General features: G+C 73.6%; 54 protein-coding genes and 1 pseudogene (2 of these 55 only partly in view). 35 read left to right on the top strand and 20 right to left on the bottom strand.

The annotated features are described in order from the left end of the window. The 6 genes from OH807_RS20905 to OH807_RS20880 form a co-directional block, all read left to right on the top strand. Positions 1 to 1,070, top strand: the 3' portion of a protein-coding gene (locus OH807_RS20905) for an ABC transporter permease (RefSeq protein WP_406201046.1). The gene continues 142 nt to the left of window position 1, outside the view; only the last 1,070 of its 1,212 coding nucleotides appear in the window; the start codon falls outside the window, past its left edge; it ends in the stop codon at positions 1,068 to 1,070. Between the two features lie 11 nt (positions 1,071 to 1,081). Next, on the top strand, positions 1,082 to 1,738 hold the full coding sequence (locus tag OH807_RS20900; protein WP_406201043.1) for a hypothetical protein: 657 nt from the start codon (positions 1,082 to 1,084) through the stop codon (positions 1,736 to 1,738). Positions 1,739 to 1,984: 246 nt separating this feature from the next. After that, positions 1,985 to 2,761, top strand: a complete 777-nt coding sequence (locus OH807_RS20895) for a response regulator transcription factor (RefSeq protein WP_406201040.1) — start codon at positions 1,985 to 1,987, stop codon at positions 2,759 to 2,761. Between the two features lie 13 nt (positions 2,762 to 2,774). Continuing rightward, positions 2,775 to 4,274 (top strand): sensor histidine kinase, encoded by a 1,500-nt coding sequence (locus OH807_RS20890; RefSeq protein WP_406201038.1) that lies wholly within the window; start codon positions 2,775 to 2,777, stop codon positions 4,272 to 4,274. 224 nt (positions 4,275 to 4,498) lie between these two features. Then, positions 4,499 to 5,449 carry an LAETG motif-containing sortase-dependent surface protein gene (locus OH807_RS20885; RefSeq protein WP_406201035.1) on the top strand — a complete coding sequence of 317 codons (951 nt, stop codon included), beginning with the start codon at positions 4,499 to 4,501 and terminating at the stop codon, positions 5,447 to 5,449. Between the two features lie 235 nt (positions 5,450 to 5,684). Further along, entirely contained in the window at positions 5,685 to 6,296 is a 612-nt protein-coding gene (locus tag OH807_RS20880) for a Uma2 family endonuclease (RefSeq protein ID WP_406201033.1), read from the top strand. Here OH807_RS20880 and OH807_RS20875 read toward each other — a convergent pair. After that, positions 6,274 to 6,951 (bottom strand): DNA-binding response regulator, encoded by a 678-nt coding sequence (locus OH807_RS20875; protein WP_406201030.1) that lies wholly within the window; start codon positions 6,949 to 6,951, stop codon positions 6,274 to 6,276. The genes OH807_RS20880 and OH807_RS20875 overlap by 23 nt on opposite strands. 56 nt (positions 6,952 to 7,007) lie before the next feature. On the opposite strand from OH807_RS20875, the gene OH807_RS20870 reads away from it, so the two are divergent. Together OH807_RS20870 and OH807_RS20865 are read left to right on the top strand one after the other, a co-directional pair. Continuing rightward, positions 7,008 to 7,886, top strand: coding sequence for an oxidoreductase (locus OH807_RS20870; protein ID WP_406201027.1), 879 nt, complete (start codon positions 7,008 to 7,010; stop codon positions 7,884 to 7,886). Positions 7,887 to 7,993: 107 nt separating this feature from the next. Continuing rightward, positions 7,994 to 9,388 (top strand): oxygenase MpaB family protein, encoded by a 1,395-nt coding sequence (locus OH807_RS20865; RefSeq protein ID WP_406201024.1) that lies wholly within the window; start codon positions 7,994 to 7,996, stop codon positions 9,386 to 9,388. 85 nt (positions 9,389 to 9,473) lie between these two features. Here OH807_RS20865 and OH807_RS20860 read toward each other — a convergent pair whose 3' ends face one another. After that, entirely contained in the window at positions 9,474 to 10,301 is an 828-nt protein-coding gene (locus OH807_RS20860; protein ID WP_406201022.1) for a nucleotidyltransferase domain-containing protein, read from the bottom strand. Positions 10,302 to 10,446: 145 nt separating this feature from the next. Between OH807_RS20860 and OH807_RS20855 the strand changes: the two genes are divergently transcribed. From OH807_RS20855 to OH807_RS20780, 16 genes are all read left to right on the top strand, one after another. Further along, a complete protein-coding gene (locus OH807_RS20855) occupies positions 10,447 to 10,830 on the top strand; it encodes a VOC family protein (protein WP_406201020.1) in 384 nt (127 codons plus the stop codon). A 368-nt stretch (positions 10,831 to 11,198) separates the two neighbouring features. Then, on the top strand, positions 11,199 to 12,743 hold the full coding sequence (locus OH807_RS20850) for a cytochrome ubiquinol oxidase subunit I (protein WP_406201018.1): 1,545 nt from the start codon (positions 11,199 to 11,201) through the stop codon (positions 12,741 to 12,743). A 72-nt stretch (positions 12,744 to 12,815) separates the two neighbouring features. Further along, the gene (cydB, locus tag OH807_RS20845; protein WP_406201016.1) at positions 12,816 to 13,841 is read left to right on the top strand and encodes a cytochrome d ubiquinol oxidase subunit II; all 1,026 of its coding nucleotides are present in this window, start codon (positions 12,816 to 12,818) and stop codon (positions 13,839 to 13,841) included. A gap of 4 nt (positions 13,842 to 13,845) precedes the next feature. Next, positions 13,846 to 17,364: a thiol reductant ABC exporter subunit CydD gene (cydD, locus tag OH807_RS20840; protein ID WP_406201013.1), complete on the top strand. Its 3,519-nt coding sequence runs from the start codon at positions 13,846 to 13,848 to the stop codon at positions 17,362 to 17,364. A gap of 195 nt (positions 17,365 to 17,559) precedes the next feature. Then, complete coding sequence (locus OH807_RS20835; RefSeq protein WP_406201010.1) at positions 17,560 to 19,380, top strand: GAF domain-containing protein; 1,821 nt, start codon at positions 17,560 to 17,562, stop codon at positions 19,378 to 19,380. 398 nt (positions 19,381 to 19,778) lie between these two features. Continuing rightward, the gene (locus OH807_RS20830) at positions 19,779 to 20,078 is read left to right on the top strand and encodes a hypothetical protein (protein WP_406201009.1); all 300 of its coding nucleotides are present in this window, start codon (positions 19,779 to 19,781) and stop codon (positions 20,076 to 20,078) included. Continuing rightward, positions 20,065 to 20,466, top strand: coding sequence for a hypothetical protein (locus OH807_RS20825; RefSeq protein WP_406201006.1), 402 nt, complete (start codon positions 20,065 to 20,067; stop codon positions 20,464 to 20,466). Before OH807_RS20830 ends, OH807_RS20825 begins: the two co-directional genes overlap by 14 nt. A gap of 514 nt (positions 20,467 to 20,980) precedes the next feature. Then, entirely contained in the window at positions 20,981 to 22,018 is a 1,038-nt protein-coding gene (locus tag OH807_RS20820) for a PstS family phosphate ABC transporter substrate-binding protein (protein ID WP_406201004.1), read from the top strand. Between the two features lie 124 nt (positions 22,019 to 22,142). Then, a complete protein-coding gene (locus OH807_RS20815; RefSeq protein ID WP_406201002.1) occupies positions 22,143 to 23,168 on the top strand; it encodes a substrate-binding domain-containing protein in 1,026 nt (341 codons plus the stop codon). 128 nt (positions 23,169 to 23,296) lie between these two features. Next, positions 23,297 to 23,890 (top strand): hypothetical protein, encoded by a 594-nt coding sequence (locus tag OH807_RS20810; protein ID WP_406200999.1) that lies wholly within the window; start codon positions 23,297 to 23,299, stop codon positions 23,888 to 23,890. Positions 23,891 to 24,180: 290 nt separating this feature from the next. Beyond that, positions 24,181 to 26,805, top strand: coding sequence for a hypothetical protein (locus OH807_RS20805; RefSeq protein ID WP_406200997.1), 2,625 nt, complete (start codon positions 24,181 to 24,183; stop codon positions 26,803 to 26,805). A gap of 235 nt (positions 26,806 to 27,040) precedes the next feature. Continuing rightward, entirely contained in the window at positions 27,041 to 27,955 is a 915-nt protein-coding gene (gene pstC, locus OH807_RS20800) for a phosphate ABC transporter permease subunit PstC (RefSeq protein WP_406200994.1), read from the top strand. 58 nt (positions 27,956 to 28,013) lie between these two features. Beyond that, the gene (gene pstA / locus OH807_RS20795) at positions 28,014 to 29,300 is read left to right on the top strand and encodes a phosphate ABC transporter permease PstA (protein ID WP_406200991.1); all 1,287 of its coding nucleotides are present in this window, start codon (positions 28,014 to 28,016) and stop codon (positions 29,298 to 29,300) included. 35 nt (positions 29,301 to 29,335) lie between these two features. Then, the gene (locus OH807_RS20790; protein ID WP_406200989.1) at positions 29,336 to 31,183 is read left to right on the top strand and encodes a substrate-binding domain-containing protein; all 1,848 of its coding nucleotides are present in this window, start codon (positions 29,336 to 29,338) and stop codon (positions 31,181 to 31,183) included. Beyond that, the gene (locus OH807_RS20785; RefSeq protein WP_406200986.1) at positions 31,180 to 32,112 is read left to right on the top strand and encodes a class E sortase; all 933 of its coding nucleotides are present in this window, start codon (positions 31,180 to 31,182) and stop codon (positions 32,110 to 32,112) included. Before OH807_RS20790 ends, OH807_RS20785 begins: the two co-directional genes overlap by 4 nt. Positions 32,113 to 32,135: 23 nt before the next feature. Further along, entirely contained in the window at positions 32,136 to 33,065 is a 930-nt protein-coding gene (locus OH807_RS20780; RefSeq protein ID WP_406200984.1) for a phosphate ABC transporter ATP-binding protein, read from the top strand. Positions 33,066 to 33,211: 146 nt separating this feature from the next. Here OH807_RS20780 and OH807_RS20775 read toward each other — a convergent pair whose 3' ends face one another. The 3 genes from OH807_RS20775 to OH807_RS20765 all read right to left on the bottom strand — a co-directional run bounded on the left by OH807_RS20775 (position 33,212) and on the right by OH807_RS20765 (position 35,643). Then, positions 33,212 to 34,036: an HAD family hydrolase gene (locus tag OH807_RS20775; RefSeq protein WP_406200982.1), complete on the bottom strand. Its 825-nt coding sequence runs from the start codon at positions 34,034 to 34,036 to the stop codon at positions 33,212 to 33,214. Between the two features lie 76 nt (positions 34,037 to 34,112). Next, positions 34,113 to 35,117: a hypothetical protein gene (locus tag OH807_RS20770; RefSeq protein WP_406200980.1), complete on the bottom strand. Its 1,005-nt coding sequence runs from the start codon at positions 35,115 to 35,117 to the stop codon at positions 34,113 to 34,115. Positions 35,118 to 35,196: 79 nt separating this feature from the next. Next, positions 35,197 to 35,643, bottom strand: a complete 447-nt coding sequence (locus OH807_RS20765; RefSeq protein ID WP_406200977.1) for a hypothetical protein — start codon at positions 35,641 to 35,643, stop codon at positions 35,197 to 35,199. 149 nt (positions 35,644 to 35,792) lie between these two features. Here OH807_RS20765 and OH807_RS20760 point away from each other — a divergent pair, with 149 nt between their 5' ends. After that, on the top strand, positions 35,793 to 35,981 hold the full coding sequence (locus tag OH807_RS20760; protein ID WP_406200975.1) for a hypothetical protein: 189 nt from the start codon (positions 35,793 to 35,795) through the stop codon (positions 35,979 to 35,981). 82 nt (positions 35,982 to 36,063) lie between these two features. Here the strand turns inward: OH807_RS20760 and OH807_RS20755 are convergent, their stop codons facing one another. The 5 genes from OH807_RS20755 to OH807_RS20735 form a co-directional block, all read right to left on the bottom strand. Further along, on the bottom strand, positions 36,064 to 36,465 hold the full coding sequence (locus OH807_RS20755; RefSeq protein ID WP_406200972.1) for a DNA-binding protein: 402 nt from the start codon (positions 36,463 to 36,465) through the stop codon (positions 36,064 to 36,066). Further along, complete coding sequence (locus OH807_RS20750) at positions 36,462 to 36,710, bottom strand: hypothetical protein (protein ID WP_406200970.1); 249 nt, start codon at positions 36,708 to 36,710, stop codon at positions 36,462 to 36,464. Before OH807_RS20750 ends, OH807_RS20755 begins: the two co-directional genes overlap by 4 nt. 190 nt (positions 36,711 to 36,900) lie before the next feature. Next, positions 36,901 to 37,614 (bottom strand): hypothetical protein, encoded by a 714-nt coding sequence (locus tag OH807_RS20745; protein ID WP_406200968.1) that lies wholly within the window; start codon positions 37,612 to 37,614, stop codon positions 36,901 to 36,903. A gap of 94 nt (positions 37,615 to 37,708) precedes the next feature. Next, positions 37,709 to 38,569, bottom strand: a complete 861-nt coding sequence (locus tag OH807_RS20740; RefSeq protein WP_406200965.1) for a hypothetical protein — start codon at positions 38,567 to 38,569, stop codon at positions 37,709 to 37,711. Continuing rightward, a complete protein-coding gene (locus OH807_RS20735; protein WP_406200963.1) occupies positions 38,566 to 39,111 on the bottom strand; it encodes an RNA polymerase sigma factor in 546 nt (181 codons plus the stop codon). Before OH807_RS20735 ends, OH807_RS20740 begins: the two co-directional genes overlap by 4 nt. 87 nt (positions 39,112 to 39,198) lie before the next feature. Here OH807_RS20735 and OH807_RS20730 point away from each other — a divergent pair, with 87 nt between their 5' ends. Further along, positions 39,199 to 40,122: a serine/threonine-protein kinase gene (locus OH807_RS20730; RefSeq protein ID WP_406200961.1), complete on the top strand. Its 924-nt coding sequence runs from the start codon at positions 39,199 to 39,201 to the stop codon at positions 40,120 to 40,122. A gap of 67 nt (positions 40,123 to 40,189) precedes the next feature. Here OH807_RS20730 and OH807_RS20725 read toward each other — a convergent pair. The 5 genes and pseudogenes from OH807_RS20725 to OH807_RS20705 all read right to left on the bottom strand — a co-directional run. Beyond that, positions 40,190 to 40,327: pseudogene (locus tag OH807_RS20725) on the bottom strand (DNA-binding protein); the annotation flags it as partial. Positions 40,328 to 40,354: 27 nt separating this feature from the next. Next, positions 40,355 to 40,816 carry a hypothetical protein gene (locus OH807_RS20720; RefSeq protein WP_406200958.1) on the bottom strand — a complete coding sequence of 154 codons (462 nt, stop codon included), beginning with the start codon at positions 40,814 to 40,816 and terminating at the stop codon, positions 40,355 to 40,357. Beyond that, positions 40,813 to 41,460 carry a DUF433 domain-containing protein gene (locus OH807_RS20715; RefSeq protein WP_035847110.1) on the bottom strand — a complete coding sequence of 216 codons (648 nt, stop codon included), beginning with the start codon at positions 41,458 to 41,460 and terminating at the stop codon, positions 40,813 to 40,815. Before OH807_RS20715 ends, OH807_RS20720 begins: the two co-directional genes overlap by 4 nt. Before the next feature lie 76 nt (positions 41,461 to 41,536). After that, positions 41,537 to 42,814, bottom strand: a complete 1,278-nt coding sequence (locus OH807_RS20710; protein WP_406200955.1) for a hypothetical protein — start codon at positions 42,812 to 42,814, stop codon at positions 41,537 to 41,539. Continuing rightward, positions 42,811 to 43,125, bottom strand: coding sequence for a hypothetical protein (locus tag OH807_RS20705; protein WP_406200952.1), 315 nt, complete (start codon positions 43,123 to 43,125; stop codon positions 42,811 to 42,813). Before OH807_RS20705 ends, OH807_RS20710 begins: the two co-directional genes overlap by 4 nt. 80 nt (positions 43,126 to 43,205) lie before the next feature. Between OH807_RS20705 and OH807_RS20700 the strand changes: the two genes are divergently transcribed. The 5 genes from OH807_RS20700 to OH807_RS20680 all read left to right on the top strand — a co-directional run bounded on the left by OH807_RS20700 (position 43,206) and on the right by OH807_RS20680 (position 48,327). Continuing rightward, positions 43,206 to 44,096 (top strand): LLM class flavin-dependent oxidoreductase, encoded by an 891-nt coding sequence (locus tag OH807_RS20700; RefSeq protein ID WP_406200950.1) that lies wholly within the window; start codon positions 43,206 to 43,208, stop codon positions 44,094 to 44,096. A gap of 368 nt (positions 44,097 to 44,464) precedes the next feature. After that, complete coding sequence (locus OH807_RS20695) at positions 44,465 to 45,349, top strand: hypothetical protein (RefSeq protein ID WP_406200948.1); 885 nt, start codon at positions 44,465 to 44,467, stop codon at positions 45,347 to 45,349. A gap of 52 nt (positions 45,350 to 45,401) precedes the next feature. Continuing rightward, positions 45,402 to 46,292 (top strand): hypothetical protein, encoded by an 891-nt coding sequence (locus OH807_RS20690; RefSeq protein ID WP_406200946.1) that lies wholly within the window; start codon positions 45,402 to 45,404, stop codon positions 46,290 to 46,292. Further along, positions 46,289 to 47,233: a hypothetical protein gene (locus tag OH807_RS20685; RefSeq protein ID WP_406200944.1), complete on the top strand. Its 945-nt coding sequence runs from the start codon at positions 46,289 to 46,291 to the stop codon at positions 47,231 to 47,233. The genes OH807_RS20690 and OH807_RS20685 overlap by 4 nt, the downstream gene beginning before the upstream one ends. Next, complete coding sequence (locus OH807_RS20680) at positions 47,230 to 48,327, top strand: hypothetical protein (RefSeq protein ID WP_406200942.1); 1,098 nt, start codon at positions 47,230 to 47,232, stop codon at positions 48,325 to 48,327. The genes OH807_RS20685 and OH807_RS20680 overlap by 4 nt, the downstream gene beginning before the upstream one ends. Before the next feature lie 65 nt (positions 48,328 to 48,392). Here OH807_RS20680 and OH807_RS20675 read toward each other — a convergent pair whose 3' ends face one another. Genes OH807_RS20675 through OH807_RS20655 form a run of 5 tightly spaced genes read right to left on the bottom strand, consistent with a single transcriptional unit; the run spans position 48,393 to position 52,836 of the window. Continuing rightward, on the bottom strand, positions 48,393 to 48,920 hold the full coding sequence (locus tag OH807_RS20675) for a hypothetical protein (RefSeq protein WP_406200940.1): 528 nt from the start codon (positions 48,918 to 48,920) through the stop codon (positions 48,393 to 48,395). After that, positions 48,917 to 49,468, bottom strand: coding sequence for a hypothetical protein (locus tag OH807_RS20670; RefSeq protein ID WP_406200939.1), 552 nt, complete (start codon positions 49,466 to 49,468; stop codon positions 48,917 to 48,919). Before OH807_RS20670 ends, OH807_RS20675 begins: the two co-directional genes overlap by 4 nt. Next, complete coding sequence (locus OH807_RS20665) at positions 49,465 to 50,124, bottom strand: hypothetical protein (RefSeq protein WP_406200937.1); 660 nt, start codon at positions 50,122 to 50,124, stop codon at positions 49,465 to 49,467. Before OH807_RS20665 ends, OH807_RS20670 begins: the two co-directional genes overlap by 4 nt. An 11-nt stretch (positions 50,125 to 50,135) precedes the next feature. Continuing rightward, entirely contained in the window at positions 50,136 to 52,421 is a 2,286-nt protein-coding gene (locus OH807_RS20660) for a hypothetical protein (RefSeq protein WP_406200935.1), read from the bottom strand. 13 nt (positions 52,422 to 52,434) lie between these two features. Next, positions 52,435 to 52,836: a WXG100 family type VII secretion target gene (locus OH807_RS20655; RefSeq protein ID WP_406200933.1), complete on the bottom strand. Its 402-nt coding sequence runs from the start codon at positions 52,834 to 52,836 to the stop codon at positions 52,435 to 52,437. 220 nt (positions 52,837 to 53,056) lie between these two features. Here OH807_RS20655 and OH807_RS20650 point away from each other — a divergent pair, with 220 nt between their 5' ends. The 4 genes from OH807_RS20650 to OH807_RS20635 form a co-directional block, all read left to right on the top strand. Then, the gene (locus OH807_RS20650; protein ID WP_406200931.1) at positions 53,057 to 54,076 is read left to right on the top strand and encodes an ABC transporter ATP-binding protein; all 1,020 of its coding nucleotides are present in this window, start codon (positions 53,057 to 53,059) and stop codon (positions 54,074 to 54,076) included. Further along, positions 54,060 to 54,962: an ABC transporter permease gene (locus OH807_RS20645; RefSeq protein ID WP_406200928.1), complete on the top strand. Its 903-nt coding sequence runs from the start codon at positions 54,060 to 54,062 to the stop codon at positions 54,960 to 54,962. The genes OH807_RS20650 and OH807_RS20645 overlap by 17 nt, the downstream gene beginning before the upstream one ends. Positions 54,963 to 55,030: 68 nt before the next feature. After that, entirely contained in the window at positions 55,031 to 55,948 is a 918-nt protein-coding gene (locus tag OH807_RS20640; protein ID WP_406200926.1) for an ABC transporter ATP-binding protein, read from the top strand. Between the two features lie 36 nt (positions 55,949 to 55,984). Continuing rightward, positions 55,985 to 56,220, top strand: the 5' end (the start) of a protein-coding gene (locus tag OH807_RS20635) for an ABC transporter permease (RefSeq protein ID WP_406200923.1). It continues 481 nt past the right edge of the window; the window shows 236 of its 717 coding nt (coding positions 1-236); its start codon is at positions 55,985 to 55,987; the stop codon falls past the right edge of the window.

Raw genomic sequence — 56,220 nt, 5'->3', positions numbered from 1 at the left:
CGGTCAAGGAGTCGATCACCTCGCTCGGCACCAACTCGCTGACGGTCAGCTCGGGTTCGTCCTTCGGTGGGGCGCGCACCGCCTCCGCCGCGAAGAAGCTCACGGTGGCCGACGCCAAGGCGCTGGCGAGCGACCGGGACAGCACCGCGATCAAGTCCGTCGCCCCGGTGGTCACCACCACCGGCACCGCGCTGTACGGGGACATCTCGTACACGCCCGGCTCGATCGTCGGCACCTACCCCGCGTACTTCGAGACCGCCAACCAGAAGATCGGCCACGGCGAGTACTTCTCCAACGACGACGTGCTGGGCTCCCGCAAGGTCGCCGTGCTCGGTGCCACCACCGCCAAGCAGCTGTTCGCCACCGCCGACCCGGTCGGCAAGCAGATCACCGTCGGCGGCACCCCGCTCACCGTGGTCGGTGTGCTCCAGGCCAAGGGCGGCACCGGCTTCACCGACCCGGACGACGTGGTGATCGCCCCGCTGCCGACCGTGCAGAACGCCTTCACCGGCTTCGGTTCGGTCAACCAGATCATGGTGCAGGCCACCTCGGCCGAGTCCACCACCGCCGCCCAGGCGGAGATCACCCGGGTGCTGCTCGGCACCCATGCGATCGCCGACCCGAGCAAGGCGGACTTCCGGATCAGCAACCAGGCCTCGCTGCTCACCGCCCGCGAGTCCACCACGAAGACCTTCACGGTGCTGCTCGGCGCGGTGGCCGCGATCTCGCTGCTCGTCGGCGGGATCGGCATCACCAACATCATGCTGGTCACCGTCACCGAGCGGACCAGGGAGATCGGCATCCGCAAGGCGCTCGGCGCGCCGCGCGGGGTGATCCTCGGGCAGTTCCTCACCGAGTCCACCCTGCTGTCGGTGATCGGCGCCGGGCTCGGCGTGCTGGCCGGGATCGCCGGCTCGCACTTCAGCATCGTCGGCATCAAGCCGGTGGTCATCCCCGAGTCGGTGCTCGGCGCGTTCGGCATCGCCGTCGCGATCGGCCTGTTCTTCGGCAGCTACCCCGCCAACCGGGCCGCCTCGCTGCGCCCGATCGACGCCCTCCGCCACGAGTAGGACGAGAATCCATGAGCAACGAGATCGAGCCGGTCACCGGGACCGAGCCGCGCACGCCCGCCGAGCAGGTCGTCCTGCTCTCCACCCCGCCGGACGCCCGGGACGTCACCGCGGAGCTGACCGCGCCGCCGCGCCGCAAGCTGCCCTGGCCGACCCTCGTGCTGGCCGGCGCGGTGATCGCCACGGCGGCGTTCGCGGGCGGCGTCTGGTACCAGCAGGGGCAGGGGACGAGCGGGTCCGGCAAGACGGTGGCCTCGGGCGGCCAGCAGCCCAGGCCGGCCGGCACCGCCGGGGCCGGCGGCCAGAACGGCACGCGCCGCAACGGGCAGGGCGGCGGGCAGGCCGGCGGGCAGGGGGGTGGCCAGGGCGGCTTCACCCGGGGCACCGTGAAGGCCGTCGACGGCACCACCGTCTACCTCACCGACGCCAACGGCAACACCGTCAAGGTGACCACCGGCGATGCCACCAAGGTGCAGCTCAACAAGGAGGGCAAGGTCGCCGACCTGCAGCCCGGCCAGAGCGTCACCGTGGTCGGCACCCCGGACGCCAACGGCGGCTACTCCGCCACCCAGCTCGTCGAGGGCGCCGCCGGCTTCGGGGCCGGCGGCTTCGGCGGGGGGAACGGCGGAGGCAACGGTGGGGGCAACCGAGGCACGTCCGGCGGCTGACCCCGCAGTCTCCGGACGCCCGCGCGGCCCGGTCGGAACCTCCTCCGGCGACCGGGCCGCGCGAACCTTTCCCGGTGCGGGGCGATCCGTACGCACACCACCCAGCCAGGCTCGAAGGGTTCGTTCGCCCAAGTCCGCCCGATAAGGTGTTAATCCAACATTCATCGATGGCGCATAGCCTCCCCGGGCTAGCCTCGAACTGAACACCATCGTCCGACCAGGAGGCGGAAACCCGTGCAAGGCACCGTGTCCACACCAGCATCCTCCGCGGTCAACGGCGGCCCGGGGGAGGCGTTCCTCCTCGTCGTCGACGACGAACCCAACATCCGCGAGCTGCTCTCCGCCTCACTGCGCTTCTCCGGCTTCCGGGTCGCCTCCGCCGCCAGCGGTACCGAGGCCCTCGCCCTGATCGCCGTCGAACGCCCCGACCTGGTCGTCCTCGACGTGATGCTCCCCGACCTGGACGGCTTCACCGTCGTCGAGCGGCTGCGCGAGCAGACCAGCCGCGGCCAGATCGCCGGACCCGCCCACGGCCACCCCGGCGACCACCTGCCGGTGCTCTTCCTCACCGCGAAGGACGGCGTCGGCGACAAGGTCCAGGGCCTCGCCGCGGGCGCCGACGACTACGTCACCAAGCCGTTCAGCCTGGAGGAGCTGATCGCCCGGATCCGGGCCATCCTGCGCCGGGCCGGCGGCCCCGCCGAGGACGGCCGGCTCGTCGTCGCCGACCTCACCCTCGACCCGGTCGCCCACGAGGTCACCCGCGGTGGCATCCCGGTCGCGCTCTCCCCCACCGAGTTCAAGCTGCTGCACTACCTGATGGCCAACGTCGGCCGGGTGGTCTCCAAGGCGCAGATCCTCGACCACGTCTGGGCGTACGACTTCGGCGGGGACCTCTCCATCGTCGAGTCCTACATCTCCTACCTGCGACGCAAGCTCGACTCCGGCCCGGCGCACGGCCCCAAGCTGATCCACACCGTCCGCGGCATCGGCTACGCCCTGCGCCGCCCGCCGCAGAACTGACGGACGGCCCCGAATGCTCACCCGGCTGTCGCTGCGCGCACGGCTGCTCGTCCTGGCACTCGCCCTGGTCACCACCGGGCTCGCGGTCAGCGACACCGTCGTGCTCGGCACCGTCCGGGTGCAACTGGTGGAACGGCTCGACGACCAGCTCCAGCGCTTCGCCGAACCGCTCTCGCACCGCGTCCCCGGCCGGACCACCTGGCCCGACGCCAAGCAGCAGCCCTCGATGGCCGGCAAACGCGGCGCCCCCAACTACCTGGCCGCACTGCCCAGCCAGTACCTCGTCCAGTACCTGTCGGCCGACGGCAGGGTGCAGCAGGTGGTCCGCCAGCCGGTCTCCGAGAACGACCCGGCGCCGCAGCTGGCCGGCCTCGACCCCGCCGCCACCGCCGCCGACACCCCCTTCGACCTGCCCGACCAGCGCGGGCAGCGCAGCTGGCGGGCGCTCGTCCTGCCGCTCCAGCGGCCGGCCGCCCCGAGCAGCCTGTTCGCCGCCCCGGCACCGACCCCCTCGTACCTGATGGTCGCCGTCTCGCGCGAGGACATCGACATCACCGTCGGGCGGCTGCGCACCTCCTTCCTGGCGATCGGCGGCGCCGTCCTGCTGCTGATCGCGGCGCTCGGCTTCTTCGCCGTCCGGGCCGGCCTCCGGCCGCTGCGCCGGATCGAGGAGGGCGCCGAGCTGATCGCCTCCGGCGAGCTCTCGCACCGGATGCCGGTGCTGCCGGCCCGCACCGAGGTCGGCCGGCTCTCCATCGCGCTGAACGGCATGCTCACCCAGATCGAGGCCGCGTTCGCCGCCCGCGCCGAATCGGAGGCGCGGATGCGGCGGTTCGTCGCCGACGCCTCGCACGAGCTGCGCACCCCGCTGGCCGGCATCCGCGGCTTCGCCGAGCTGTACCGGATGGGCGCGCTGCCCACCGAGGCGGACGTCACCCGGACGATGGCCCGGATCGAGAACGAGGCCGTCCGGATGGGCGCCCTGGTCGAGGACCTGCTGGTGCTGGCCCGGATGGACGAGGAGCGCCCGCTCGACCTCGCCCCGATGGACCTGCGCACCCTCGCCGCGGACGCCCTGCACGACCTCACCGCCCTCGACCCGTCCCGCCCGGTCGCGCTGACCGGCCCGGCCGGTGCCGGCGCGCCCGGCCCCGCGCCCGTCCTCGGCGACGAGGCCCGGCTGCGGCAGGTGGTCACCAACCTGGTCGGCAACGCCGTCAAGCACACCCCGCCCGGCACCCCGGTGCGGATCGGCGTCGGCCGTGACGTGGGCGGCCTCTGCCTGCTGGAGGTCGCCGACTCCGGCCCCGGGCTCACCGCCGAGCAGGCCGCCCTGGTCTTCCACCGCTTCTACCGCGTCGACGCCTCCCGAAGCCGCCACGACGGCGGCGGCGCCGGGCTCGGCCTCGCCATCGCGACCGCCCTCACCCACGCCCACGGCGGCACCCTCACCCTGCACACCGCGCCGGGCACCGGCGCGACCTTCCGGGTGGAGCTGCCCCACCAGCGCTGAGCGGCCGCGGGTGCCCTTCGTCGCCGGTGTGCGCGTGGGCGCGCGTGCCCGGAGTACCCGGCGGACCGCCTCGGTGGCGGAACATCAGGAAGCCTCGTGGGGCGTTTCGTTGCCGGAAGTCGGCATGGAGCGTTCGGAATGCGTATGCATATGATCAGCCCGCTGAGCGGTAACCACCGCCCTGACAACGGCTTTTGCAGTATTCCGACCCGAGAGGGGTCATCGTGAACTTCCGCCGTACTCTGGTTTCGGCCGCCCTCGTCGCCGCCGTGATCTCGCCCGCCGCGGTGTTCTCCGCGGCACCCGCCTTCGCGGAATCGGCTCCGGCGGCCCAGACCCGGCAGGACGGCGCCTCGATCGCCGCGCTGGAGAAGGCGGCCGCCGACGCCGCCAAGGCGTACGACGCGGCCGTCGCCGCCGAGGCCGTGGAACAGGCCCGCTGCGAAGCCTTCATGAACGACTCGCAGCCCTACCTGGGCACCTACGAGACCGCCAAGGCCGCCGCCGAGAAGGCGGCCGGCGTCAAGGCCGCCGCCGACAAGGAGCTCGCCGCCGCCACCGCGGCCACCGCGAAGCTCGACGACCCGGCGCTGACGGACGACGAGCGGGTGGCCATCCTCACCCGCCTGCACAAGGCCACCGAGGCCGCCAAGGCCGCCGACGCCGCCGCCACCACCGCGGCGAACGCCAAGACCGCCGCGCGCGGCGCCCTCGACGACGCCCGGGTCGACGTGGCCCGCAAGCTCGGCACCGCGCAGACGGCCGTCAAGACCACGGCCGCCGCCAAGGCCGCCGCCGACCGCGCCCTCGCCGAGGCCCGGGCCGCCGCCGCGCAGCAGCCCGCCGCGGGCACCGACCCGGCCCCCGCGGTCGAGCAGCCCCCGGCCGCCGTCACGCCCGCCGTGCCCGCCACCTCCGTCACGCCGGTCACCGGCACCACGGCCGGGGGCACGGTCGCCAAGGTGTCGACCACGTCCGGCACGTCCGGCACGGCGAAGACCGGCACCGGGAGCGGCACCTCGACCACGAGCGCGGTCAGCGGGTCGACCACCGAGCTCGCCGAGACCGGCTCGAACCCGGCCACCCCGTACCTCGCGCTGAGCGCCGGCATTGCCGTCAGCCTGGGTGCCGCGGCGCTCTACGTCTCCCGCCGCAAGGCCGGTCAGTCGGCCTGACCACCCCCACCGCCGGTTCGCGCCCGTTCGGGAGGCGGCCGCGAACCCGACCCCGCAGGGGAGGCCGGACCACCGGCCTCCCCTGCGGCGTTCCCGCCCGGAGCCGGTCAAACCACCCGATCAGGTGACGCCAGGGCGTTCGTCCCCCCGGCGACCCGGTCGTGTGCGACCGTACGGCTGCGGCTTGGTGCGGACGGCACCGGCCGACCACACTGGACGGGAAAGAGGTGTCTCAATGACCGCGCTCGTAGCCGAGGAGACCGTCGTGGACCTGGACCAGGCGCTGTGGCAGGTGTGGAAGGCGATGGACGTCCCTGAGGGCTTCAGGGCGGAGATCATTGAGGGAGCCATCGAGATGTCGCCCACCGGCGGGCACCGTCATTTCAGCGTCAACCGGAAGCTCAGCCGAGCGCTCTACGGCTATCTGGGAGGGAGCGGGTACGGGCCCGCCCAGGACGGCAATGTGATCGCCGGGCTCAAGGTGCTGATCCCGGACGTCTTCGTGGCTCCGGACGACGCCGACGAGATCGAGCACCCCGACGGCCTCGGCGTGCTCGCCTCCGGTGTCGCCCTGGTGGTCGAGACCGTCTCCCCCGGCAGCGAGGCCCGCCGCCGCGACCTCGTCCTCAAGCACCGCGCCTACGCGACGGCCGGCATCCCGGTCTACGTGATCATCGACGACTTCGACGACGGCGGCGCCGTCACCGTGCTCACCGGCCCGGACGCGGCGCGCGGCGCGTACGCCTCGTCGGTCCGGACGCCGTACGGGGAGGAGGCGGTGATCCCGGAGGGGCCGGCGAAGGGGTTCGCGATCGGTCCCGCGGTCACCGGGGAGCGGCGGGGCTGACCCCCTCCGTCAGCAGGCCCTGGGCCAGCAGCCCGGCCTGGAAGCGGGAGGTGGCGCCGAGGGCGGTCATCAGCTCGGCGACGCGGCGGCGGTAGGTGCGCACGGAGAGGCCGAGCAGGCGGGCCCCGGCCTCGTCGGTGTGGCCGGCGGCGAGGGCGCGCAGGATGTGCCGGGCCTGCTCGGTGAGCGGCGGCGGGGCGGTGCAGTCGGCGAGGTCGGTGGCCGTCTCCCAGGTGGCGCGGAACAGCGAGCGCACGCCGTCGACCACCTCGGGCGTCTGCACCACGGTGTACGTGCGGACGCCGCGCACCGGGGCGCCGGCCAGGATCGCGGTGCGGCGGTCGATGATGATCGCCTCGCGGGCGAGCGGCCCCTCGCAGATCCGGACCTCGATGCCGGAGGCGGCGATCCGCAGCAGCCGCCGGTGCGAGTCGGGGTCGGCGACGGCGCGCCGGGTGTAGAGCTTGCGCATGGTGAGGCCGGGCACGACGTGCGGCCGCTTGCCCTCGCGGAAGGCCGTGTTGACGCCGGGGGAGAAGGTGACCAGGTCGGAGGCGGCCACCAGGAACTCCTCGCGGGAGTCGACGAAGAGGTGGCCGGCCCGCTGGACGAGCTCCTGTTCGCCGTGCAGGGTGATGATCCGGTCGGTACTCATGGCAGCAACTTGCCAGATCGGGCGGGGCGGGTGCGAGCAGGATCGAGGGTTTCGGTATGACGATCACACCTGATGCCACCGCGGCCGGCTCCCTCACGCTCGGCGGTGACCTGCGACTGCGCCGGATGGGCTTCGGCGCGATGAAGCTGCCGATGCGGGACTGGCAGGGCCCGGCCTGCGATCCCGAGCAGAGCCGCGCCGTCCTGCGCCGGGCGGTCGAGCTCGGCGTCGACCACATCGACACCGCCTGGTTCTACTTCTTCCGCGACGTCTCGGCCAACGGCCTGATCCGGGAGGCCCTGCACCCGTACCGGGACGACCTGGTGATCGCCACCAAGATCGGCCCCGGGCGGTACCCCGACGGCCGCTGGATGGACCCGGCCGACCGGGCCGGGCTGCGCGAGGCCGTCCACCGCAACCTGCGCGAGCTGGGCGTGGACCGGCTCGACCTGGTCTACCTGCGGCGGATGCCCAGTCAGTCGTCGATCGCCGAACCCTTCGGGGCGCTGGCCGAGATGCAGGCGGAGGGGCTGATCCGCCACCTCGGCGTCAGCAACGTCAACGCGGCGCAGCTCGCCGAGGCGGAGGCGATCGCGCCGGTGGTGGCCGTGCAGAACAAGTTCAGCGTGCTGGACACCGAGCACGGCGACGGGGTGCTGGCGCACTGCGAGGCGAAGGGCATCGGCTTCGTCCCCTTCTACCCGCTCGGCGGCACGGGGGTGCCCGACCACCCGGCGCTGCGGCGGGTCGCGGAGCGGCACGGCGCCACCCGGGCCCAGGTGATGGTGGCCTGGCTGCTGGCCGTCTCACCGGCGATCCTGGCGATCCCGGGCACCTCCTCGCCCGCGCACCTGGAGGAGAACGTGGCGGCCGCCTCGCTGCGGCTGGAGCCGGAGGACCTGAACGAGCTGGCCCGGCTCGCCGGGGCTCGATGACCCGGCAATCCGGTCCCCCGGCAGCCCTGTAAGGAAATCCGACTTAATTCCGCGGGTGTTTCGCCGACCAACCCGGGGGAAGGCCGCCGCCGACGGTGAATTCGCTGATGTACGGGGGCCTTTGCATGTCGGTGCCGCTGCCCTGGACGGGCGCTTCCTTCCGGCGCGATCTCAGCGAATGGCGGATCGCGCTGGTCGCCTGGCGGCTGCTGGTGCTCCAGGCCTCCCACCCGGTGGTCTCGGCGGGGATGACGGAGCACTCCACCTACCGCGGCCACCCCTGGCGGCGGGTCGAGCACACCATGGACAGTGGCCGGCAGCTCTTCCAGGCCGACGAGGAGGCGCTCCGGCGCGAAGTCCGCCGACTCGACCGCGCCCACCGGCGGATCGTCGGCACCACCCCGGACGGCCGGCCGTACGACGCCCACGACCCGGCCACCCGGGCCTGGGTGCTCCTCACCCTCTTCGAGTCCGTCGTCGCGATGCGGGAGTTGGGCGGGGATCCGTACACCGCGGGGGAGCTGGAGGCGGCGTACCGGGAGTTCACCGCCGTCGTCGCGGCGTTCCGGCTGCCGGAGGGCACCCTGCCCCGCACGGCGGCCGAACTCCCCGGCTACTTCCGGAGGATGGCGCGCGAACAGCTGGAGTTCACCGACCAGGCGCGCCACCTGCTGTACGAGATGCTGCACGAGGCGCCCTGCCCGCGGCGGCTGCAGTGGCTCGGGCCGGTCGGCTGGCGGCTGCTGCGGGCGATGGCGGCCCGGGTGGTCACCGCCCTCACCGTCGCCGACCTCCCGGCCGTCTGCCGCGAGCGGTTCGGTCTCGTCCGCACCCGCCGCGCGGCCCTGCTCTCCCTGCTGCTGCACCGCGGCGGCCGGGCGCTGATGACCCGGCTGCCCGACGGCCGCCGTTACCGGTACCCGAGGCCGGGCGTCCCGGCCCAGCGGCGCCGTCCGCCCCGGCGGGACACCCGGCCGCTCCGGCTGGACCGGTTCTTCGACCAGGTGCTCGACCAGACCGGCGACGGTCGGCTCACCGTCCACGACCTCCGGGCCATGGCGCACAACGTCTGCTGGCAGCTGGAGCTGACCGACGAGGCCGACGGCCGGGTGCGCGCCGCCTTCGAGGCCTGGTGGGAGCAGCTCCGCTCGACCATGGACACCGACGGCGACGGCTGCGTCGACCGGGCCGAGTTCGTGGCCGCGACCCTGGCGGGCTGCGACCGGGGGCCGGAGTACCTCGAACGCGGCCTGCTGCCCGCGCTGCGGGCCGTCTTCGCCGCCGCCGACACCGACGGCGACGGCTGCCTCGACGCCGACGAGTACCGGGCGGTGTTCGGCGGGCCGCGCGTGCACCCCGCCGAACTCTCGCACGGGTTCCGCCAGTTGGACGTGGACGGGGACGGCAGCATCACCGAGGCGGAGTTCCTGCGCGGCTTCACCGAGTACTTCACCGCCCGCGGGCCCTCGACGGCCGGCACCCACCTGCTGGGCCGCCCGTAGCGGGCGGGCGCGCCGTTTGCGGTTCCCCGCGTCCCGCCCGCCGCCCCCCGCCGCCCCGCCGCTATGCCGCCCCGCCGCCCCGCCGCTATGCCGAGGCGCGGAGGGCGGCGACGGTGTCGGAGACCAGGGCGCGGGCGGCCTCGACGGTGGCGGCCAGCTCCTCGCGGGTGCCGCCCGGTGCCGCGAGCAGGCCGCGGGCGCGCGGCCCGAAGCCGGTAGGTGCGGCGGGCAGGCCGGCCGCGATGTCGAAGGCGCCCTTCTCGTTGAGGCACCAGCGGCGGGCGTCGGCGTGCAGGGCCTGGACCAGGATGCCGACAGCGCGGGAGAGGCAGAGCGCGACGTACAGCGTGTCGTCCCGGGCCGCGCCCTTGGCAGCTCCGGCGAGCAGGAACTCGGCCTCCCAGGTGCTCGCCGTCAGGGCGGCCCGCAGCGGCTCGGGGTACTCGGCCACCTCGGTCCGAAGTGACGCGAGTTCGCCGGCGGGATCTGCCAGGATCCGGCCGAGGGCCAGCTCACCGGGGTAGCAGGGCGACCAGAAGCCGAGCGGGTGCCCGGCCTGGATGCCCACCTCGTAGCGGCCGGCCCGGCAGTCCGCCCAGACCCGGCCGACCCGGTCGAGGTCGCGCAGGATCCAGTCCACTGCCGCGCCGTCCACCTCCAGCCAGGCCCCGCCGTCCACCCAGGGCCCCCAGGAGCCGGGGCCGGCCACCTCGACGCCGGGGCCGGCGAGCTCCCGCAGCGCGTCGAGGTCCGGCGTGCCGCGGTAGTAGACGCCGAGGTCCCAGTCCGACTCCGGCCGGTGCTCGCCGCGGGCCCGGCTGCCGCCGAGGGCCACGCCGACGACGCCCGGCACTGCGGCCAGCCGCCCGGCCATCGACTCGACGGCCGCCTGCATCCCCTGATTCGTCCGCATGGAGAACGAGTCTGGCACGGAGCGGAATTGGCCCTGACGGCGGAGCCGCCGGGGTTTAGGATCGGGGGCACGGCATCGCGTGTCGGTCACCGTCCGGGTGAGGCATGGAGGTAGCCCGTGAGTGCCTTACGGAGGCATTCGAATCATGGCAGTCCAGTTCAATCACACGATCGTCCACGCCCGGGACAACCGGGAGTCCGCCGAGTTCCTGGCGGGAGTCCTCGGCCTTGAGGTCGGCACACCGTGGGGGCCGTTCGTCCCGGTGGCCGTCGACAACGGCGTCACCCTCGACTTCGTGAGCATCCCGGCGGAGTCCGTCGTCCCGCAGCACTACGCGTTCCTCGTTTCGGACGAGGAGTTCGACGCGGCCTTCGCCCGGATCGGGGCGGCCGGCATCGCCTACTACGCCGACCCGCAGCTGAAGCTGCCCGGCGAGATCAACCACCACCACGGCGGCCGGGGTCTGTACTTCATGGATCCGGTCGGCCACGGCCTGGAGATCATCACCCGCCCGTACGGCAGCCACTAGGCACCTGGGGTCCCCGGGTACCCGAGGTGATCGGGTGCCCGGGGGGCCGAGGCCGGCGCCCACCAGGACGGTCCGGACGATCCGGCGCCTGTCAAGCGCCGGATCGTCCAAGATCATCTCGGCAGCTGCCCGCTCGTTCGTTGTGGCGCCCCCGGGCCGCTCCGCAGACTGTGCGCACAGCATCGCCGATCAATCCCACCCCGCCTGCAAATCACTCGTAAGGATGATGGATACTGGCCCTTGTGAACGTGTTCACGTTCACAAGCGGACAAGCTTGCGTAGTTAAGCAGCGGCCTGCGGCTATAGATGACGTTTGTGAAGTTTGTCCGAAACATGACCTCCCAGAGGTCGGTTGGAGAGAGGGCGACGTGGAACTGGCAATCGCTCACGAGACCATCGCGCGATGGCAATTCGGCATCACCACCGTCTACCACTTCCTCTTCGTCCCGCTCACCATCAGCCTCGCCGCGATCGTGGCCGGGCTGGAGACCGCCTGGGTGCGGACGGACAAGGAGAAGTACTTCCACGCCACGAAGTTCTGGGGAAAGCTCTTCCTGATCAACATCGCGATGGGCGTGGTCACCGGCATCGTTCAGGAGTTCCAGTTCGGCATGAACTGGTCGGACTACTCCCGGTTCGTCGGCGACGTGTTCGGTGCCCCGCTCGCGATGGAGGCGCTGATCGCCTTCTTCTTCGAGTCCACCTTCATCGGGCTCTGGATCTTCGGCTGGGACAAGCTGCCGAGGAAGCTGCACTGCGCCTGCATCTGGATGGTCGCGCTCGGCACCGTGCTCTCCGCCTACTTCATCCTGGCCGCCAACTCGTGGATGCAGCACCCCGTCGGCTACACCGTCGACCCGGTCACCGGCAAGGCGCAGCTCACCGACATCGCCCGGGTGCTGTTCCAGGACACCACCGTCACCGTCGTCCTGCACACCCTGACCGCGGCCTTCCTGACCGGCGCCGCCTTCATGGTCGGCATCGCCTCCTTCCACCTCTGGAAGGCCAAGCGCCGGCCCGCGGCGGCCGACCCCAAGCGGATCGCCGTGATGCGGACCTCGCTGCGGCTCGGCCTCGTCCTCGCCGTGGTCTTCGGCCTCGGCACCGCGCTCAGCGGTGACTCGCTCGCCAAGGTGATGTTCCGCCAGCAGCCCATGAAGATGGCCGCCGCCGAGGCCCTCTGGGACTCCCAGGCACCGGCGCCGTTCTCGGTCTTCGCGGTCGGCGACGTCAGCAAGGGCCACAACTCGGTGGAGCTGGAGATCCCGGGGATACTCTCCTTCCTCGCCAACAGCGACTTCAGCTCCTCCGTCCCCGGCATCAACGACACCGCCGACGCCGAGGCCGCCAAGTACGGCGGCGACCCGAAGGACTACATCCCGAGCATCTTCGTCACCTACTGGGGCTTCCGCCTCATGATCGGTTTCGGGATGACCTCCTTCGTGGCCGGTGTGATCGGGCTCTGGACCACCCGGAGAAAGTTCCTCCTGGCACCGGAGTTCCGCACCGGGGACACCGAAGTGCCGCGGCTGATGCTCACCCCGCGGCGCGAGATGGGCGCCTTCCTGACCAAGTGGAGCTGGCGGATCGGCATCCTCACCATGGGGTTCCCGCTGATCGCCAACAGCTTCGGCTGGATCTTCACCGAGATGGGCCGCCAGCCCTGGGCCGTCTTCGGGCTGATGACCACCGCGAGCGCCGTCTCGCCGAACGTCGGCATCGGCACCCAGATCGGTGCGCTGACCACCTTCACCCTGCTGTACGCCGTCCTCGCCGTCATCGAGGTCCGGCTGCTGGTCAAGTACGCGAAGGCCGGACCGGTCACCTCCGAGCAGCCGCCCGCCGAGGACCCGACGCTGCGCGGACCGTCCTCGGGCGAGGACGCCGACAAGCCGCTCGCCTTCGCCTACTGACGGCGGACGGCAGCCCGTGACCGCCACCGGGGACCACCGAGGACCACTGAGGATCGATAGGACCGATTGACCATGGAACTCCACGACGTCTGGTTCGTCCTGATCGCCGTTCTCTGGATCGGCTACTTCTTCCTCGAAGGATTCGACTTCGGCATCGGCATCCTGACCAAGCCGCTGGCCCGCAACACCGCCGAGCGGCGCGTCCTGATCAACACCATCGGCCCGGTCTGGGACGGCAACGAGGTCTGGCTGCTGACCGCCGGCGGCGCCACCTTCGCGGCCTTCCCGGACTGGTACGCGACGCTCTTCAGCGGCTTCTACATCCCGCTGCTGATGATCCTGGTCTGCCTGATCGTCCGCGGCGTCGCCTTCGAGTACCGGGCCAAGCGGTCCGAGGAGCGCTGGCAGCGGAACTGGGAGGAGGCCATCTTCTGGACCTCGCTGCTCCCGGCCTTCCTCTGGGGCGTGGCCTTCGCCAACATCGTCCGCGGCGTCGACATCGACGCGCAGAAGAACTACGTCGGCACCTTCTGGGACCTGCTCAACCCGTACGCCGTGCTCGGGGGCCTGGTGACGCTGAGCCTCTTCACCTTCCACGGCGCGCTGTTCGCCGCGCTCAAGACGGTCGGTGACATCCGGGACCGGGCCCGCGCCGCGGCCCTGCGGCTCGGCCTGGTGACGGCGGTGCTTGCGGCGGCCTTCCTGATCTGGACCCAGGCCGACAGCGGCAACGGCTGGAGCCTGGCCGCCCTGGTGATCGCGGTGCTGGCCCTCGTCGGCGCGCTGGTCGCCAACGGGCTGGGCCGCGAGGGCTGGGCGTTCGTCCTCTCCGGGGCGACCGTCGTGGCCGCGGTCGCGATGCTCTTCCTCTCGCTCTTCCCGGACGTGATGCCCTCCACGCTGAACCCCGCCTGGAGCCTGACCGTCGAGAACGCGGCCTCCTCGCCCTACACGCTGAAGCTGATGACGATCGTGGCCGCCGTCTTCACCCCGCTCGTGCTGCTCTACCAGGGCTGGACGTACTGGGTGTTCCGCAAGCGGATCGGCGTCCAGCACATCCCCGGGCACGACCCGGCCGCCGCGCTCGACCAGGCCTGACGCGATGAAGCCGGTCGACCCCCGACTCCTCGGGTACGCCCGCACCACCCGCGCCTTCCTCGCCGGATCGGTGGCCCTCGGCACGGCCGGGGCCCTCCTGGTGGTCGCCCAGGCGAGCCTGATCGCCGAGATCGTGGTGCGCGGCTTCCAGCAGCGCGCCACGGCCGGCGAGCTGACCACCCCGTTGCTGCTGCTGGCACTGACGGCGGTCGGCCGCGGGCTGGTCGGCTGGCTCACCGAACTGACCGCGCACCGGTCCGTCGCCCGGGTGAAGGCCACCCTGCGGCGCCGGCTGCTCGACCACGCCACCGCGCTCGGCCCGGCCTACCTGGCGGGCCGGCGCACCGGCGAGCTCACCACCCTCGCCACCCGCGGCATCGACGCGCTCGACGACTACTTCGCCCGCTACCTGCCGCAGCTGGCGCTCGCGGTGGCCGTCCCGGTGATCGTGCTGCTGCGGATCGGCGGCGCCGACCTCGTCTCGGCCGCGATCATCGCCGGGACGCTGCCGCTGATCCCGCTCTTCATGGTGCTGATCGGCCTGGCCACCCAGAGCCGGATGGACCGCCAGTGGACCACCCTGGCCCGGCTCTCGCACCACTTCCTGGACGTCGTCGCCGGGCTGCCGACCCTCAAGGTGTTCAACCGGGCCCGCGCCCAGGCGGCCGGCATCGCCCGGATCACCGCCGACTACCGCCGCGCCACCCTGCGCACCCTGCGGATCGCCTTCATCTCCTCGTTCGCCCTGGAGCTGCTCTCCACCCTCTCGGTGGCACTGGTCGCGGTCTCCGTCGGCTTCCGGCTGGTGGACGGCACGCTCGACCTGGAGACCGGGCTGCTGGTGCTCGTCCTCGCCCCCGAGGTGTACTTCCCGATCCGCCAGGTCGGCGCGCTCTACCACTCCAGCGTGGAGGGCCTGACCGCGGCCGACGAACTCTTCCGGGTGCTGGAGACCCCGCTGCCGAGGACCGGCACCACCACCGCACCCGACCTGCGCGGCGCCACCGTCGAGGCCACCGGCCTGACCGTGGTGCACCCCGGCCGGCCGGCGCCCGCACTGGACGGCGCCGCACTGACGCTCCACCCGGGCGGCACCACCGCGCTGACCGGCCCGAGCGGTGCCGGCAAATCCACCCTGCTCGCCGTCCTGCTCGGCCTCACCGCGCCGGACGCCGGGAGCGTCCGGATCACCGCCGCCGACGGCCGGACGTACGACCTCGCCGAGCTGGAGCCGGCGAGCTGGCGGCGGCAGATCGCCTGGGTGCCGCAGCAGCCGCACCTCTTCGCCGGCACCGTCGCCGACAACCTGCGGCTCCACCGGCCGGACGCGGACGACGCGCAGCTGCGGACGGCCCTGGCGGCCGCGCACGCGCTCGACTTCGTCCGCGGCCTGCCGCAGGGCCTGGCCACCGTGCTGGGGGAGGACGGCGCCGGGCTGTCGGCCGGCCAGCGGCAGCGGCTGGCACTCGCCCGGGTGCTGCTCGCCGACGACCGCCCGCTGGTGCTGCTGGACGAACCGACCGCCCACCTGGACGGCGAGTCCGAACAGGCCGTGCTCGCCGCCGTCCGGGAGCTGGCCGCCGACCCGGCGCGCACCGTGCTGCTGGTCGCGCACCGGCCGGCGCTGCTCGCGGTGGCCGACCGGAACGTCCGGCTGCCCGGCCCGGCACTGCCGGCCGCCGCCCGCCCGCCGGTCCGCGCGCCGCACAGCGGCCGGCCCGTCCCGGTCACCGCGGCCGAGGAGGAGGCGCCCGGGGCGGAGCCGGTGCGGCCCCGGCTCGCGCTCTCCGTCCTGCTCGGCGCCCTCGCCCTCGGCTGCGCCGTCGGCCTGATGGCCACCTCCGGGTACCTGATCTCCCGCGCCTCCGAGATGCCGCCCGTCCTCTACCTGATGATGGCCGTCACCTCCGTCCGGGCCTTCGGCATCGGCCGCAGCGTCTTCCGGTACGCCGAGCGGCTCGTCTCGCACGACGCGGTGCTGCGCACCCTGGGCACACTGCGGGCTGCCGTCTACCGCCGGCTGACCGTGCTCGCCCCGGCCGGGCTGCCCGCCTTCCGGCGCGGGGACCTGCTCTCCCGGCTGGTCGCCGACGTCGACGCCGTCCAGGACCACTACCTGCGCTGGCGGCTGCCGGCCGCCGTCGCCGCCGTGGTGTCGGTGGCCGCCACCGCCGCGACGGCCGCCTTCCTGCCGGCCGCCGGCCTGGTGCTCGGCCTCGGGCTGCTGCTGGCCGGGGCCGTGGTGCCGGCACTGTCGGCGCGCTGGTCGGCCGGCGCCGAGCAGCGGCAGGCCCCGGCCCGCGGCCGGCTGGCCACCGCCGTGGTCGACACCCTCACCGGGACGGCCGAGCTGACCGTCGCCGGCGCACTGCCCGGCCGGCTGGCCGCCGTCCGCTCGGCCGACGCCGCCCTGACCGGGCTGGCCGCCCGCTCCGCCGCCACCACGGCCCTCGGCACCGGGCTGATCACGCTGCTCACCGGGCTGACCGTGGCCGCCGCCGCGGCGGTCGGCCTCCGGGGCGTCCAGGACGGCGCGCTGGCGCCGGTCTGCCTGGCGGTGGTGGTGCTCACCCCGCTCGCCGCCTTCGAGGCCGTCACCGGCATGCCGCTCGCCGTCCAGGCCCGCCGGCGCAGCCGGGCCGCCGAGCAGCGGCTCGCCGAGGTGCTGGACGCGCCGCCGCCGGTCGCCGAGCCGGCCCGCCCGGCGGCGCTGCCCGGGCAGCCGCTGCCGATCGCCGTCCGCGGCCTGACCGTCCGCCACCCGGGACGGGGCACGGACGCGCTGGCCGGGGTCGACCTCGACCTCGCCCCCGGCCGGCGGATCGCCGTCGTCGGCCCGTCGGGCTCCGGCAAGACCACGCTCGCCCAGGCGCTGCTGCGCTTCCTCGACCCGGCCGCGGGCAGTATCACCTTCGCCGCCGGCCGTCCACAGGCTGTGGACAGCCGCGAGCTGGCCGGGGAGGACGTCCGCCGGGTGATCGGGCTCTGCGCGCAGGACGCCCACGTCTTCGACAGCACCCTGCGGGAGAACCTCCGGCTCGCCCGCCCGGCCGCCGGCGAGGAGGAGCTGCGCGCGGCCCTCGCCGCCGCCCGGCTGCTGGACTGGACGGAGACCCTCCCGGACGGCCTGGACACGATGGTCGGCGAGCACGGCGCCCGGCTCTCCGGCGGCCAGCGCCGGCGGCTCGCCCTCGCCAGGGCGCTGCTGGCGGACTTCCCGGTGCTCGTCCTGGACGAGCCGGCCGAGCACCTCGACCTGCCCACCGCCGACGCCCTCACCGCCGACCTGCTGGCCGCCACGGCGGGCCGGACCACCGTGCTGATCACCCACCGGCTGGCCGGCCTGGACGCCACCACGGTGGACGAGGTGATCGTCCTGGACGGCGGGCGGGTGGCCGAGCGCGGCAGCTGGGCCGAGCTGGCCGACCGGCCCGGCGGGCGGCTGTGGGCGATGCGCGAGCGCGAGCGGGAGGTGGGCGGGCCGGTCGGGGCGGGCCGGCCGCTGGAGCCGGCGGGGCGCTGAGCCGGTGGGGCGCTGAGCCGGTGGGGCGCTGAGCAGGTGGGGCGTCGGCTCCGGCGGCGTGCCGAGCCCGTCGGCCCATCCCGACCACCTGCCCCGACCACCTGCCCCGATCGGCCGCCCCGATCGGCCGAGCCCGGCGGCGTTCCGGGCCCGCGCCGACCACCGGCAGAAAAGCGTACAAACTACGCTCGTCCCATGGACCCGACGCCAGACCTGCCCGCCGCCGCCACCCCCGGCCCGGCACCGGACCCGACACCCCACCGGGTGCCCGAGATCTCCTCGCTCGGGCTGGACACGCTGGTCACCGAAGTGGCCGAACGGCTCCAGTCGGCGGCCGCCGTCACCGACCGGATGCAGCGGCTGCTGGAGGCCGTGGTGTCGGTCGGCGCCGGCCTCGACCTGCACGCCACGCTGCACCGGATCGCCACCGGCGCCGCCGAACTCGTCGACGCCCGGTACGCCGCGCTCGGGGTGATCGCGCCCGGCCGGCACGGCCTGGCCGACTTCATCCACGTCGGGATCGACGACGCCACCGCCGCCGCGATCGGCGAGCTGCCGGCCGGCCGCGGCATCCTCGGCGCGCTGATCGACCGGCCGGAGCCGCTGCGCCTGTCCGACCTCTCCAGCGACCCGCGCTCCTCGGGCTTCCCGTCGCACCACCCCCAGATGCGGACCTTCCTCGGCGAGCCGATCCGGATCCGCGAGGAGGTGTTCGGCAACCTCTACCTCACCGAGAAGAAGGGCGGCGGCGCCTTCACCCCCGAGGACGAGCAGGTGGTGCACGCGCTCGCCGCGGCGGCCGGCGTCGCGATCGAGAACTCCCGGCTGTACGAGGAGGGCCGGCGCCGCGAGCGCTGGATCGCCGGCGCCGCCGCCGTCACCACCGCGCTGCTCTCCACCGACGAGGCGGAGGTCGCGCTGACCGTCGCGGCCGAGCAGGTGCGGGAGCTGGCCGACGCCGCGCTCGGCATGATCCTGCTGCCGACCTCCGGCGGGGAGGACGAGGGCCAGATGCGGGTGGCCCACGCCTCCGGTGAGGCCGCCGAGTTCGTCCGCGGCGAGCTGCTCCCGCCGGACAGCTTCGCGGCCCGGCTGCTGAAGGGCGAGAGCGTCTACCTGGACGACATGTCCAGCGACCCGACGGTGGTGATCCGGCTGGCCCGCAGCTTCGGCCCGTCGATGGCCGTGCCGATGGTCGCCGCGGGCCGGGTGCTCGGCGGTCTCTGCGTCTGGCGCTCGCGCGGCGCGACGCCGTTCACCGACACCGAGAAGCAGCTCGCCGAGACCTTCGCCTCGCAGGCCGCGCTGGCCCTGCGGCTCGCCGAGGGCCAGCGGGACCAGCAGCGGCTGGCCGTCTTCCAGGACCGCGACCGGATCGCCCGCGACCTCCACGACCTGGTGATCCAGCGGCTGTTCGCCACCGGGATGATGCTGGAGAGCGCCGCCCGGCGGGCCGTCGTCCCCGAGGTGAAGGTCGGCATCGGCAAGGCGGTGGACGAGCTGGACGCCACCATCCAGGAGGTCCGCACCACCATCTACGCCCTCCAGCACGACAACGAGGGCGATGCGCCGGACACCCTGCGGACGAGGGTCCTGCGGGAGGGCAGCCAGGCCGCGGCGGCCCTCGGCTTCAAGCCCTCGGTGACCTTCACCGGCCCGGTGGAGAGCCTGGTCGGTGAGAAGACCGGCCGTCAACTGCTCGCCGCACTGCGGGAGATGCTCTCTAACACGGCCCGGCACGCGCGGGCCTCGCGGGTCGGCGTGGAGGTCGACGCGACGGTGCACCTGGACGACGAGGGCCGCCCGGTCAGCGGGGACCCGGAGTCGCTGGACCGCGCGGGCCGGCCGGGGGTGCTGCTGACCGTCACCGACGACGGCGTGGGCATCCCGCCGAACGGGCGGCGCAGCGGCCTGCGCAACCTCGCCCGGCGGGCCGAGGCCCTCGGCGGCGATGCCTGGCACGAGCCGGGGCCGTACGGGAAGGGGACGATGGTGCGCTGGACGGCCCGGCTCTGAGCCGCCGACAGCCGGTGCGGGGCCGACGTGGAGCGGGTGCGGGGTGTCGTGCGCGGGCGCGCGGGGCCCCGCGCAGGTCACGGGTCGTCCGTGGCACGTTCTCGAACGGCCTGTGATGGAGACGGGGGCGCAGGGGGCGCTTGGTGTGCAGTCGGTGAAAGTTTAACGAGGGAGAACTTCGCGGCCAACGGAGCAAGTTGTGCATTTCCTGCCCTTCCGGCGCGCTTGTGTGCACACATAGCTTTACTCCCGTCTCGGAGGGGTACCGGACTGGGGGAGCAGTGGACGCGTCGGGCCGCGGTCACACCGCAGCAGGGTCAAGTCGAGGGGGATTCCGGGCCGAACGGGCGCCGGACGGCCGGTACCGGTGGCAGCTCAAGGCGCCGAACGGCCGCGTCGTGGCGATCACCCCGGCCGCGTACCGGACGGCCGTCGAGGCCGAGCTCGGCTTCGACGGTTTACGGGCCGGAGCCGACGCCCTCGTCGCCCGGATCACGCACGTCCGGGACGGCATCGGCTGGGTCTGGGTCGTCCCCGGCTCCCGCACCGTCCCCGAGGTCCGCTCCAGCCGCGCGTACGAGCGGTACGCGACCTGCCAGAACGCCTTCCGAAGATTCGTGGTCCTGCTGGCGAAGCAGCCGGCGCTCGAACTCCCCGAGCGCACCGCGGCGTCGAGAGCCTCCGATGCCGCCCGCTGAACGCCGCGGACCACGCCTGCTGATCGTCCCCACCGCCGACCGCTGTCTCGGCTGGGCCCTGCGCGCGGCCAACGGCCGGCCGCTCGGCGTCGGCGTCCGGACGTACCGGGGCGAGGACGAACTCGCCGAAGCGGTCAGAGAACTGATCATCGAACGGGCCGCGCTGCGGTGCACCCTCGGTCAGTCCGAGGCCCGGCTCTGGGTCTGGACCGCCCACCTGCCCGTCCGCAGCACCCGCCCCGGCGCGGTCGAGGCCGGCCCGGTGGCCCGCAGCGCCCGCGGCTACCTCCGGCGCGACCAGTGCCAGGCCGGGGTCGACGGCTTCCTGACCGGGCTCCAGTGGATCGGCCAGGAGCTGCGCAGAACGGGCGCCCGCCGGCCCTGGTAGAGCCGCCCGGGCCCGCCCTGTACCGCCCTGTACCGCCCGGGCCCGCCCTGTACCGCCCGTACCGCCCGCGCCGCCCGTACCGCCCGTACCGCCTGCGCCCCCGTGCCGCCGCGCCCTTCCGCCTGCCTCGCGCACTCTCGCGCACTCTCGCGGGCTCCTCGCGGGCTCTCCGCCGGTGCTCCGCCGTCGCCCCGTCGGCAGGAGCCCCGCCCCCTCCCCGGTGAAGCGCAGGTTTCCGGCAACACCCCGGGCCACCACCTGGAGAAGAACGTCACCGGCCTCCGACCTGCGGCTTTCCCACCCGCCACGCCCGTCCTGACCAGTCACTAAACCTGTCCGAACCGATGAGTCGACAATCGCCGGACGCCACCGGCGTCCCTTCCGGCGGTACCACCGCGCCCGACAGGATCAGCTCTGCCGGAGCGGCCGCCGCGGACGCGGTCAGCCGGCCCCGGAACCCCAACCAGGGTCCGGGTACAGCGATGCACGTCTCTCCCACCGGAGGAACAGGACCATGCGCAAGACCGCTGCCAAGCTGCTCGCCGTTGCCGCCATCGCCACCTCGGTCGCCACCGTCGCCGCCGGCACCGCCGTCGCCGACCCGGGCGTCACCCCGGCCGCCCAGGACATCGTGAGCGTCGGCTCCGACACCACCCAGGCCGTGTCGACCCAGTTCTCGACCGACTACAACGCCTACCTGACCGGCCTCGGCAACACCACGTCGCCGCGCTACTACAGCTGGGACGCCACGGGCTCCGCCAGCATCACCCCGAAGTCGGGCGCCTCCTCGATCACCCGCCCGAACGGCTCCGGCGCCGGCATCACCGAGCTGAACACCGCGGGCTCCAAGGTCGACGTGGCCCGCTCCTCGCGTGCCCCGAAGGCCACCGACCCGGCCTCGGACATCTTCGTCGCCTTCGCCAAGGACGCGGTCACCTGGTCCGCCAAGTCCGGTGGCCACGCCCCGGCGAGCCTGACCGCCGCCCAGCTCAAGGGCATCTACGACTGCACCATCACCAACTGGACGCAGATCAGCGCCACGCTGCCGAGCGCCACGATCAAGCCCTGGCTGCCGCAGGCCAGCTCCGGCACCCGGTCCTTCTTCCTGACCGCGATCGGCAACCCGACCGTCGGCACCTGTGTCCAGGACGGCCCGGAGGAGAACGAGGGCGTCGACACCCGCCTCAACGGTGACGACATCGTCTTCCCGTACTCGGTCGCCTCGTACCTGAGCCAGACCGTCGGTGGCCACAGCACCCCCACCTCGGCCCCGGGCAACCTGACCCTGCGCAACGTCGGCACCCTGGTGCCGGTCAACACCACCACCAACACCATCAACGCCCCGTTCGCCGCCTCGGCCTTCGGTCGCGTGGTCTACAACGTCGTCCGTGACACCGAGTGGGCCGCCACCGACGCCCACGGCACCGCGCTGCGCGCGATCTTCGGCCCCTCCGGCTGGATCTGCACCAACACCACCGCCACCAACGACATCAAGAGCTACGGCTTCCTGCCGCTCCCGGCCGCCGCCTGCGGCAGCACCACCCACAGCTGATCACCCACTGATCACGCTCGTACCACCCGGCGGCCACGGGCTTCGGCCCGTGGCCGCCGGCCACACCCGCACCGCGACACCCGCCCGCCCCGCCCCTCCCTTCGCATCCGCAGGAGCCGGACACATGCGCAGGACCGCTGGAACAGCCCTGCTCGCCGCCGCCGCCCTCGCCGCCACCGCCCTGGCCGGCCCGGCCGCCGCCGATCCGCCCGTGCTGCCCGGGCCCGACGACATCGTCGGGGTGGGGGCGCAGACCACCGGCCCGCTGTTCGGCCAGTTCTCGACGGACTACAACGCCTTCCTGGCGGGCGGCGGCAACACCACCTCGCCGCGGCTGTACAGCTTCGACTCGACCGGCTCCCCGACGATCACCCCGAGGGCGGGCGCGGCGGCGATCCCCCGCCCGGCGGGCGTCGGCGACGGCCTGGTGCAGCTCAACGCGGTGCCCAGTGCGGTCGACTTCGTCCGGGTGGACCGGCCGCGGCAGGCGTCCGACCCGGCCTCCGACACCTTCGTCGCGCTGGCCAAGGACGCCGTCACCTGGGCGGCGAAGTCCGGCGGCAACGCCCCGGCCAACCTCACCACGGTGCAGCTCAGGGCCATCTACCAGTGCACCGTCACCAACTGGGCCCAGCTCGGCACCGGGCTGCCGAACGCCACCGTCAAGCCGTACCTGCCGCAGGCCGCCTCCGGTGTGCGGACGCTCTTCCTGGGCGCGATCGGCGTCACGACCCCCGGTGCCTGCGTGACCACCGGGCCGGCCGACAACCAGGGCGTCGACCCGGTGCTGAACGACCCGAACGTGCTCATCCCCTACTCGGTCGGCCACTACCTCGGCCAGACCGTGTACGGCCACAGCACCCCGGTGGACGCGGCCGGCGTCCTGACCGTGCGCGCCGTCGACGGCATCGCCCCGGTCAACGCCACGGCCGGCACGATCAACGCGCCGCTCGCCGCGAGTGCCTACGGCCGGCTGCTCTGGGACGTCGTGCGCCAGAGCGACTGGGCGGGCACCGGGGCGAAGGGCATCGCGCTGCGGGCGATCTTCGGCCCCTCGGGCTGGATCTGCACCAGCACCACCGCGGCCAACGACGTCAGGAATTACGGCTTCCTCCGGCTCCCCGGCGCCGCCTGCGGCTCGACGGCCTGACCCGGGCGCGCACCCCAACGACTTCGGCCTCCTCCCCCGCCGGGCAGTGCGGGGGAGGGCGCTGTCGGGGCGGTCCGACCGACCGCTCGCACCACGCACAACCTCTCACCTCTCCCAAGGAGTTCAGCATGACGCGTACCCGCGCCCGCCTTGCCGCCACCGGTGCAGCCGTCGTTCTCGCCGTGACCGGTATGAGCGGTGCGGCCGCCGCCGACGCCGCCCCGGCGGCCCCGACCGGCAGCGTGGTGGTGCACGAGAGCACCACCTTCCTGAAGGACTCGGCCCTGAACGGTCTGGTGGTCATCCCGCTGCCGACCGCCACCCCGTCCTACGACCCCGCCTCGGGTTTCTCCACCTCGTTCCCGGTCACCGGCGGTGACGTCAACCTGCAGGGCTACTACGGCAACGTCCAGCTCGGCGGCAGCCTGCTGTTCGTCAACCTGTTCACCGGCAAGAGCGCCGTCTTCAAGCAGCTCGCGTTCAGCGCGGACAGCTGGGCGATCACCGGTGTCCCGGTGGGCGGCACCGCTCCGGTGGCGCTGCTCGACCCGGCCGGCACGACCGACATCACCCGGTCCGGTGCCACCCAGACGGTCACCGCCGCGGACCTCCGGGTGGACGCCGAGGGCGCGCAGTTCGTCGACACCAAGCTGAACACCTCGTTCTTCAAGGGCGGCCAGTCGGTCGGCAACTTCTCGCTGACCTTCACCGCCGGCAGCTGACACCTGCCGACTGCCCGGCACTGCGGCGGGTCCGTGCGACGGCACGGGCTCGCCGTTCGTTGCGGAGTTCCCAACTCCGCTACAGAGTCGTCACGTTGGGGTCTCGTACATCGGTACGACCGGATCCGGCCATGTACGGCTGGCCGAATGGATGCGAACCGGAACCGCCGGCCCGCTCGCCGCCTGATCCACTCTCGCGCCGCGTCACGGCGGTGCGCGTTCGCACGGAGGTGCCCGTCATGAGACTCCGACTACTACCCGATGCGAGACGCGGGAGGTGGCGCCGGAGGTTGCCGGCGGTCGCTCTCGTCTGGTCGGTGGTGGTGGCGCTCGGCGTGGCCCCCATCGGCCTCGGCGCGTTGCCGCAGGCCGAGGCGGCGCAGTCCTCCGCCGTGACGAAGCCCGGCCCCAAGGTGTGGGACCCGAACACCTGGGAGGAGGGCGCCGAGGGCAGCGTGACGGTCGCCCAGACCAAGGACCTCTCCAACCAGGTGCTCCAGGTCTCCTGGAGCGGGTTCACCCCGACGGTCGACACCTCGGGCACCCCGCTGACCGTCGTCACCAAGGGGTCGAAGCAGGCGCTCTACGCCGTCCGGGTCTACCAGTGCCGCGGCGTCGATCCCAAGATCACCGACTGCTACGGCAGCAAGCTCTACAACGCCGACGCCGCCGCGGGGTTCAACCAGAAGGCCCCGGCCGAGGGCACCACGACACCGGACTTCCCCTCCAACATGGCGATCGCGCCGACCGGCGCCGACGGCTCGGGGGCGACCAGCATCGAGGTGTGGACGGCCACCCAGAGCCCCTCGCTCGGCTGTGACGCGACCCACCCGTGCTCCCTGGTGATCGAGCCCAACTACGGCGGCGACACCCAGGATCCGTACAAGGCGCGGAACGGCGCCGTGGACTGCACCGACCACCTCAGCGACATCGACGGGTTCTTCAACACCGCGAGCGACGGCGGGCTGGAGGCCTACGGAGCTGAGTGGGAGGGCAACCGGAACGCCGGCTTCCAGATCGGTGAGCAGTGCGCCTGGGACAAGCGGACCGTCGTCCCGCTGTCCTTCTCGGCGACCGCCGCCGACTGCGACAGCCGGGCCGCGGAGTTCAAGGCGGCCGGCCTGGAGATGGCCAACCGGGCCGTCCAGCAGTGGCGTTCCGGCCTCTGCCTGGCGGAGTCCCCACTCGCCTTCCAGTACTCCTCCTCCGGCGGCGAGCCGCAGGCCCGGGCGGCGTTCCTGGGCGGCTCCTCCGGCGTCGACGTCGCGCTGACCGCACGCCCCGACACCGCGACGCCGGCCCGGCCGTACGTCTACGCGCCGCTGGCGAGCACCGCGATCTCGGTGGTGTTCCTCGTCGACGACCCGGACACCGGGCGCGAGCTGCGCGACATGAAGCTGACCCCCCGGCTGCTGGCCAAGCTGCTCACCCAGTCGTACGCGCCGCCGGGCAGCCCGGTCGCGTCGGTGAACGGCAACCCCAGCTGCATCTTCGCGGACCCGGACTTCCTGCAGTTCAACCGGTTCCCGGCGGGCAGCTCCTCGAAGTGGCCCGCGGCCTGTGCGCCGGCGACCTTCGAGCCGACCATCGTCGGCGGCACCACCGACCTGATCTACCAGCTGACCTCGTGGATCGCCTCGGACCCGGAGGCCGTCCGGTTCCTGGACGGCGAGGAGGACCCGTGGGGGATGCAGGTCAACACCTTCTACCGGCGCGGCGCCTACTCCGGCTTCCCGGTGGACGCCATCCAGCCGCAGGACTTCACCGGTCCGACGGACGCCAGCGAGGCGGCCAAGCACGCCCGGCAGTTCGAGTGGAACCCCGTCCTCGGCGGTCTCACCCAAGTCCTGCGCACCATCCAGGAGAACCGGTCCACCTGCCAGCTCTGGATGGCCGACCCGGCCACCGGCAACCACCTGAAGTGCGACCCGATGGCGCGCGGTGACCGCAAGCTGTTCGCCATCATGGACAGCGCCCAGGCCAAGGCCTTCTCGCTGCCCGAGGCGGCCCTGCGCAACCCGGCGGGCAGCTTCGTCACGCCGAGCACCAACGGCCTCCAGGCGGCGGTGGCCGACATGCCGACCGACCCCGCCACCGGCACCCAGCTGCTGCCCTACGGCACGGCCGACACGGCCTTCTCCCGTGACACCCAGGCCTACCCGCTGACCACCGTCCAGTACGCGATGGTGCCGACCGGCGGGGTGGCGACGGGCACGGCGGCCGCGATCACGCGCTTCCTCACCACCGTCGCGGGCAGCGGCCAGGTGTACGGCATCGAGCCGGGCAAGCTCGCGCCGGGCTTCCTCAGCCTCACCGGGGCCCAGCGGCAGCAGACGCTCGACGCGGCCAAGCACGTCGAGAGCCAGGACGCCAAGTGGCCGGGCAACCAGGTGGCCCCGCCGGCGCCGCCCGCCACCGACGGGGGCGGGACGACCACGACCGGGGGCTCCGGGACGGAGACCGGATCGGGCACGGCCGGCGGCGGCGTGACCGCCCCGGTCACCGACGGGACGGCCGGTGGCGGCACCGACGGCGGTTCGTCCGCCGCCGGCGGTACCGGCACCACCTCCTCCGGCACCACCGGCGGCACCGGCCTCGGCACGGAGAGCGGCCTCGGCACCTCCTCCGGCGGCGCGGCCGCCGCCGCGGGCGGGGCGGCGGCACCGGCCGCGGCCAAGCCCGCCGCCACGCCGAGCGGCTCCTCCGGACCGCTCGCCGCCGCCCCGGTGGCGGCCGGCACGCCCGCGGCCGACCGGGCCGGCACCGCGCGGCTGCTGCTGCCGGTCGCGGTGATCGCGGGGCTGGTGCTGCTGGTCGGCGGCCCGGCGGCGCTCTTCCTCGGCGGGACCCCCGCCGGCGAGCGGGCCGTGTCCGCGGTGTCCCGGGGCTGGGCGCGGGTGCGCCGCCGGCCCTGACCCCGCAGCGGCAGTGACACGACTCGGCGGGGCCGCCGTTCCGGCCCCGCCGAGTTCTCCTCCCCGGGCAGCACCGCCCGGGCCTCCCTGTACCGAGTACTTCCGTACCGAGCGCGCCGGAGAGCAGACCATGACAGCCGCCGCCGAGCCCGCGGCACCGTACGCCGGGGCTCCACGTCCACCAGAATCCGATGTCCCCCGCGTCATCACCGCCCCAGCGACCCCGGGAGACCGGGTGTTCCGCGGGGCGCTGCGGGCGGCCGGGCTCTCCGTCTTCGCGATCATGGGGCTGATCGCGTTCTTCCTGATCCTGCGCGGGACGACCGCGCTGCGGGAGGTCGGCTGGTCCTTCCTCACCGAGCAGAAGTGGCAGACCCAGGCGCACAACTTCGGCATCGCCGCGGTGCTGCCGAACGGCCTGCTGATCGCCGTGATCGCGCTGGTCATCGCCGTCCCGGTGGCGCTCGGCACGGCGGTCTTCATCTCCGAGTACGCGCCGGTGCGGCTGCGGGCCGCGCTGGTCTCCCTGGTCGACCTGATGGCGGCGATCCCCAGCATCGTCTACGGACTCTGGGGGCTGTTCTTCCTCCAGCCGCGGATCATCGGCTTCGTCCGCTGGATGGCCAACCACCTCGGCGACGCGATCCCGTTCCTCAAGGTGCGCACCGGCGACATCGGCACCTCGTACACCTCCTCCACCTTCATCGCCGGCGTGGTCGTCTCGCTGATGATCATCCCGATCGTCGCCTCGCTCAGCCGCGAGGTCTTCTCGCAGGCCCCGCAGGGCGAGCGGGAGGGCGCCTTCGCCCTGGGCTCCACCCGCTGGGGGATGATCCGCACCGTCGTGCTGCCCTTCGGCCGCGGCGGTGTGATCGGCGCGGTGATGCTCGGCTTCGGGCGGGCGATGGGCGAGACCATCGCCGTCGCGCTGATCATCTCGCCGAACTTCAAGGCGATCACGCACGTGCTGGAGAACGGCGCCAACTCGATCTCGGCGCTGATCGCGCTGCGGTTCGGCGAGTCGGACGAGCTCTCGCTCTCCGCGCTGATGGCGGCCGGGCTGGTGCTCTTCGCACTCACCCTGCTGGTCAACCTGGCGGCCGGCTTCGTGATCAACCGGTCCCGCTCCGGCGCGTCGACGGCGGACTGACCGTGGCCGACCGCTCCGACCACCGCCCGCTGCCGCTCCGCCGTGAAGGGACGCCCCGATGACCACCCTCGACCTGCCGCCGGCCCCGGCCGCCGGACCGGCCGCCGAGCCCGCCGGCGCCCCTTCCGGCGCCCCCGCCGGCCCGCCCCGCCCCGAGAAGCGGGTGAAGCTCGGCGGCGTCACCGCCGAGGACGTGCTGACCGTGGTCGGCGCGCTGACCGGCTCGCTGGCCCTGGACTGGCTGCTCTACGAGCGGATCCTGCCGTTCAGCGGCGCGCTCGGCTTCCTGCTCTGCTGGGACCTCCTCTTCCTCGCCGGCTACTACACCATCGGCCGGCTCCAGTGGGGCCCGCTGATGGTCCGCGAACGCCTGGTCTCGCTGCTCGCCTGGAGCTCCGGGGCGCTGGTGGTCGCCATGATCGGCGACCAGATCGGCTACGTGCTGGTGCGCGGCCAGGAGGCGGCCAAGCACCTCAACTTCTTCACCGAGTCGATGGACCACACCGCCGCGCTCTCCCCGATCACCTCGGGCGGCGCCCTCAACGCCATCGTCGGCTCGCTCGAACAGCTCGGCCTGGCCACGCTGTTCGCCGTGCCGCTGGGGATCGCGGCGGCCGTCTTCATGTCCGAGGTCGGCGGCCGGCTGGCACGGCCGGTCCGGACCCTCGTCGAGGCGATGACCGCCCTGCCGTCGATCGTCGCCGGGCTCTTCATCCTCGGCGTCGTGATCATCACCTTCGGCTTCGAGAAGAGCGGCTTCGCCGCCTCGCTGGCGCTCACCGTGATGATGATGCCGATCGTCACCCGGGCCGCCGAGGTGGTGATCCGGCTCGTCCCGGGCACCCTGCGCGAGGCGTCGTACGCGCTCGGCGGCAGCCAGTGGCGGACGGTGTGGAACGTCGTGCTGCCCACCGCCCGGCCCGGCCTGGTCACCGCCGTGGTGCTCGGCATGGCGCGCGGCGTCGGGGAGACCTCCCCGGTGCTGCTGACCTCGGGATTCACCTCGCAGTTCAATGGCAACCCGTTCAGCGGGCACCAGGTCTCGCTGCCGCTGTACATCTGGAACTACGTCAAGCAGCCCTACCCCGAGATGATCGCGCGCGCCTTCGCGGCGGCGCTGACCCTGATGATCATCGTGCTGGTCCTCTTCGTCACCGCGCGGGTCGTCGGCGGCCGCCGGCCCGGTCAGCTGACGCGCCGGCAGAAGCGCCGGATCGAGCGCGGCGCCCGCCGGGCCGAGGCCGCCGCCACCGGCGCCGGGCGCCCCACCGGGCGGGCGGTGCCCGTCCCCGCGGCCGCGAGCCTGGCCGTGCCCGTCGCCCGACCGGCCGGGGGCCACTCATGACCGACCCAACCACCCTCCGTACCAGAGGAGTCCCCATGTCGTGGGAGGCCGCAAGCCGCCCCGTGGCACGCACGCTCGCCGTGCTGCTGTCCCTGATGCTCGCCGCGGCCTCCCTGCTGCTGGGGCAGAGCCTGCCCGCGCACGCGGCCACCGCGCTCAACGCCGACGGGTCGAGCTGGGCCGGCCCGGCCATCGACCAGTGGCGCCAGGACGTCGCCCCGCAGGGCATCCAGATCAACTTCAACCCGATCGGTTCGGCCGCCGGCCGCAACCAGTGGAGCATCGGCCAGGACGACTTCACCGCCTCCGACGTGCCGTTCCGCTCGCAGACCGACACCGGCCTCGGCCAGGCCGGCCAGGCCGGCGGCGGCGGCAAGGCGGAGAACCCCCGGTACGGCTTCTCCTACGTGCCGATCACCGCCGGCGGGACGACCTTCATGTACAACCTGGTCGTCGCCGGCAAGCAGGTCCGCGACCTGCGGCTCTCCCCGCAGACCGTCGTCGACATCTTCACCAACAAGATCACGAACTGGAACGACCCGAAGATCACCGCGGACTACGGCAAGCAGCTGCCGAGCCTGCCGATCACCCCGGTGGTCCGCTCCGACGGCTCCGGTGCGACCGCCCAGTTCACCCGCTGGATGAGCCACACCCACAAGGCGCAGTGGGACGAGTACTGCAAGGGCGTCAACGGCGTCCCCTGCGGCGACTACACCGAGTTCTTCCCGCCGTCCGGCCGGATGACCGCCCAGAACGGCTCCGACGTCGTCGCCGGCTACATCAAGGCGCCGTCCGGCCTCGGCACCATCGGCTACGACGAGTACGCCTTCGCCAAGCGCAGCAACTGGCCGGTCGTCAAGGTGCTCAACCCGGCGGGCTACTACACGCTGCCGACCGCGTCCAACGTGGCCGTCGCCCTCACCGCGGCCAGGATCCGGGGCGTCGACGACAGCACCGCCGCCGACGACCCGGACTACCTGCAGCAGAACCTCGACGGCGTCTACTCGATGAACGACCCGCGCTCCTACCCGCTCTCCAGCTACAGCTACCTGATCGTGCCGCGGGCCGGCGCCGCACTGCCGCCGCCGCCGCGCTTCTCCAACGACAAGGGCAGCGCGCTCAGCCGCTTCCTCGCCTACGTGCTCTGCGAGGGCCAGGGCGAGGCGGACGGCCTCGGCTACTCCCCGATCCCGCGCAACCTCGTCCGCGGCGGTCTGCTGCAGACCCAGCACATCCCCGGCAACGCCAGCCCCGTCGACCCCAACACCCTGGCCAACTGCGCCAACCCGACGTTCAACAGCGCCGGTGAGCTGACCGTCCTGAAGGACGCCCCGCAGCCCAGCCCGTGCGACGCCAAGGGCGCACCGCTCGACTGCACCGTGCAGAACGGCCAGGCGGTGAAGAGCGGTTCCGGCTCCTCCTCAACCGGCGGGACCGCCACGGGCGGCTCCGCCGCCGGCGGCGCGGCCGCCACCGGCAGCACCGGGAAGACCGGCACCACCAAGACGCCCGGCGCGACCGGCACCGGCTCCGGAACCGGTACGGGACCCGGCACGGCCGGCGGCACCGGCACCGGCGGTGGGGCCGGTGGTACCGGTGACGCGGCCGGCCAGCCCGCGGCCGGTGACCCGGCCGCCGGCACGGGCGCCGACGGCGACCCGGCCGCCGAGGACGTCGTCGACCCGCAGACCGGCCAGGTGGTCGCCCGCGGCCGCAGCGCCGCCGGCGAGGTCGCGGCCAACGTGGTCGCCGTCGACGGCCGGCCCGACGACTGGCTGCTGACCACGCTCACCGCACTCGAACTGCTCGCGATCGTCGTCGTCCCGCCGCTGCTCGGCCGGCGCCTGCTGCGCCGCCGCAACGCCGCCCGGGGCCGGTCGTGACCGCCCCCGCGCTGGAGAAGCCGGCGGTCAGCGCCCGGCCGGCCGTGGAGCCCGCCCCCGGCCCGGTCGCTGCCCCGGCCCCGCCGCCGGCCGGCCCGCGGGCCGGGACCACCACGCCCGCGCGGCGGCGTTTCCTCCAGGGCGCGTGGGCGGTCAGCCTGCTGGCGGCGCTGATCACGGGCTTCGTCGGCTACCTCTTCACGCTCTCGCACATCCAGGAGCGGCACTACCAGTCCACCGCCCACAAGACCTTCCGGGACCAGCTGGCCCGGGCGGTCGCCCCGACCGGGGCGGCGGCCGACGGCGCCCCGGTCGCGCTGCTCGACATCCCCGCGATCGGCCTGCACCAGGCGGTCGTGGTGGAGGGCACCACCGGCCGGGACCTCATGCGCGGCCCCGGCCACCGCCGGGACACCGCGCTGCCCGGGCAGACCGGGGTGGCCGTGGTCTTCGGGCGCGGGGCGAGCTTCGGCGCGCCGTTCGCCGAGCTGTCCCGGCTCCGGGTCGGCGACAAGATCGAGGCGACCACCGGGCAGGGCCGGTTCACCTACACCGTCAACGTGTACGGCGACGGCGACCACCCGATCAGCGACCCGGCCCGCAACCGCCTGGTGCTGGTCACCGGGGACTCCTCCTGGATCCCCGGCTCCACCGTGCTGATCGGCGCCCGGCTGGACGGCGACCCCGAGGTCAACCCGGGCGGCCGGCCCGCCACCGTCCCCTACGACAAGGCGCTCGCCGCCGACAAGGGCGCCCTGGCCACGCTGCAGCTGTGGATGCTCGGACTGCTGGGGGCCGTCGTGGCCGGCACCGTGCTGGCCCGGATCTGGCACCGCTCGGCCGCCTACCTGAGCCTCGCCCCGGTGGTCGGCGCGCTGCTCTGGGCGGTCTACGAGAACGCCGCCGCCCTGCTGCCCAACCTCTACTGAAGCGCGCCCGGAGGACCGTACCGATGACGGATGTACCGATGACCGACGCACCGCCCCTCGACCCGGCCGACCCGTACGCCCCGTACGACCCGGCCGCCCCGTACGACCCGGCGGGCAGTGCGGCCGAGACCACGCTGACCCTGCCGCCGGTCCCCGCGGCCGGCCCGGACGGCGGGCCGCTGGCCGGGCTGGAGACCCGCGACGTCTCCGCCTGGTTCGGCTCGCACAAGGTGCTGGAGCGGGTCTCGCTCGCGATGCCCGCCGGGGAGGTGACCGCGCTGATCGGCCCGTCCGGCTGCGGCAAGTCCACCTACCTGCGGATCCTCAACCGGATGCACGAGATGGTCCGCGGCGCCGCGCTGGCCGGTGAGGTCCTGCTGGACGGGGACGACGTGTACCGGCCCGGCCGGCGGCCCGCCGAGGTGCGGCGCCGGATCGGCATGGTGTTCCAGCGGCCGAACCCGTTCCCGGCCATGTCGATCCAGGACAACGTCGCCAGCGGGCTCAAGCTGGCCGGCATCAAGGTGTCCAGGGACGAGCGCGAACACCTGGTGGAGAGCAGCCTGCGCCGGGCCGGACTCTGGGACGAGGTCGCCACCCGGCTGCACACCCCGGGCGGCTCGCTCTCCGGCGGTCAGCAGCAACGCCTGTGCATCGCCCGGTCGTTGGCCGTCACACCGGACATCCTGCTGATGGACGAGCCGTGCTCGGCGCTCGACCCGACCTCCACCCGGCGGGTCGAGGAGACCATCGCCGAGCTGCGCGGCCGGCTCACCATCGTGATCGTCACCCACAACATGCAGCAGGCCCAGCGGGTCTCGCAGTCCTGCGCGTTCTTCCTGGCCACCCACGACACCCCGGGCCGGATCGTCGAGGCCGGTCCGACCGAGCAGCTGTTCGGCAATCCGCGTGACCAGCGGACCTCGGACTACGTCAACGGCCGCTTCGGGTAGCCGCCCCGGCCCGTCCTGCCCCGCCGCCCCGCCCGCCCGGCCCGGAGTCGACCCGTCGGCTCCGGGCCGGCGGCCGTTCCCGGCGGTCCGCCGTCGTCCCCGCGGCTCGGCGGCTCGGCGGCCCGGCGGCTCAGCACCTCAGAGGCTCAGCGGCCGAGGAGCCGCTCCAGCACCGCCGCGACGCCGTCCTGCTCGTTGCTCACGGTGTGCAGCGGCACCGCCGCCAGCACCTCCGGGTGCGCGTTGGCGACGGCGTACGCGGTGCCGGCCCAGGCCAGCATCTCCAGGTCGTTCGGCATGTCGCCGAAGGCCACCACCTCGCTCCGGTCGATCCCGTGCCCGGCGCACCAGCGGGCCAGCGTGCTGGCCTTGGTGACGCCGGGCGCGCTGATCTCCAGCAGCGGTATCGGCGCGGAGCGGGTGATCTCGGCCAGGTGGCCGGCCGCCTCCCGGGCCGCGGAGAGCAGCTTGTCCGGGTCGAGGTCCGGGTGCTTGGCCAGCAGCTTGAACAGCCCCTGCACCGGACCGCCGGTGCCCAGCAGCTCCTCCGCCGGGCCGATCGGATGGTTCTCGTCCTGGCCCCACATCCGCACCTCGTACCCGGGCTCGCGGGCGAACCCGGCCGGGTACTCGAAGGCGAACGCGGTGCCCGGCAGCTTCGCCCGCAGCGCCGCCACGACCCGCAGCGCGTCCGCCGCGTCGAGCGGGAACGACTCCAGCAGCTCGCCGCGCCGCACGTCGACCACCGCGCCGCCGTTGGAGCAGATCGCCACGCCGTGACCGCCGATGTGCGCACTGACCTGCTGCATCCAGCGCGGCGGCCGGCCCGTCACGAACACCACCTGGACGCCGGCCGCCTCCGCCGCCGCCAGCGCGGCCGCGGTGCGCGCGGTCACGGTGCCGCCGGAGCAGAGCAGCGTGCCGTCCAGGTCGGTGGCGATCAGGCGGGGGGCGGTGCGGGGTGTGGTCACCGGTCCATCTTCGCTCACCGCCGCCGGGAGGTCACCGCCGCGGCGGTGACCTCCCGGGCGCTGCCCGGGCCCGCTCCTAGCCGGCCCGGAGGGTCAGGCCGACGGTGTGCAGCTGCCCGCCGGTCAGGAACTGCAGGAACAGCCGCCAGTCCCCGCTCGCCGGCAGTTCGGCGTGGAACGCCAGGGTCGGGCCGCCGGTGCTGCCCGCCTCGGCCGCGGCCTCCGGGTGGAGGTGCGCGAAGGCCTGGTCACCGGCGTGGAAGGCGGTCAGGTGGGCGAAGGTCTCCAGGTACGGCTGGAGGTCGGTGACCGGCCTGCCGTCCTTGCTCACGGTCACCTTCAGCTCGCCCGCCCGCCCGGCGACCGGGGTGCCCTCGACCGCGACGGTGTAGCCGTCCACCGTCGCGGTGCCGCTCGCGGCCGGCAGTTCGGCGGCGGCGGACGCGCCCTCCCCGGGGACGTCCACCGTCCGGCTGAGCACCAGACCGGTGCCCCGGCCGGCCCCGCTGTCCGGGACGAACGAGGCGTAGACCCGCCAGGTGCCGGCGGTCGGCGCGGCCAGCGGCGCCGTCCAGGTGCCGTCGGCGGCCATCTCGGGGTGCAGGTGCTGGAAGCCGGTCAGGTCGGAGCGGACGGCGTAGAAGTGCATCCGCTTGGTCTGGTCGGTGCGGAACGCCGTGACCGGCCGGCCGTCCGGCCCGGTGATGGCGAACCGGTACTCGGCGGGCGCGCCGGCCGCGAGCGTCGTGACCTCGGAGCTGAGCCGGTAGCCGTTCCGCTCGGCGCCCGGGGCACCGGTGGCGGCGCCGGCGGGTACCCCGGGCGCGGAGGTGCTGGTGGTGGCGTCGGCGGTCGCGGCGTCGGCGCCGGGCATCCGGTGGCCCTGGTGGCCGCCGCCCGCCGCGGTGGTGCCGGCCGATCCGGCCGCCGGGCTCGCGCCGTGGTCCATCCCGCTCATGCCGCCCGACGCGGCGGAGCCGCAGGCGGCCAGGGCGACGGAGAGCACGGCGGCCCCGGCGGCCCGGGCGAGGGCGCGGTTGCGGGTGGGGGTGAGGGCGCGGGGGTGGGGAGTACGGAACATCTCGTGGGTTCTCTTCCGGTGCGTTCGGACAGGACGCGGCGCGCCCGGGCCTCCGGCGGGAGGCCCGGCGCGGGTCCGGTCAGGTCCGTGCGACGCACACCAGCAGCAACAGCTGCCGCCCGGCCTGCGGCGGTGCCCGCGGACCGTCGGCCGACCGCCGGTGCGGACCGGCGGGGGCGGCGGGCAGGACGGCGGCCGGGGTGGCGGCGGCCGGTCCGGGAGCGGGCAGCGCGGCGCCGTCCCGGTCGCGGTTCGACACGCAGGAGGCGGCCGGCCGGCCGGCGTCCCGCGCGGACCCGGGCCCGGCCAGGGCGGGCGCCGCGGCGGGGCCGTCGTGGTGCCCGTGGGCGCCGGCCGAGGCGCCCGGAGCGGTGGTGGCGGCCGGCGCGGCGGTCGCGGCCGGTTCGTGGCAGCCGGCCGCCGAGGTGGGCGAGCCGTGCATCAGGAACAGCCCGGCCAGCAGCGCGCAGAGCGTCAGCAGCCGGGCGCCCGCCCGCCCGCCGCTCTGCCGTCCGCCCGCCGTCATGGGGCAGACAATACCCCCGGCCCGTATATCACCGGCGTAAGTTTCGGCCCCGGAGCCGAGATTTCCGGCCGATTCACCCCGGCCCGGGGTGTCCCTCCCGGTGCGGCCGGGCATGACCGTCCCAGGCCACCCCGTCGGCAGGAAGAGCCATGCCACCTCGCCACCTCGAAGACGAGTGCTCACCGACCACCCCGCCGGACCTCCCGCGGCCGCCGGACACCCGGCGCGATCCCGTCCTGATCGGCGACATCCTCCTCGACGCCCTCGCCGAGATCGCCCGCCACCACGCCGCCCCGCCCGCCCCCTTCCCCGCCCAGCGCACCCGCCCGCACCCGTAGGCCGGCCGCGCGCCGGGGGCGGGTCGGAAGCGCCGGTGGAGCGAGGGGCGGACGGCCCCGCGGGGGGTGGGCCCCGGACGGTTCAGACAGCGATGACCCGGACGCGGCTGCCGCAGAGCTTCACCATGTCATCGACGTCGGAGGTGAGCACGGCCACCGGGCCCGGCTGTCTGAGTGCCACTTCGGCGACGGTCGCATCGATCGCGTGCTTGTGTCCGTGCAGGCCGGCCTGGATCAGGAGCTTCGCCGAGGCGCGCGCCGCCTGCTCCGTCACGGGCTCGATCCTGACCTGCGAGAGCGCCCAGTTCAGCCGCGGCGTGTTCACCCGGGCATGCACGACCTCCACGATGGTGTTGGCGCAGACCACCAGGTCGGCCGCCATCGAGTGGAAGGACCGGATCATCGCGAGCGTCCCACGGTCGTGCGAGAACCAGGCGGACAGTCCCTGGGAGTCCAGGACGACCGTTTCGATCCGGTCGCTCACGCGGCGTTCGCCGAGCGGTCCTGGGCGGTCGAGCCGAAGATCCTGGCGTTCGCCGCCGCCAGTTCCTCCTCGGTGAACGCCCCGTGCTCCTCCTCGTAGCGACGCAGTTCCTCACCGAGCAGCTGGTGCCGGATCTGGCGGCTCACGGCCTCGGCGACGTACCCCGAGACGTTGTCGGTGAGCTTCTTCAGCTCGGCCACCTGCTCGCTGGGGAGAGTGACCGTGATGCGGGTCGTGGCTGACATACGAGAAGCATACTGCGATATGCGCCGCCTCGGCAGGCTTCCCGCGTCATGGCGCCGGCAGCGGCGCCGAGCACGGTGATCCTCCCCGTTCGCCGACGACCCGCACGGTGGCCCCGCAGGCTGCCGTGAGCGCTTCTTCGATGTCCGGGGCCGGCTCCGCCCGGCGGAGCGGGCGGAGCCGGGCTGCCGGTCAGGCGGAAAGGCGCTTGAGTGCTGCGGTGGCGAGGCCTTCGACGGAGCCCGGGGTGCCGGTGAGCTCGACGACGGCGACCCTGGAGCCGCTGCGCAGGACGGCGACCCCGCCGCCGGCCACGCCGTCGCCGCTGTAGGACGGGTACCAGCGGGCGGTGCCGCCGGTGACGGTCAGGGTGTGGGCCGCGCCGTAGCGCCAGTGGCCGGCGGGCTCGTCCTGGCAGTCCTCGACGAGCGCGACGAGCTGCTTCTCCCAGGTGGCGGCGAGGGTCCCGGTGGGGGCGCTCGCGGCCGACTCGGTCAGCAGGCCGGCGGTGTCGAAGGTCCAGGTCACGGACGCGTACGCGGTGGCCGTGCCCTTCGTCAGGTCGCGCATCGTCTCCTCGCCGGAGCACGCGGACAGCCCCTGGCGTCCGGTCAGCGCAACGGTCGCGCCGACCGGGTTCAGGCCCTGCTGGGCGTAGTCCTCGCTCTGGACGAGGCGGGCGGAGCCGAGCCCGGGTGCGGCGGCGGCGGCCGCAGTCGGGTGGCCGGTGGGGGCGGACTGGGAGGCGGCCGGCGTGGGCCGCGCGGTGTTGCGCGCGGCGCCGTCGGCGGTGGCCGACTGGGTGCCGACGACGCTGGCCGTGATCAGTGCGGCGGCGAGGCAGGCCGCGGCGGCGACCCGGTTGCGGCGAACGGACTTCTGCTGGACGGCCTGGTTCTCGGTCATCTGGTCCCCCTGGTGGTCGGGACGCCTGCTGCGTCCTCGTACAACCGGGGAGATGCCGCCGGAGAAGGGAAAGTTGGAGCCCTGACCGGCTGTTTCACAGCTGTGACAGAGCGGTCCTGACGACGCGGTCCATCGCGGCCGTCCCCAGGCAGGCGTCGACCTCCAGCACCCCGTAGTGGGTGCCGCTGCGGAGCACGGCGATGCCGCCGCAGGGCTCCTTGCCCTCGGGCGCCGTACCGGTGGTGTTGAGGGACCCCTGGTAGGTGCCCATCCAGCTCGCGGTGACGTCCGGGCCGAGCCGCACCGTCGTGGTCCTTCCGTAGACCCAGTGCCCCGGCGTCGACTCCTGGCAGGGCACCTCCTCCAGGAGCAGGCGCTCGCTGAAGTTCTGTGCCCGGGAAGGGCTCTGGGCCTCGGCGGCGACCTCGCGGGCGACCTGGTCGGCGTGGTCGACGGCCCGCGTGGGGTCGTCCGCGGTGCGGGTGCCGGTGGTCAGTCCGCGGAAGTGGGCACCGGGGCCGCCCAGGGTCTGGGTGAGGGTCTTCTCACCGGAGCAGGCCGCGTTGGCGTAGACCCCGTCGCCGTACCGGTCGGTGACGTGGATCTGCTTGCTGCCGACGTCCGGGCCGAACGCCGCGGGTGCCAGAAGGTTCGCGGTCGTCAACGGCCCGGTCGCACCGGTCGCACCGGTCGACGAGGCGGAGGCGGATCCGGAGGCCGAGGACTCGGGCGTCGGGGCGGACGCGCCGGGCGCCGCGAGCGCGGACCCGCCCTGAGTTGCCCCGCCGGCCGCGGCACCCGACCGCGCTGCCGGGTGCGCGGTGGCGCCGGGGGGCGCGGGCAGGACGAACCGGCCGGTCGCCAGCCCCAGCGCGGCGGCAGCCACCAGGGCGGCGACGGCGGACCGGGGCCGGACGACGACGCGGTCGCCGCCCGCCGCGGGACCGCCGTTCACAGACCGGTGACCAGGCGCTCGCGCATGAAGCGGCGGGCCTGGTGGATACGGTCCTTGACCGTGCCCAACGGGGCGTTCAGCTCCTCGGCCACCTGCACGTAGGTCAGGTCGCCCAGGTCGCGCAGCACGAAGGACTCCACCAGGGTGGGGTGCTGCTGCTCCAGCGCGGCCAGTGCCTCCATCAGGTCGAGTCTGGTCCCGGCGATGACGCTGGTGGTCCGCGGGTCGACGGACTCGGGGAGGTCGGCGTGGCTGTCCTCGGCGCGCCGGCGCATCGAGCGGTAGGTGGACCGGGCGGCGTTCGAGGCGATCACCGTCACCCAGCCCAGGAAGGAGCCGTGGCCGCCGTACTCGCCCAGGTGCGTGCTGATGGACAGCAGCGCGTCCTGCGCGGCCTCCTCCGCGTCGGCGTGGTGGGGCAGGAAGCGCGAGCAGCGGCGCAGCACCACCGGCCGCAGCTTGGCCAGCAGGTACTCCGTCGACCCCGGGTCCCCCGCCCGGGCAGCTGCCACGAGCCGTTCCAGCTCGCCGTCCTCGAACACCCGGATCCCCCCGTTTCGTCCCGCCCGGCACCGCACGCGTCGAACGGGAGTTCCGCACTCCCCCCGACTCCGGCAGAATGCTGCCACATGCGCAAGCTCGGCCGTTACCTCCTCATGGACCGGCTCGGAGCCGGCTCCTTCGCGACGGTCTGGAAGGCCTACGATCCGGAGCTCGACACCGAGGTCGCGGTGAAGGTGCTGGCCGAGAACTGGGCCGCCAACGCCGATGTGCGCGAGCGGTTCCTGGCGGAGGCGAGGCTGCTGCGCCGGATCGCCAGCCCGCGGGTGGTCCGGGTGCACGACGTCGGGGTGCAGGAGGACCGGCCCTACTTCGTGATGGACTACGTACGCGGCGGCACCCTGGCGGACCGGGTCGGGCAGTGCGACCCGCAGGAGGCGCTGCGGCTGGCCGCGGAGGCGGGCTACGCCGTCCAGGTCCTGCACGAGGCGGGCGTGGTGCACCGCGACGTCAAGCCGTCCAACCTGCTGCTCGCCGCGGGCCCCGCACCCGCCGCGGTGCTGGTGGCGGACCTGGGCAGCGCCAAGCAACTGGCCGACGCGTCCGGGCTGACGGTGACCACGGGCACGCCCGCGTACATGGCACCGGAACAGGCCTTCCAGACCGGCGGGTTCGACGGGAGGGCCGACGTGTACGCGTTGGCCGTCGTGGCCTACGAGCTGCTGACCGGGCAGAAGCCGTTCGGCCCGGGCGGCCGCGCCACCGCGATGATGACCGACCTGCCGACCGCCCCGACGCTGCCGGCGCTCCCGGCCGGAGCGGAGCTCCCGCCGAACGTCGCCCTGCTGCTACGGACCGCGATGTCCGTCGAGCCGGCGGACCGACCGCCGACCGCCGAGGCCTTCGCGGACGCGTTGCTGGCCCCGGCCCCGCAGTCCCGGCCCCCGGAGCCCGTCCCGGAGGGCCCCGGGTGGCTGACCCCGCGCGCGGTCTGTCTGGCGTCGGGCGCGGTGTTCACGGCGGCGGCCCTGCTGAGCTGGCTGCTGCGTTGAATCCGACCGGGGCGCAGCCCGAACTGCGGAAACGCGTCCCAGGGCCGGAGCGAGCGGGTCGAGTGGGTCAGATCGGCTCGACCGCGATGCGGCGGTGACACAGGCGGCGCAGGGCGTCGACATCGCTGGTCACCACGGTCACGTCGCCGTGTTCCGCGTGCGCGGTGGCTGCGAGCATCGCGTCGATGGCGTACTTGTGGCCGTGATGTTCCGCCGGTTCACCCTGATGCCACTACCCCTGTGAGTCGGTGGGCCAGAACTTGGGCGGGGCGCTGGCAGGATCGACGATCCGCAAGCGGCTCTGCTGGGACGGGTCGACCGCATTCAGCGAGATCAGGCGCTGGCTGTCCGCCTGGTCGAGTTCGGCCAAGGCATGGGGCAGGCCGGCGCACACAGTGGCGATAGCTGCACCGAGACCCACCAACCCGCCGTGCTTGTGATTCTGGCGGTACTCGATGCGATGCAGGCTCGACTCTGCGATGGCGACTACTTCGAGCGGGCGGCTCAGTTGCTTCGTGTCATTCGTGACAACGATCTGAAAGCCGTCCGCTGCCGCACGCGCATAGAGGTCGACGTCCCTGGTTCCCGCCCAGCCGCTGAGTTCGGCTACGTGCTCGACGACGTGGTGCTTCAGAAGGAGCCGCACGATCCGCGCCATGGGAAGCGGCACATTCTCGTCGAGCAGCAGCTTCAAGACGCCGCCTGCCGGATTTCCGCATCCTCGTAACTGTCGACATAGTCGGCGAAGTCCGCAGCGTCGCGTGCTGCCTCTGCTGTGACGCCCGGGTAGTAGTCGCCGATCTGCTCAGGTGGCACGCCGTCCCGTAGGAGAGCGGCGACCTCTGTCGCCGGGATGCGTGTCCCTTCGACGACGGGCTCGCCGCCTCGCACGGCAGGGTCGATAGACACGTGCGGCCGGGGTTCAAGGAGGTCCGGGATGCGTCGACCCCCACGATAGAAGGGTGCGAGCACGTCCACCATGTCGTGGATGACGACATTGCCCTTGCTCCGCACGAGGTCCACTGCGTGGTCGGGGTCTGCCAGGTAGATCGTGTCACCGCCCGCGACCAGCCGGTAGGCCGAGAGGTGTTCCCGTTCGTCGAGGCCCTCGCGTAGCGTGCTCAGTGCCCGCCTGATCTTCTGGAGAGACGCCTCCTCGCGAAGACGGACACAGGCTCGGAGAGCGACCACGTCGCGAAAGGAGTAGAGGATCGGACGGGACGCCGAGATCTCCGGCACCAGGACAGCGCCGCGCTCGCCGGTGGCCCGCCGCCAGTGCGACAGCTGCCGCAGAGTTGCACCGGACAACGCGGCAGCCAGTTTGGGCTCGTACGACATGCGGCACCTCCTCGGCTCCAGACGACGATCCGACGCTACTTCATCGTCCCGTACGGGCATCAGGCTCGCCAGCATTTCACCCGGATGAGGCCGCCGAGACGCGCCGCGCCCTCGTGAGCTTTCGCCGTCGGTTGCCGGCCGTGAGCTCGCTCAGTCGCTCGCCGATCACGGATACGCCCGGTCGGGGCTCCTGCGCGTAGTACCAGGGCTTGCGCCGGCGCAGCAGTTCCTCACCGTGCTCGGCCCAGGTGAATCCGGGCTTCCGCAGCAGCTTCCGGAACACCGCGTCGACCGTCTCCGGGTAGGCGGCGGCCAGGCGGCGGATCGGCAGCGGCGCGATCGACTCCTCGCGCAGGTATGCGCGCAGCGCGTCCTGGTAATGCCTGCGGCCGGCGAGGGTCGGGTCTGCGAAGAGATCCCGCAGCATCCCGTAGTCAGCGTAGAAGTTGAGTCCGTCGACCTCGTCGTAGATGACGCCGATGGTGTCCGAGTCCGCGAGGGCCTGCGGCAGTTCGAAGGCCGGGAAGGCCAGGCCGGGCAGCTGCCTGCCCCGGGCCCGGTCGGGCCGCTCGGCGGCGGCGGCCTCCTGCCGGTGCCGGTAGTAGGCGTTGAGCCGGTCCTCGGCTTCGGCAGGGTGGAGGACCAGTTCGTCGCTGCCGCAAAACTGGATGAACGCGGCCCGGTCCTCCCGCATCGACTCCCATCCCTGCACGATCTTCTCGGGGTTGCGGAAGACCAGTTCAGGGTGGTTGGTGGCCAGCTGGAGTGCTGCCCGGGCGATCTCGCCGGCGCTGGATTTCGGGTAGGACGACATCGCACCTGAGATCAGCCACGCCCCCTCGGCCGAGTGGACGGGCACCAGGCAGGCGAGGAGAAATCCTCCGGCGGACACTCCGCGAAAGGCCGCCCGCCCGACGTTCGAGTACGTTCGGTACTCCAGGTCGTCGACCAGGTTCAGCAGGACGACGGCGTCCCCGTCCTTGCGCTGGATCTCGAAGATGCCTTCGATGGGGGCACGCCAGCCGAGCAGCATCGCCCGATCGGCTTCGGTCAGGTCCCGCCGCCCGGCGACGAACCGGTCCACCACGGTCGAACCGTCCGGCAAGCGGTACCGCAGGATGAAATGGTCGGTGATCCGGATTGCCTCACCCTCATCCAGCAGCCGCTCAGGGCCCGCGCCCTCCAGCAGGAGGGGAGTCAACCACCGGTCGAAGCGCGCGCTCCGCGCGAAGGCGACGAGTTCGCCCTTCAGCTCGGAACATCGCTCGATCAGGCCTCGCAACGACGCCTCGTCCTCGCTCCGTACAGCAGCAGTCATGCGAGCCCTCTCGGTCTTGAAGGTGCCGACGCTCACTGCGCCCAGTAGTAGCGATATGCCTCGACCCACTCCGCTCCGGCCGGAGCCGGGTCCGGCAGTGGAAGGTCCAGCAGCCCGATCGTCTGCCGGAATCCGTCACGGGTGCACAGGGCGACGATCCTTCCGTCCTGCGACAGGTCGACGCCGCCCACGGTCACTTCGACGCCCAGCACCAAAGTGCCGAAGGGCACCGCAAGGTTCTCCTCGACGGCGGTGAACAGAGCCGACACCTGCTCGTGCTCGTCGTAGGTGTCGACCGTCGCCTCATCGACCAACGCGGCCAGTTCTCGCCTGCTCAACGTGCCCATGGCGCCACGCTAGCCGAACTGACCGTGCCGTCTCACGGGCGGTTCGAAGCACCGCCGATTTGCGCGCGTATCGTCGCTGCATGCGCTTGAGTACCGTTATCCTCCCCATCCACCGGTGGAGCGAGGGGCAGAAGATCTGGCGGCGGGCCGAGGACCTCGGGTTCCACGCCGCGTACACCTACGACCACCTCTCCTGGCGTTCCTTCCGGGAGGAGCCCTGGTTCGGGGCCGTCCCGACCCTGACGGCCGCCGCGACCGCCACCGAGCGGCTCCGCCTCGGCACCCTGGTCACCTCGCCGAACTTCCGGCACCCGGTGACGCTGGCGAAGGAGCTGGTCACGCTGGACGATGTGTCCGGTGGGCGGGTGACCGTCGGGATCGGGGCCGGGGGGACGGGCTTCGACGCGACGGCGATGGGCCAGGAGGCGTGGTCGCCGAAGGAGCGGGCGGACCGGTTCGGCGAGTTCCTGCCGCTGCTGGACGAGCTGCTGCGCAAGGACGCCACGACGCGCGAGGGCACGTACTACGCGGCGGTCGAGGCGCGGAACATCCCCGGCTGCGTGCAGACGCCGCGGGTGCCGTTCTACGTCGCCGCGACCGGGCCGCGCGGGCTCCGGCTGGCGGCCGAGTACGGGCAGGGCTGGGTGACGTACGGGGACGCGAAGGGGCCGGCCGACGTCCCGGTCGCGGAGGCGCCCGGTGTCATCGCCCGGCAGATCGAGAAGCTCACGGCGGCCTGCGAGGCGACCGGCCGGGACGTGGCGACGCTGGAGAAGGTGCTGCTGCAGGGCTCGACGGCGGAGAAGCCGCTGGAGTCGGTCGGGGCGTTCGTCGACTGGGCGGGCACCTACCGGGCGTTGGGGATCACCGAGCTGGTGGTCCACTGGCCGGTGCCGGACTCCATCTTCGCCAACGACCTCGCGGTCTTCGAGCGGATCGCCACCGAAGGGCTGGCCCAGCTGGACGGCTGAGCCGGGGCCGGGAGCGGGCTCCGCGGCAGGGCGCGTGACGGGGTGACAGGGGCGGGTCGGCGAGCGGGCCGGCCCGCCCATTGCGGTTCGATCACGGCATGTCCGATTGATGGATCATTGGGCGGAGTGCGGTGATTGATTTTGTTGGCACGGATGTGGACCGGCTCTCATAATTCCCGGTGAGACGCGTGACGGTCGGCCCGGAGAGCCACGGGGGGTGGCCTGCGAGGGGCCTGCGCGCGACATTCCACATTCCCCGGGGGAGTCTCTTGTCCGCGCCCGAAAACGTGCCGCCTGCCGCCGATCCGGCCCAGGAGGCGTCGTCCGGAACCGCTGCCGTACCCACTGACGCACCGGCACCCGTTCCCGTGTCCGTTCCCGCCGAAGCGCCCGCCGACACGCCCGCTGACGCACCCGTTCCCGCTGACGGACCCGTTCCCGCTGACGCACCCGCGTCCGCCGAAGCGCCCGTACCCGTCGAGGGTGCCGCGCCCGGGCGGAAGAAGCTGCCGCGTGCGCTCGGCGTCGCCCTGGCCACCGCCGGCCTGCTCGCCGTGACGGCGACCAGTGCCGCCGTCACGGTGGCGGTCGGCAGGCCGGACGCCCGGCCGGCCGTGGCCGCCGCCCTGCCGAGCGCGGGCCCGACGGTGAGCGCGAGTCCGACGGCCTCGCCCTCGCCCACGCCCACCGCCACGCCCACCCCGGTGGCCCCGGTGGCCCCCGTGCCCAAGCCGGTCAGCACCGTCAAGGGCACCGTCAGCGGCGCCAAGCACGACGGTGACCTGCGCTTCTTCCTGCTCCCGATCCCCGACGGCGGCGAGTCCTACGGACCGTCCGACGGCATGACGATGACCGACTCCGAGGTGTCCGAGCTCTTCGGCAACCAGGACGGCATCATGCGGATCCTGCGCTCGTACGGGTACAAGGACGCCGCGACCCGGATGTACCGCACGGCCGACGGCAAGGCCGAGGTGACGGTGACCCTGCTGCACTTCGGATCGGGCGGGCAGGCGGGCGACTTCGCGAAGAACTACACGATGAAGCTGGACCCGATCGACATCGACGGGGACCCGAACGCCCACGGCTACGTGCACCAGCCCAAGCAGCAGGCCTACACCGGTTCGATGACCGGGATCTCCAGCCAGGGCGACGTGCAGTACACGGTCGACGTCGACGTGAAGGGCAGCCCGGACAAGGCACTGCTGAGCGAGCTGATGAAGCGCCAGCGCGAGTGGCTGTCCTCCGGCGGCTGAGCCCCGCCACCGCCCCGTCCGACGTCACCCTTCCTTTCCCTGGAGACACTCCGTGACCACCGAACCCGTGGAGCCGTCGCCCGCCGACGCGCCTCCGCCGGCCGCACCCGACGTGCCGGCCGCACCCGACGTGCCGGCCGCACCCGACGTGCCGGCCGCACCCGACGTGCCGGCCGCGCCCGCCGTACCCGACGCTGCCGCCCATCCGCTGGCCTACCCGCCCGCCTACCCGGCGGCCGGTCCGCAGCTGCCCGTCCGCCGTCCGAGCCGTCCGCGGCCGGTGCTGCTGCTGGTGTCCGGCCTGGTGCTCGGCACCGTGCTCGGCGGCGCCGTCGGCTACGCGATCCAGGCCCGCCGCCCGCCGACGCCGCTGCCGCCGATCCAGGTGGCGCTGCCGTCCTACCCCGCGTGGTCGGTGGACCCGACCGCCGCCGCCGCGGCGGCGCCGAAGCCGCTCGCCATCGACGGCGACCTGCGCAAGCTGCTGATGGCCGCCCCTGCCGGCAGCTCCGCCTGGGACGACTACGCGGACAAGCCGAGCTGGATCAGCGTCGGCGAACTCGCCGAGCACAAGGGCAACTCGGCCTCGCTGTTCAAGGCGCTGAACTACCAGGAGTTCCGGCGGGCCGCCGAGATCAACTGGAAGAAGGACGACGTGAAGGTCCGCGTCACCCTGATCCAGTACTCGCCCGACCGTGCCGCCGAGGCCAAGTCCCGGGCGAACGGCTACGACCTCAAGCCGTTCGCCGAGGACGGCAACGGCGGCGTCAAGGTCTTCGACAGCCCCGAGTACTGGGCCGAGACCACCGAGAAGTACTACTACGGCTCCGCGGTCGCGCAGCGCGGCACGGTGGTGATGCAGGTCGAGGTCTTCGGCACGAAGAAGGTGGACCCCGAGTTCGTGAAGGGCATGGCCAAGCAGCAGTGGGAGCGGCTGGTATGAGCGACAGCACCGTGAGCGGGGCCCAGGCCCCCGAGCCGACGCCCGGCGTCGCGCCCACCCCGCCGGTCGCGGAGCCCGCGCTCCCGGCCCGGGCCCCCGGGCACCCGTCCTCCCCCGGGCACCCCGGGCACCCCGCGTACGCCGAGCACCCCGCGTACCCCGGCTACCCCGCGCCGCCGGTGCCGCCGGCGAGCGCGAAGCCGTCCCGTCGTCTGCTGCGCGCCGGCGGTGCGACGGTGGCGGCCGCCCTGGTCGGGGTGGTGATCGGTGTCGGCATCATCAAGACCCAGTACGACGAGCCCGCGGCGGTCGCCGTCGCGGCACCGACGAGCGCGCCCGCGCCCGCGTCGACCGCCACCGCCACGCCGTTCGGCGCCAAGTCCAACGGCAACCACTTCGGTTCGCTGCGCGACCTGCTGCTGCCCGTCCCGGCCGACTACCGGCTCGGCCCCGACGAGGGCGCCTACGGCAACGACGCCGAGCTGAGCGCCGATCAGCTCTCGGCGGAGCTGGACGACGACCTCCAGCAGATCCCCAAGGAGAAGCGCGACACGCTGCGCCAGTACTGGGAGGGCCTGCACGTCAAGGCCACCGGCGTGCGCACCTACAAGAACCGGGCGGACGACCTGGTCGTCAGCATGAAGCTGCGCCAGTTCAACCAGCAGGAGGTGCAGAAGCTGAACGAGTACACGGCCGTCTTCACGGGCGACACCGGTCTCTTCCGCATCGGCCCCTCGATCCCGAACCACCCCGAGGCGCACTGCTACCTGATGCCGGCGCCGCCGTCCGCGCCGATCGACTACCTGGAGTGCTCGGCCGCCGAGGGCGACCTCCTGGTCGTCATGGCCGCCGAGGGCGTGGCCCCGCTGCCCAAGGACAAGATCGTCGCCCTCTTCACCCAGCAGCTCGACCGCCTCGCCACCCCGGGAGCGTCCGCATGACCGAGAACGCCACCCCGAACGACGACGCGGCCGCCCCCGTCGCGCCGCCCGCGGCCCCGCCCGTCGCGCCGCCCCCGCCCGTCGGGCCCGCGGACGCGCCCGCCGCACCCGCACCCGCGGACCCGTACGCGCCGCCGCCCCCTGGCGCCGCCGGGCCGTCGGCGCCGTACCCGCAGCCGGTGCCCGAGCCGTTGAGCCCCGAGGAGCTCGCGGCCCGCCGCACCCGCCGGCGCCGGGCGGCGGTGCGCTGGAGCGCGGCCGTCCTGGTCTGCGCGCTGGCGGGTACGGGCGCCGCGGTGGCCGTCACCACGCCGGAGCGCACCGACATCCCGGGCCTGGCCACCGAGCGGGACGGCCGTTACACCTTCCCCGCGCTGGCCCTGCCGCCGCTGCCCTCCGGCAAGGCCGTACCGCGGGAGAGCAAGAGCCGCCACGCCGCGGACCTGCGGTACCTGCTGCTGCCCGCCCCCAAGGAGGCGGGCGGCTCGCTGGCGCCGATGGTGTTCCCGACCCCGTCCGGGGCCCCGTCCGGCGCGGCGTCCGGGAGCCCGACGGCCTCGTCCGGCGCGTCCGGCAGCCCCGCCGCGAGCCCGTCCGGTGCGGCGTCCGCCACCTCGTCGGCGGCTCCGTCCGCGAGCCCGTCGGCCGGCGCGGACTGGGTGCCCTGCGACGCGGTCGCGGGCGAGCAGAAGGACCCGGCGGTGCTGCGCGCCCTGCTGCTGAAGAACGCCTGCCGGGCCGCGGCCCTCCGGGAGTGGACGGCGGCGGACGGCACCCGGACGCAGATCCGGCTGCTCTCCTTCGGCTCCTCCAGCGAGGCCTGGGACGTCTTCGCCGAGCTGCGCTCCAACGCCGACCTGAAGGACCACCCCGGTCTCCTGACCGCCTCCAGCGGCGACTGGGACTCCGTCTCGGGTGTGGACCTCTCCGTCCGCGAGTCGCCGGACGCCAGGCCGAACGCCGGTCCGACCGGCCGGGTGGCGTTCCTGGGGGCGGGTGACCTCGTCGGCGTCGTCACGATGAGCAACCCCAAGGGCGTCACGACGGCGGCGTTCCGTCAGGTCGTCACCCTCCAGTCCGACCTGCTGGTCTGAGCCGGCGCCCGGGCCCGGGCCGGCCGCGTCACCGAGGACGCGGCCGGCGCCCGGGCCCGGCCCGTTCAGCCCGTGGGCGGCGCTCCGGCCCCGGCGGCGCACGCGAGGGCCCCGGGCCCGGCGGCGGCCCGGGCGAAGGTGTCGGCCAGTGCCGTCATCCGGGCCGCGCCCGGGGTGTCGTTGCTGCCGGTGAGCCGGACGGTGACCGTGTAGGGCTCGGTCCGGCCGGCGGTGGCGCAGCCGAAGCGGGCGGTTCCGACGGTGCCGCCGGGGGCCGGGGCGTCGGTGCCCGGGCCGAGGGCCGCGACGGTCAGCACCCGGTGGCCCGCGCCGTACACCACGCAGAGCAGCACGGGGCCCTGCTTCTCGTCCGCCGGCCGGTACTGGGTGTCCACCCGCACGCGCCCGGTGGCGCCGAGCAGGCCGGCGAAGCCCGGGTCGGCGAGCGCGCCGCGGCACTCGCCGTTCGCGAGCGAGACGGCCGGCGGACGGTGCTCCGTGGCGTCGAGGTGGTGGTGCCAGCCGAGCAGGCCGCCGCCGAGCAGGACGACCACGCCGGCCGCGCCCGCGGCGGTCAGGGCGGAGCGGTTCATCCGCAGGTCTCCTTCAGCTCTCCGGCCAGCGCGTCCCGGGCGATCTGCTCCAGGTCGGGCTGCCCGGTGCGGGCCGCCTCACCCGCCGTGACCTCCAGCACCAGGTGGCCGACGGGGGCACCGGGGCAGTATTCGGCGACGCCGGCGCCGTCGGCCCAGGAGGCGGACAGGCTGCCCGCCCCGAAGCTGTGCGCGCCCGGGTGCGTCGCCGCGTCGTCGGAGAGCGCCACCGGGCCGTCGCGCCGCACGGCGGAGACGGTCAGTGCGGTGCGCCCGTCCACCCGGACAGTGCAGCGCCGGGCCCCGGAGCCGGAGCCGCCGTACCCGTTGGCCTCCCGGTCCTCGACGTCCTGTGCGCCCGGCGGCAGCAGCCGGCCGAGCGGGGTGCCGTCGCGGGTCGGCAGGCCGCAGAGCGTGGCGGCCCGGCCGGGCTCCTCGGCCGGCCGGTGGGCCTGCCGGTCGAGGTACCCCACGACTCCGGTGGCCGTCACGGCCAGCGCGAGCCCGGCCGTCAGCAGCAGGCCGCGCGACGGCCGGGCCCGGCTCACGCGCCGGTGCCGGACGGCGCCGGGGCGGAGGCCGCGGCGAGCGCCGGGGCCCCGCTCGGCCAGGCGACCGGGGCGGTGCAGCCGAGCGGGCCGGTGGCGGCCCGCCGGGCACTGTCGGTGGCGAGCCTGGCCCAGGCCTCCGGCGTCCAGGAGGCCGGGGGCGTCTGCGGGGTCCCCCCGGTGGCCGCGAACGGGGCGGCCTGCACGGTGAAGTACAGCGGCTTGCCGGACTTCCCGTACGTGCCGTCGCAGCGGAACGTCAGCCGGGCTCCCCAGCGGGTGACCGCGCTGCGGTCGCCGAAGCCGAGCGAGTACACCGGCTCGCCGGCCGGCGGGGCCGGGGCCTGGAGGCCGCCGCCCGGCGTCTCGCTGCCGGTCAGCCGGACGTCGACGCCGAGGCCCTGCTTGGCCTCGGCCGTGCAGGCCAGCAGTTGCAGCCCGGGCTGCTGGGCCGCGTCGAGCTGCTTGTCGAGCTTGTAGGCGGGTGCGGCCGCGGCGTCCATCAGCGCGCCGGCGTGGTCGGTGCGGACCACCCCGTCGCAGGCCGTGTTCCCGTCGGCGGCCCGGCCCGGGCCGTCACTGCCGCACCCGGCGAGGCCGAGGGTGGCGGCCAGTGCCAGCCCGGCCACCGCGGACCGGCGTGCTGTTCCCGTCATCGCGAGCCTCATCAGCCCTTCCCGTTGGAGCTCTGGTCGCTGTTGGAGCCGTCGGTGTAGCCGTTGAGGGCCGCGTCGCCGGCGCCGTCGGCGAGCCGCTTGAGGTCGTCGGCGCTGAGCTTGGTGCCGTAGCCGGCGTCGAGGACGGCCTGGCTGCCGCTGACCGCGGCCGACTTCCGGCCGTCGTCGACCTTCTCGCGGCCCTCCTGGTTGCCCTCTTCGGTGGTGTCGCGTTCGTTGGCCTTGACCACGCTGTCGGCGATCTCCTCGACGATGAAGTTGGCGGCCTCGCCCGCGATCGGCACCTTCTCGGTGACGGCGCCGATGGTGGTGGTGAAGGCCGTCGAGGCATAGCCGACGTTCTTCTCCAGCGCCTCGTTGTACTCCTTGTCGGAGGTCGCGTGACCGGAGTGGACCTCTTGGATCCGGGCCTCGTTGAGGATGCCGCCGACGACGCCGCCGGCCCGGGTGTTGGAGTTGACGTCGGCCTGCAGGCGGGCGAAGTCGGTCTGCCCGCTGTCGAGTTCGCCGCGGACCAGGGCGGTGGTGTACGCCTGGTTGGCGTTGACCACCGCGCCGTAGGCGTCCGGGTCCCGGCCGAGCGCGTCCAGCAGCCCGTGCACGGAGGAGCCCTTGAGGCCGGCGGGGGCGCCGTTCACCGGCAGGTCGTCCTTGTGCGGCGAGAGCGAGCGCTGGACGTCGCCGATGTAGTCCGCGCTCATGTGCCCGAGGCTGTCCCGCAGCGGCGCGAACTTCGCGTCCTCGCCCTTGATGTCGTCGAGGACGCCGCCGTTGCCGTGGGTGCCGAAGGTCTCCACGACCTTGTTCATCACGGCGGCCTGCTCGGCGGTGTGCTTGACCGGGGCGCCGGGCTCGGCGTCGTAGGGCCGGCCGGTGGTGGCCGCCTCCAGCGCGTGCCCGAGCGCGTCCGGGCCGCTCTTCATGCCGGCCTGGCGCAGCTCGTTCTTCTGCGAGACGGTGTCCGGCGTGTACTCCTTGTCGTGCGTGAAGTAGTTGAGGTAGTCGCCCGACTTGACCTTGCCGCCCGGGTTGACGGTGCCGTCGGTGTTGTACGCGGTCGGCGGGTCGTTGAAGAACTTGGTGGCGGCCGCCGGGCTGTGGCCGAGCGCCTCCAGGATCGCGGTGGTCGGCTCGAAGCCGGAGCCGCCGTCCGCACCGAGCAGGTTGTAGCCGCGCCGGTCGCTGCGCGGGGGGATGCCGACCGGGGCGGGCCAGTACTTCTCGTCGCTGTCGAGCTGGGTGATGTGCTCGGCGATCGGGTTGAGGAAGTGCGGGTCGTAGTCGCCGGTGCGCAGGATGCCGGAGAGCACCTGGTAGCCGTAGGGCGCGTAGTCCATGCCGCCCTGCCGGTAGGGCTTGTCCCACATCGTCTCGGAGCCGGCCTTGCGCAGGTCGGCGGCCCACTGGTCGGACAGGTGGGGCTCGTTGGTGGTGCGGGTGGCGGTGGCCAGGTTGAGGCCGAGGTTCTTCTGCAGCTCCTGGTACTGCTTCCACCGGGCGTCGCTGGCGCCGTTGAACTGCGACTCGTCGCCGACCATGTTGTTCCAGGCCTGCAGCGTCCCCTTGGGGCCGAGGTCCTGGTAGAACCTGGTGGAGAACTTCGGGTCGTTCTGGTTGGCGGACAGCAGCGAGTTGAGTTCGAGGAGTTCGGCGTCGCTGAGCTTGCTGCCCTTGCCGGCGAGCTGGGCCGCGCGGATGCCGTCGGCGTCCGGGCCGGCGCCGATCGCCTTGGCGTTGAAGGACTTCAGGTTGTCGGTGGCGGTGTCGGAGCGCAGGGCCCAGGCGGCCCGCTCGTCGGCGGCGGTGGCCTCCTCGACGGCGGAGTCGATCGCCTTCCGGGCCACCTCGGCCTTGGTGTGGTACTCGTCGTTGTAGGCCCGGCTGGCCTCCGGGTCGTGCCGGGTGGCGTTGTCGGCCGGCGGCCAGCTGACGGTGCCGTCGTCGGTGACGGTCAGTCCGGCGCCCTTGGCGTCGGCGACGGCCTTGTCCAGCTTGGCCTTGGCGGCCTGGAAGTCGTTGCCGGCGTCCTTGAAGACCGCGGCGATGGCGGTGGCCTGGGTGACGGCGGCGGTGATCTGCTCGTTGACGCGCTGGATCTTGGGCCGGGCCTGGTCGGCCGAGGGGCCGCTCCAGTTGGCGGAGTTGACCTTCGCCACCACCGTGCTGTCCCAGTCCTGGTCCATGGCGTGGAGCTTCTTGACCACGTCGTCCCAGGCGGTGGCGGCCTCGCCGAGGGTGTCCAGCTTCGCGGTGCTCAGTTCGTGGAAGTCGACCATCTGTCCGTCCCCCTCAGGCGGTCATGCTGTGCTTGACGGCGGCGTCGTTGGTCCGGTACCCCGTGGCGGTGTCCCGCAGCGCCTGGGTGATCTCGCCGACCGTGGCGTTGAGCGCGGCGATCTGCTGGTCCCAGGTGGACGAGGTCTGCGCGGCGGCCTTGCCGGTGCTCCAGTTGGCCAGCGAGGTGGACACCTTGGCCGTCTCGTCGTCGGCGGCCCGGCCGTCGCCGTTCAGCCGGCCGTGGATCTGGTCGGACGAGTTGGCGGCGGCGTCCAGCGCGTCCGGGTCGACGTCGACCGTCCCGCCGCCGCCACCGGGTGCGGCGGCCGAGTTGAGCCGGGTGCGGGCGGCCTCCTGGTGCTGCGCCTTTGCCGTCAGATTGCCCTCGGCGTCGTACGCCCAGGGATTCATCATTCGGTCAAAGTCGGTCGCGCGATCCGTCATTGTGTTCACTTCCGTCCCGGTCGGGCAGGTGAGCCCGAACGCCCCCGTCAAGATTGCGACAAGAGTACAAGCGAAGATCGCCGGTGCCGACCCTTAGGGGACAGAAGGGGAAACGTCATACCGCAGCAGCAGGAAGGCTCGTCATTCCAGCTCATGGTCTGCACAGCCTGGGCACACTACGTTGAGAAACGTGTCCACTGTCATCAAGACGGACGGCCTCACCAAGAGGTTCCCCCGGGTCACCGCCCTCGATCAGCTCACCGTAGAGGTTGAGCCCGGGGTGGTCGGCCTGGTGGGGGCGAACGGCGCCGGCAAGTCCACACTCATCAAGATCCTGCTCGGGCTGGCCCCCGCGACGTCGGGCACGGGCCGGGTCCTCGGGCTGGACATCGCCACCCAGGGCTCGCAGATCCGCGAGCAGGTCGGCTACATGCCGGAGCACGACTGCCTGCCGCCGGACGTCTCGGCGACCGAGTTCGTGGTGCACATGGCGCGGATGGCCGGGCTGCCGGCCGCGGCCGCCCGGGAACGGACGGCCGACACGCTCCGGCACGTCGGCCTGTACGAGGAGCGGTACCGGCCGATGGGCGGGTACTCGACCGGCATGAAGCAGCGGGTGAAGCTGGCCCAGGCGCTGGTGCACGACCCGAAGCTGGTGCTGCTGGACGAGCCGACCAACGGACTGGACCCGGTCGGCCGGGACGACATGCTGGCGCTGATCCGCCGCGTGCACACCGACTTCGGCATCTCGGTGCTGGTCACCACCCACCTGCTCGGCGAGCTGGAACGGACCTGCGACCACCTGGTGGTGATCGACGGCGGCCGCCTGCTGCGCTCCTCGTCCACCGCCTCCTTCACCGGCGCGACGGCCACCCTGGCCGTCGAGGTGACGGACCACCCGGACGACCACGGCCTGGACACGGGCGCCGCCGTGCGCGAGCGGCTGACGGCCGCCGGGCTCGCGGTGGAGGCGGACGGGCCGCGGATCCTGCTGGTCCGGCTGGCGGACGACGGGACGTACGACGCCATCCGGGACGCCGTCGCCGGGCTCGGCCTCGGGCTGGTCCGGCTGGAACAGCGCCGCCACCGGGTCGCCGAGCTGTTCACCGACGGCGCCGACGCCGCGGCCACCACGGAGCGCACGGCCGGCACGGCCGGCACGGAGCGCACGGAGAACGGGGGAGGTACCGCAGATGTCACTGCCTCCTGAGACCAGGCCGGCCGACACCGGCGTCATCCACGACATCGGCTACCGCGGCTACACCGGCCCGCGGCTGGGCCGCGGCTACGCGACCCGCGCGCTGTTCACCCAGAGCCTGCGCGCCGCGTACGGGCTCGGCCGCTCGGGCAAGTCCAAGGTGCTGCCGATGCTGGTGCTCGGCGCGGTCGTCGCCCCCGCCGCGATCATCGTGGCGGTCGCCCTCGCCACGCACCGCGCGGAGCTGCCGGTCGACTACCCGGAGTACCTGAGCGTGGTCGGGCTGGTCGTCTCGATCTTCCTGGCCTCGCAGGCGCCGGTGCTGTTCTCCCGCGACCTGCGCCACCACACCGTCCCGCTCTACTTCTCCCGCCCGATCACCCGGGCCGACTACGTCCGGGCCAAGTTCGCCGCGATGGCCACCGCCCAGCTGCTGCTGATGACGGCCCCGCTGCTCGTCCTCTACGCCGGCGCGCTGCTCGGCGGGATGAGCTTCGGGCACGAGACCGCGCACCTGCTCTACGGCCTGGTCGCCGCGGTGCTGTACGCCGTGGTGCCGACCTCGGTGGCGGTGGTGATCGCCGCGGCCACGCCGCGCCGGGGCTTCGGGGTGGCCGCGATCATGGGCTACCTCGCGGTCAGTACCGCGGTGGTCGGCATCGTGGTGGGCATCAGCCAGGGCGTCTCGGCCACCGTGCCGGACTCCGCCCAGTGGATCGCGCTGCTCTCGCCCGACGGGCTGGTGGAGAGCCTGACCAACCAGCTGTTCGACCTCGGCAGCGGCCCCGGCCGGATGCACGCGCCGGGCGTCCTCGGCGTGGTCGTCTTCACCGGCACCGCCGCCGCGACGGTGGCCGGCGCGTACGCCCTGCTGCTGCGCCGCTACCGCAGCATCTGACCCACCGCAGCAGCCGGCCGCCGAGTGCCGGCAGTCATTCCGACAACCGCAGGATCCGAGAGGGCGTCATGGCCACCATCAGCATCGACAAGGTCTCGCGTTGGTTCGGCAACGTGGTCGCCGTCAACGACGTCAGCATGGCGATCGGCCCCGGCATCACCGGGCTGCTCGGGCCCAACGGCGCGGGGAAGTCCACCCTCATCCACATGATGAGCGGCTTCCTCGCCCCCTCCACCGGGGCGGTCACCCTGGACGGCGTGCCGATCTGGCGCAACCAGCAGGTGTACCGGCAGATCGGCCTGGTCCCCGAGCGCGAGTCGATGTACGACTACCTGACCGGCTGGGAGTTCGTGCTCGCCAACGCCGAACTGCACGGCCTCGCCGACCCGGGCGCCGCCGCCCGGCGGGCCCTGACCCTGGTCGAGATGGAGTACGCCCAGGAACGGAAGACCGGCACCTACTCGAAGGGCATGAAGCAGCGGGTCAAGATGGCGTCCGCCCTGGTCCACGACCCGTCCGTGCTGCTGCTCGACGAACCGTTCAACGGCATGGACCCGCGCCAGCGGCTCCAGCTGATGGACCTGCTGCGGCGGTTCGGCGCCGACGGCCGGACGGTGCTCTTCTCCTCGCACATCCTGGAGGAGGTCGAGCAGCTGGCCCGGCACATCGAGGTGGTGGTGGCCGGGCGGCACGCCGCCTCCGGGGACTTCCGGAAGATCCGCCGGCTGATGACCGACCGCCCGCACCGGTACCTGGTCCGCTCCAGCGACGACCGCCGGCTGGCGGCGGCGCTGATCGCCGACCCGTCCACGGCCGGCATCGAGCTGGACTGGCACGAGAAGGCCCTGCGCATCCAGGCGGTCGACTTCCGGGGCTTCACCACCCTGCTGCCGAAGGTCGCGCAGCAGGCCGGCATCCGGCTCTACACCGTCGCCCCGGCGGACGAGTCGCTGGAGAGCGTCTTCTCCTACCTCGTCTCCGCCTGACCGCCTCCACCGGACCTCAGGAAGGCCGACCACACCATGAACCCGACCGTCGCCAGGCTGACGCTGCGCGGCCTGCTGGGCCGCCGCCGCGGCGTCCTGCTGCTGGTGGTCCCCGCCCTGCTGCTGCTCGTCTCGGCGATCGCCAGCGGCTCCAGCGGGGACAAGCACGACCTCGCCGTCAAGATCCTCGGCCAGCTGGGCCTGGGCACGCTGCTGCCCATCCTCGGCCTGGTCGTCGGCACCGGTGCCATCGCCACCGAGATCGACGACGG

The organism is Kitasatospora sp. NBC_01560, from assembly GCF_045208415.1.
GTDB lineage: Bacteria > Actinomycetota > Actinomycetes > Streptomycetales > Streptomycetaceae > Kitasatospora.
Note: the sequence above shows the minus strand (reverse complement) of the source record. Positions and strands in the feature narration are given on the sequence as shown.

Bases quoted from the DNA above. Each gene is read 5' to 3' on its own strand.
- OH807_RS20900 (WP_406201043.1), top strand. From the start codon at position 1,082: ATGAGCAACGAGATCGAGCCGGTCACCGGGACCGAGCCGCGCACGCCC.
- OH807_RS20890 (WP_406201038.1), top strand. From the start codon at position 2,775: ATGCTCACCCGGCTGTCGCTGCGCGCACGGCTGCTCGTCCTGGCACTC.
- OH807_RS20880 (WP_406201033.1), top strand. From the start codon at position 5,685: ATGACCGCGCTCGTAGCCGAGGAGACCGTCGTGGACCTGGACCAGGCG.
- OH807_RS20875 (WP_406201030.1), bottom strand. From the start codon at position 6,951: ATGAGTACCGACCGGATCATCACCCTGCACGGCGAACAGGAGCTCGTC.
- OH807_RS20870 (WP_406201027.1), top strand. From the start codon at position 7,008: ATGACGATCACACCTGATGCCACCGCGGCCGGCTCCCTCACGCTCGGC.
- OH807_RS20865 (WP_406201024.1), top strand. From the start codon at position 7,994: ATGTACGGGGGCCTTTGCATGTCGGTGCCGCTGCCCTGGACGGGCGCT.
- OH807_RS20860 (WP_406201022.1), bottom strand. From the start codon at position 10,301: ATGCGGACGAATCAGGGGATGCAGGCGGCCGTCGAGTCGATGGCCGGG.
- OH807_RS20855 (WP_406201020.1), top strand. From the start codon at position 10,447: ATGGCAGTCCAGTTCAATCACACGATCGTCCACGCCCGGGACAACCGG.
- cydB (WP_406201016.1), top strand. From the start codon at position 12,816: ATGGAACTCCACGACGTCTGGTTCGTCCTGATCGCCGTTCTCTGGATC.
- cydD (WP_406201013.1), top strand. From the start codon at position 13,846: ATGAAGCCGGTCGACCCCCGACTCCTCGGGTACGCCCGCACCACCCGC.
- OH807_RS20835 (WP_406201010.1), top strand. From the start codon at position 17,560: ATGGACCCGACGCCAGACCTGCCCGCCGCCGCCACCCCCGGCCCGGCA.
- OH807_RS20825 (WP_406201006.1), top strand. From the start codon at position 20,065: ATGCCGCCCGCTGAACGCCGCGGACCACGCCTGCTGATCGTCCCCACC.
- OH807_RS20820 (WP_406201004.1), top strand. From the start codon at position 20,981: ATGCGCAAGACCGCTGCCAAGCTGCTCGCCGTTGCCGCCATCGCCACC.
- OH807_RS20815 (WP_406201002.1), top strand. From the start codon at position 22,143: ATGCGCAGGACCGCTGGAACAGCCCTGCTCGCCGCCGCCGCCCTCGCC.
- OH807_RS20810 (WP_406200999.1), top strand. From the start codon at position 23,297: ATGACGCGTACCCGCGCCCGCCTTGCCGCCACCGGTGCAGCCGTCGTT.
- pstA (WP_406200991.1), top strand. From the start codon at position 28,014: ATGACCACCCTCGACCTGCCGCCGGCCCCGGCCGCCGGACCGGCCGCC.
- OH807_RS20790 (WP_406200989.1), top strand. From the start codon at position 29,336: ATGTCGTGGGAGGCCGCAAGCCGCCCCGTGGCACGCACGCTCGCCGTG.
- OH807_RS20780 (WP_406200984.1), top strand. From the start codon at position 32,136: ATGACGGATGTACCGATGACCGACGCACCGCCCCTCGACCCGGCCGAC.
- OH807_RS20770 (WP_406200980.1), bottom strand. From the start codon at position 35,117: ATGTTCCGTACTCCCCACCCCCGCGCCCTCACCCCCACCCGCAACCGC.
- OH807_RS20765 (WP_406200977.1), bottom strand. From the start codon at position 35,643: ATGACGGCGGGCGGACGGCAGAGCGGCGGGCGGGCGGGCGCCCGGCTG.
- OH807_RS20760 (WP_406200975.1), top strand. From the start codon at position 35,793: ATGCCACCTCGCCACCTCGAAGACGAGTGCTCACCGACCACCCCGCCG.
- OH807_RS20750 (WP_406200970.1), bottom strand. From the start codon at position 36,710: ATGTCAGCCACGACCCGCATCACGGTCACTCTCCCCAGCGAGCAGGTG.
- OH807_RS20745 (WP_406200968.1), bottom strand. From the start codon at position 37,614: ATGACCGAGAACCAGGCCGTCCAGCAGAAGTCCGTTCGCCGCAACCGG.
- OH807_RS20730 (WP_406200961.1), top strand. From the start codon at position 39,199: ATGCGCAAGCTCGGCCGTTACCTCCTCATGGACCGGCTCGGAGCCGGC.
- OH807_RS20715 (WP_035847110.1), bottom strand. From the start codon at position 41,460: ATGTCGTACGAGCCCAAACTGGCTGCCGCGTTGTCCGGTGCAACTCTG.
- OH807_RS20705 (WP_406200952.1), bottom strand. From the start codon at position 43,125: ATGGGCACGTTGAGCAGGCGAGAACTGGCCGCGTTGGTCGATGAGGCG.
- OH807_RS20700 (WP_406200950.1), top strand. From the start codon at position 43,206: ATGCGCTTGAGTACCGTTATCCTCCCCATCCACCGGTGGAGCGAGGGG.
- OH807_RS20685 (WP_406200944.1), top strand. From the start codon at position 46,289: ATGAGCGACAGCACCGTGAGCGGGGCCCAGGCCCCCGAGCCGACGCCC.
- OH807_RS20680 (WP_406200942.1), top strand. From the start codon at position 47,230: ATGACCGAGAACGCCACCCCGAACGACGACGCGGCCGCCCCCGTCGCG.
- OH807_RS20675 (WP_406200940.1), bottom strand. From the start codon at position 48,920: ATGAACCGCTCCGCCCTGACCGCCGCGGGCGCGGCCGGCGTGGTCGTC.
- OH807_RS20665 (WP_406200937.1), bottom strand. From the start codon at position 50,124: ATGACGGGAACAGCACGCCGGTCCGCGGTGGCCGGGCTGGCACTGGCC.
- OH807_RS20660 (WP_406200935.1), bottom strand. From the start codon at position 52,421: ATGGTCGACTTCCACGAACTGAGCACCGCGAAGCTGGACACCCTCGGC.
- OH807_RS20655 (WP_406200933.1), bottom strand. From the start codon at position 52,836: ATGATGAATCCCTGGGCGTACGACGCCGAGGGCAATCTGACGGCAAAG.
- OH807_RS20645 (WP_406200928.1), top strand. From the start codon at position 54,060: ATGTCACTGCCTCCTGAGACCAGGCCGGCCGACACCGGCGTCATCCAC.
- OH807_RS20640 (WP_406200926.1), top strand. From the start codon at position 55,031: ATGGCCACCATCAGCATCGACAAGGTCTCGCGTTGGTTCGGCAACGTG.